At 63.3% G+C, this 56,075-nt stretch carries 54 protein-coding genes (2 of these 54 cut by a window edge); 30 read left to right on the top strand and 24 right to left on the bottom strand.

Translation table 11 applies throughout. From position 1 onward, the window contains the following. Positions 1 to 620, top strand: partial view of an aldehyde dehydrogenase gene (locus tag P0Y58_13740; protein ID WEK33198.1) — the 3' end only. The gene continues 865 nt to the left of window position 1, outside the view; only the last 620 of its 1,485 coding nucleotides appear in the window; its start codon lies off the left edge, out of view; it ends in the stop codon at positions 618 to 620. A gap of 126 nt (positions 621 to 746) precedes the next feature. On the opposite strand, the gene P0Y58_13735 is transcribed toward P0Y58_13740, so the two are convergent. From P0Y58_13735 to P0Y58_13720, 4 genes are all read right to left on the bottom strand, one after another. After that, positions 747 to 2,417: an ATP-binding protein gene (locus P0Y58_13735; protein ID WEK33197.1), complete on the bottom strand. Its 1,671-nt coding sequence runs from the start codon at positions 2,415 to 2,417 to the stop codon at positions 747 to 749. Continuing rightward, positions 2,401 to 3,564 (bottom strand): iron-containing alcohol dehydrogenase, encoded by a 1,164-nt coding sequence (locus P0Y58_13730; GenBank protein ID WEK33196.1) that lies wholly within the window; start codon positions 3,562 to 3,564, stop codon positions 2,401 to 2,403. The genes P0Y58_13735 and P0Y58_13730 overlap by 17 nt, the downstream gene beginning before the upstream one ends. Positions 3,565 to 3,707: 143 nt before the next feature. Next, positions 3,708 to 3,779 carry a pyrroloquinoline quinone precursor peptide PqqA gene (pqqA, locus tag P0Y58_13725; protein ID WEK33330.1) on the bottom strand — a complete coding sequence of 24 codons (72 nt, stop codon included), beginning with the start codon at positions 3,777 to 3,779 and terminating at the stop codon, positions 3,708 to 3,710. A 144-nt stretch (positions 3,780 to 3,923) separates the two neighbouring features. Continuing rightward, positions 3,924 to 5,330, bottom strand: a complete 1,407-nt coding sequence (locus P0Y58_13720) for a cytosine permease (protein WEK33195.1) — start codon at positions 5,328 to 5,330, stop codon at positions 3,924 to 3,926. A gap of 316 nt (positions 5,331 to 5,646) precedes the next feature. Between P0Y58_13720 and P0Y58_13715 the strand changes: the two genes are divergently transcribed. The 10 genes from P0Y58_13715 (at position 5,647) to P0Y58_13670 (ending at position 14,898) form a co-directional block, all read left to right on the top strand. Continuing rightward, entirely contained in the window at positions 5,647 to 6,132 is a 486-nt protein-coding gene (locus P0Y58_13715; protein WEK33194.1) for a flavin reductase family protein, read from the top strand. Positions 6,133 to 6,207: 75 nt separating this feature from the next. Further along, positions 6,208 to 7,248: an LLM class flavin-dependent oxidoreductase gene (locus P0Y58_13710; protein WEK33193.1), complete on the top strand. Its 1,041-nt coding sequence runs from the start codon at positions 6,208 to 6,210 to the stop codon at positions 7,246 to 7,248. A gap of 324 nt (positions 7,249 to 7,572) precedes the next feature. Then, the gene (locus P0Y58_13705) at positions 7,573 to 8,169 is read left to right on the top strand and encodes an amino acid synthesis family protein (GenBank protein WEK33192.1); all 597 of its coding nucleotides are present in this window, start codon (positions 7,573 to 7,575) and stop codon (positions 8,167 to 8,169) included. A gap of 68 nt (positions 8,170 to 8,237) precedes the next feature. Further along, positions 8,238 to 9,071 carry an alpha/beta fold hydrolase gene (locus P0Y58_13700; GenBank protein WEK33191.1) on the top strand — a complete coding sequence of 278 codons (834 nt, stop codon included), beginning with the start codon at positions 8,238 to 8,240 and terminating at the stop codon, positions 9,069 to 9,071. Then, positions 9,068 to 10,549: an aldehyde dehydrogenase gene (locus P0Y58_13695; protein ID WEK33190.1), complete on the top strand. Its 1,482-nt coding sequence runs from the start codon at positions 9,068 to 9,070 to the stop codon at positions 10,547 to 10,549. Before P0Y58_13700 ends, P0Y58_13695 begins: the two co-directional genes overlap by 4 nt. 13 nt (positions 10,550 to 10,562) lie before the next feature. Further along, positions 10,563 to 11,048: a flavin reductase family protein gene (locus tag P0Y58_13690; protein ID WEK33189.1), complete on the top strand. Its 486-nt coding sequence runs from the start codon at positions 10,563 to 10,565 to the stop codon at positions 11,046 to 11,048. A gap of 187 nt (positions 11,049 to 11,235) precedes the next feature. Next, on the top strand, positions 11,236 to 11,625 hold the full coding sequence (locus P0Y58_13685; GenBank protein WEK33188.1) for a carboxymuconolactone decarboxylase family protein: 390 nt from the start codon (positions 11,236 to 11,238) through the stop codon (positions 11,623 to 11,625). An 88-nt stretch (positions 11,626 to 11,713) separates the two neighbouring features. Further along, entirely contained in the window at positions 11,714 to 12,466 is a 753-nt protein-coding gene (locus P0Y58_13680; protein WEK33187.1) for a GntR family transcriptional regulator, read from the top strand. A gap of 2 nt (positions 12,467 to 12,468) precedes the next feature. Continuing rightward, the gene (locus tag P0Y58_13675; protein WEK33186.1) at positions 12,469 to 13,032 is read left to right on the top strand and encodes an NUDIX hydrolase; all 564 of its coding nucleotides are present in this window, start codon (positions 12,469 to 12,471) and stop codon (positions 13,030 to 13,032) included. A 54-nt stretch (positions 13,033 to 13,086) separates the two neighbouring features. Next, positions 13,087 to 14,898, top strand: a complete 1,812-nt coding sequence (locus P0Y58_13670) for an ATP-binding protein (GenBank protein WEK33185.1) — start codon at positions 13,087 to 13,089, stop codon at positions 14,896 to 14,898. A gap of 22 nt (positions 14,899 to 14,920) precedes the next feature. Here P0Y58_13670 and P0Y58_13665 read toward each other — a convergent pair whose 3' ends face one another. Further along, a complete protein-coding gene (locus tag P0Y58_13665) occupies positions 14,921 to 15,553 on the bottom strand; it encodes a LysE family translocator (GenBank protein WEK33184.1) in 633 nt (210 codons plus the stop codon). Between the two features lie 66 nt (positions 15,554 to 15,619). Continuing rightward, the gene (locus tag P0Y58_13660) at positions 15,620 to 16,234 is read right to left on the bottom strand and encodes a LysE family translocator (protein ID WEK33183.1); all 615 of its coding nucleotides are present in this window, start codon (positions 16,232 to 16,234) and stop codon (positions 15,620 to 15,622) included. Between the two features lie 112 nt (positions 16,235 to 16,346). Here P0Y58_13660 and P0Y58_13655 point away from each other — a divergent pair, with 112 nt between their 5' ends. Both P0Y58_13655 and P0Y58_13650 read left to right on the top strand, forming a co-directional pair. Beyond that, complete coding sequence (locus P0Y58_13655) at positions 16,347 to 16,799, top strand: Lrp/AsnC family transcriptional regulator (GenBank protein ID WEK33182.1); 453 nt, start codon at positions 16,347 to 16,349, stop codon at positions 16,797 to 16,799. Between the two features lie 295 nt (positions 16,800 to 17,094). Further along, positions 17,095 to 18,507 carry a cytosine permease gene (locus tag P0Y58_13650; GenBank protein WEK33181.1) on the top strand — a complete coding sequence of 471 codons (1,413 nt, stop codon included), beginning with the start codon at positions 17,095 to 17,097 and terminating at the stop codon, positions 18,505 to 18,507. A gap of 127 nt (positions 18,508 to 18,634) precedes the next feature. Here the strand turns inward: P0Y58_13650 and P0Y58_13645 are convergent, their stop codons facing one another. From P0Y58_13645 to glnT, 5 genes are all read right to left on the bottom strand, one after another. Beyond that, positions 18,635 to 19,939 carry an ammonium transporter gene (locus P0Y58_13645; protein ID WEK33180.1) on the bottom strand — a complete coding sequence of 435 codons (1,305 nt, stop codon included), beginning with the start codon at positions 19,937 to 19,939 and terminating at the stop codon, positions 18,635 to 18,637. 165 nt (positions 19,940 to 20,104) lie between these two features. After that, complete coding sequence (locus tag P0Y58_13640; protein WEK33179.1) at positions 20,105 to 21,430, bottom strand: FMN-binding glutamate synthase family protein; 1,326 nt, start codon at positions 21,428 to 21,430, stop codon at positions 20,105 to 20,107. Positions 21,431 to 21,445: 15 nt separating this feature from the next. Next, entirely contained in the window at positions 21,446 to 22,120 is a 675-nt protein-coding gene (locus tag P0Y58_13635; GenBank protein WEK33178.1) for a protein glxC, read from the bottom strand. A gap of 27 nt (positions 22,121 to 22,147) precedes the next feature. After that, entirely contained in the window at positions 22,148 to 23,053 is a 906-nt protein-coding gene (locus P0Y58_13630; protein WEK33177.1) for a glutamine amidotransferase family protein, read from the bottom strand. A 66-nt stretch (positions 23,054 to 23,119) separates the two neighbouring features. Further along, positions 23,120 to 24,454 carry a type III glutamate--ammonia ligase gene (gene glnT, locus P0Y58_13625; GenBank protein WEK33176.1) on the bottom strand — a complete coding sequence of 445 codons (1,335 nt, stop codon included), beginning with the start codon at positions 24,452 to 24,454 and terminating at the stop codon, positions 23,120 to 23,122. Between the two features lie 345 nt (positions 24,455 to 24,799). On the opposite strand from glnT, the gene P0Y58_13620 reads away from it, so the two are divergent. Continuing rightward, complete coding sequence (locus P0Y58_13620) at positions 24,800 to 25,393, top strand: helix-turn-helix domain-containing protein (GenBank protein WEK33175.1); 594 nt, start codon at positions 24,800 to 24,802, stop codon at positions 25,391 to 25,393. A 293-nt stretch (positions 25,394 to 25,686) separates the two neighbouring features. Next, entirely contained in the window at positions 25,687 to 26,616 is a 930-nt protein-coding gene (locus P0Y58_13615) for a DMT family transporter (GenBank protein WEK33174.1), read from the top strand. A 165-nt stretch (positions 26,617 to 26,781) separates the two neighbouring features. On the opposite strand, the gene P0Y58_13610 is transcribed toward P0Y58_13615, so the two are convergent. Beyond that, positions 26,782 to 27,660, bottom strand: a complete 879-nt coding sequence (locus tag P0Y58_13610) for a LysR family transcriptional regulator (protein ID WEK33173.1) — start codon at positions 27,658 to 27,660, stop codon at positions 26,782 to 26,784. A gap of 111 nt (positions 27,661 to 27,771) precedes the next feature. On the opposite strand from P0Y58_13610, the gene P0Y58_13605 reads away from it, so the two are divergent. Continuing rightward, on the top strand, positions 27,772 to 28,833 hold the full coding sequence (locus P0Y58_13605; GenBank protein ID WEK33172.1) for a YeiH family protein: 1,062 nt from the start codon (positions 27,772 to 27,774) through the stop codon (positions 28,831 to 28,833). Between the two features lie 210 nt (positions 28,834 to 29,043). Continuing rightward, entirely contained in the window at positions 29,044 to 30,417 is a 1,374-nt protein-coding gene (ppnN, locus tag P0Y58_13600; protein ID WEK33171.1) for a nucleotide 5'-monophosphate nucleosidase PpnN, read from the top strand. A gap of 58 nt (positions 30,418 to 30,475) precedes the next feature. On the opposite strand, the gene P0Y58_13595 is transcribed toward ppnN, so the two are convergent. Continuing rightward, positions 30,476 to 31,621, bottom strand: a complete 1,146-nt coding sequence (locus P0Y58_13595; GenBank protein WEK33170.1) for a GGDEF domain-containing protein — start codon at positions 31,619 to 31,621, stop codon at positions 30,476 to 30,478. 197 nt (positions 31,622 to 31,818) lie between these two features. Next, positions 31,819 to 32,742, bottom strand: a complete 924-nt coding sequence (locus P0Y58_13590; protein WEK33169.1) for a LysR substrate-binding domain-containing protein — start codon at positions 32,740 to 32,742, stop codon at positions 31,819 to 31,821. Between the two features lie 102 nt (positions 32,743 to 32,844). On the opposite strand from P0Y58_13590, the gene P0Y58_13585 reads away from it, so the two are divergent. Then, positions 32,845 to 33,810, top strand: coding sequence for a DMT family transporter (locus P0Y58_13585; GenBank protein ID WEK33168.1), 966 nt, complete (start codon positions 32,845 to 32,847; stop codon positions 33,808 to 33,810). 19 nt (positions 33,811 to 33,829) lie between these two features. Here the strand turns inward: P0Y58_13585 and pssA are convergent, their stop codons facing one another. Continuing rightward, complete coding sequence (gene pssA / locus P0Y58_13580; protein ID WEK33167.1) at positions 33,830 to 35,158, bottom strand: CDP-diacylglycerol--serine O-phosphatidyltransferase; 1,329 nt, start codon at positions 35,156 to 35,158, stop codon at positions 33,830 to 33,832. Between the two features lie 181 nt (positions 35,159 to 35,339). Between pssA and P0Y58_13575 the strand changes: the two genes are divergently transcribed. Beyond that, the gene (locus tag P0Y58_13575) at positions 35,340 to 36,347 is read left to right on the top strand and encodes a GlxA family transcriptional regulator (GenBank protein ID WEK33166.1); all 1,008 of its coding nucleotides are present in this window, start codon (positions 35,340 to 35,342) and stop codon (positions 36,345 to 36,347) included. A gap of 130 nt (positions 36,348 to 36,477) precedes the next feature. Here P0Y58_13575 and P0Y58_13570 read toward each other — a convergent pair whose 3' ends face one another. Together P0Y58_13570 and P0Y58_13565 are read right to left on the bottom strand one after the other, a co-directional pair. Next, positions 36,478 to 37,812: an MFS transporter gene (locus tag P0Y58_13570; protein WEK33165.1), complete on the bottom strand. Its 1,335-nt coding sequence runs from the start codon at positions 37,810 to 37,812 to the stop codon at positions 36,478 to 36,480. Between the two features lie 180 nt (positions 37,813 to 37,992). Further along, positions 37,993 to 39,204: a M24 family metallopeptidase gene (locus P0Y58_13565; GenBank protein ID WEK33164.1), complete on the bottom strand. Its 1,212-nt coding sequence runs from the start codon at positions 39,202 to 39,204 to the stop codon at positions 37,993 to 37,995. Between the two features lie 244 nt (positions 39,205 to 39,448). Between P0Y58_13565 and P0Y58_13560 the strand changes: the two genes are divergently transcribed. The 7 genes from P0Y58_13560 to P0Y58_13530 all read left to right on the top strand — a co-directional run bounded on the left by P0Y58_13560 (position 39,449) and on the right by P0Y58_13530 (position 46,186). Then, a complete protein-coding gene (locus tag P0Y58_13560; protein WEK33163.1) occupies positions 39,449 to 39,766 on the top strand; it encodes a DUF2388 domain-containing protein in 318 nt (105 codons plus the stop codon). A gap of 176 nt (positions 39,767 to 39,942) precedes the next feature. After that, a complete protein-coding gene (glcD, locus tag P0Y58_13555; GenBank protein WEK33162.1) occupies positions 39,943 to 41,442 on the top strand; it encodes a glycolate oxidase subunit GlcD in 1,500 nt (499 codons plus the stop codon). Next, positions 41,442 to 42,494 (top strand): glycolate oxidase subunit GlcE, encoded by a 1,053-nt coding sequence (gene glcE, locus P0Y58_13550; GenBank protein WEK33161.1) that lies wholly within the window; start codon positions 41,442 to 41,444, stop codon positions 42,492 to 42,494. The genes glcD and glcE overlap by 1 nt, the downstream gene beginning before the upstream one ends. A gap of 9 nt (positions 42,495 to 42,503) precedes the next feature. Beyond that, positions 42,504 to 43,739, top strand: coding sequence for a glycolate oxidase subunit GlcF (glcF, locus tag P0Y58_13545; GenBank protein ID WEK33160.1), 1,236 nt, complete (start codon positions 42,504 to 42,506; stop codon positions 43,737 to 43,739). Beyond that, a complete protein-coding gene (locus P0Y58_13540; GenBank protein ID WEK33159.1) occupies positions 43,732 to 44,130 on the top strand; it encodes a heme-binding protein in 399 nt (132 codons plus the stop codon). Before glcF ends, P0Y58_13540 begins: the two co-directional genes overlap by 8 nt. A 202-nt stretch (positions 44,131 to 44,332) precedes the next feature. Continuing rightward, the gene (locus P0Y58_13535) at positions 44,333 to 44,671 is read left to right on the top strand and encodes a hypothetical protein (GenBank protein WEK33158.1); all 339 of its coding nucleotides are present in this window, start codon (positions 44,333 to 44,335) and stop codon (positions 44,669 to 44,671) included. A gap of 81 nt (positions 44,672 to 44,752) precedes the next feature. Beyond that, entirely contained in the window at positions 44,753 to 46,186 is a 1,434-nt protein-coding gene (locus tag P0Y58_13530) for a PLP-dependent aminotransferase family protein (GenBank protein ID WEK33157.1), read from the top strand. On the opposite strand, the gene P0Y58_13525 is transcribed toward P0Y58_13530, so the two are convergent. Further along, complete coding sequence (locus tag P0Y58_13525; GenBank protein ID WEK33156.1) at positions 46,179 to 47,375, bottom strand: cyanate transporter; 1,197 nt, start codon at positions 47,373 to 47,375, stop codon at positions 46,179 to 46,181. The two genes, P0Y58_13530 and P0Y58_13525, sit on opposite strands and share 8 nt — an antisense overlap. 201 nt (positions 47,376 to 47,576) lie before the next feature. On the opposite strand from P0Y58_13525, the gene P0Y58_13520 reads away from it, so the two are divergent. Then, complete coding sequence (locus P0Y58_13520; protein WEK33155.1) at positions 47,577 to 48,014, top strand: carboxymuconolactone decarboxylase family protein; 438 nt, start codon at positions 47,577 to 47,579, stop codon at positions 48,012 to 48,014. A gap of 129 nt (positions 48,015 to 48,143) precedes the next feature. On the opposite strand, the gene P0Y58_13515 is transcribed toward P0Y58_13520, so the two are convergent. Then, on the bottom strand, positions 48,144 to 49,154 hold the full coding sequence (locus tag P0Y58_13515) for an AraC family transcriptional regulator ligand-binding domain-containing protein (protein WEK33154.1): 1,011 nt from the start codon (positions 49,152 to 49,154) through the stop codon (positions 48,144 to 48,146). A 168-nt stretch (positions 49,155 to 49,322) separates the two neighbouring features. Between P0Y58_13515 and P0Y58_13510 the strand changes: the two genes are divergently transcribed. Genes P0Y58_13510 through P0Y58_13500 form a run of 3 tightly spaced genes read left to right on the top strand, consistent with a single transcriptional unit; the run spans position 49,323 to position 51,963 of the window. Beyond that, complete coding sequence (locus tag P0Y58_13510; protein ID WEK33153.1) at positions 49,323 to 50,507, top strand: acetyl-CoA C-acyltransferase family protein; 1,185 nt, start codon at positions 49,323 to 49,325, stop codon at positions 50,505 to 50,507. Positions 50,508 to 50,520: 13 nt separating this feature from the next. After that, complete coding sequence (locus P0Y58_13505) at positions 50,521 to 51,369, top strand: 3-hydroxybutyryl-CoA dehydrogenase (protein ID WEK33152.1); 849 nt, start codon at positions 50,521 to 50,523, stop codon at positions 51,367 to 51,369. A 12-nt stretch (positions 51,370 to 51,381) separates the two neighbouring features. Beyond that, positions 51,382 to 51,963 (top strand): TetR/AcrR family transcriptional regulator, encoded by a 582-nt coding sequence (locus tag P0Y58_13500; GenBank protein ID WEK33151.1) that lies wholly within the window; start codon positions 51,382 to 51,384, stop codon positions 51,961 to 51,963. Positions 51,964 to 52,011: 48 nt separating this feature from the next. On the opposite strand, the gene P0Y58_13495 is transcribed toward P0Y58_13500, so the two are convergent. The 5 genes in view from P0Y58_13495 to P0Y58_13475 are tightly spaced (at most 44 nt apart) and all read right to left on the bottom strand, a layout consistent with a single transcriptional unit that may run on beyond the window. Next, positions 52,012 to 52,389: a response regulator gene (locus P0Y58_13495; GenBank protein ID WEK33150.1), complete on the bottom strand. Its 378-nt coding sequence runs from the start codon at positions 52,387 to 52,389 to the stop codon at positions 52,012 to 52,014. Between the two features lie 44 nt (positions 52,390 to 52,433). After that, positions 52,434 to 53,660, bottom strand: a complete 1,227-nt coding sequence (locus tag P0Y58_13490; GenBank protein ID WEK33149.1) for a hybrid sensor histidine kinase/response regulator — start codon at positions 53,658 to 53,660, stop codon at positions 52,434 to 52,436. Further along, entirely contained in the window at positions 53,654 to 54,229 is a 576-nt protein-coding gene (locus P0Y58_13485) for a chemotaxis protein CheB (GenBank protein WEK33148.1), read from the bottom strand. The genes P0Y58_13490 and P0Y58_13485 overlap by 7 nt, the downstream gene beginning before the upstream one ends. Further along, on the bottom strand, positions 54,226 to 55,047 hold the full coding sequence (locus P0Y58_13480; GenBank protein WEK33147.1) for a protein-glutamate O-methyltransferase CheR: 822 nt from the start codon (positions 55,045 to 55,047) through the stop codon (positions 54,226 to 54,228). Before P0Y58_13480 ends, P0Y58_13485 begins: the two co-directional genes overlap by 4 nt. Continuing rightward, a protein-coding gene (locus P0Y58_13475; protein ID WEK33146.1) for a response regulator crosses the window boundary here: on the bottom strand, positions 55,044 to 56,075 show its 3' end. The gene runs 2,436 nt beyond the window's last position; only the last 1,032 of its 3,468 coding nucleotides appear in the window; its start codon lies off the right edge, out of view; its stop codon occupies positions 55,044 to 55,046. Before P0Y58_13475 ends, P0Y58_13480 begins: the two co-directional genes overlap by 4 nt.

Below are 56,075 nucleotides of genomic sequence, written 5' to 3'. Positions count from 1 at the left end.
GCGCCATCGCCTTCAACCAGGGCGAAGTGTGCACCGCAGGTTCCCGCCTGCTGGTGGAGCGTTCGATCAAGGACAAGTTCCTGCCGATGGTGGTCGAGGCCCTGAAAGGCTGGAAGCCAGGCAACCCGCTGGACCCGCAGACCACTGTCGGTGCCCTGGTCGACACCCAGCAGATGAACACCGTGCTGTCGTACATCGAGGCCGGTCACAAGGACGGCGCCACGCTGCTGGCTGGCGGCAAACGCACCCTGGAAGAGACTGGCGGCACCTACGTCGAGCCGACCATCTTTGACGGCGTGACCAACGCCATGCGCATCGCCCAGGAAGAAATCTTCGGCCCAGTGCTGTCGGTGATCGCCTTCGATACCGCCGAAGAAGCCATCGCCATTGCCAACGACACGCCGTATGGCCTGGCGGCTGGCATCTGGACGTCGGACATTTCCAAGGCCCACAAGACCGCCCGTGCCGTGCGCGCTGGCAGCGTCTGGGTCAACCAGTACGACGGCGGCGACATGACCGCGCCGTTCGGTGGCTTCAAACAGTCGGGCAACGGCCGTGACAAGTCGCTGCATGCGCTGGAGAAATACACCGAGCTGAAGGCGACCTGGATCAAGCTGTAATTCCAAGGGGCCGCTTTGCGGCCCTTCGCGGGCACGCCCGCTCCCACAGGTACCTCACAAGTCTTGAATACTGTGATGTACTTGTGGGAGCGGGCGTGCCCGCGAAGGGCTGCAGAGCAGCCCCCTTCAATGTTCCTGCAGCAACTGGCTCAAGACCGCCCGTAACTTCCCGGGCTTGACCGGTTTGTTCAGTAGCGGCGCGCCCAGCTTCTGCAAGCCCTGTCGACATTGATCGCTGCGGTCTGCGGTAATGATCACCGCCGGTATGGCCACTGCAAAATGCTCACGCAAATACCTGACCACCTCGCAGCCCACCACGCCATGGTCCAGGTGGTAGTCGGCCAGGATCAGCTCCGGCGCCCGCCCTTGCAAGGCCAGCAAGGCGCCTGCCTGATCGGTCGCCGTCACCACCTCGCAGCCCCACTGCGCCAGCAGCGCGCCCATGCTTTCGAGGATGCTCACTTCATTATCCAGCACCAGCAGCCGGCGGCCCGGTAGCGGGTTGCCGACGCTTGGCAGCGGCGCAGCCTGGTGAACGGCCAGCGGCATGTCTTCGCCAATCGGCACCTCGATGCTGAACACCGAGCCACGCCCCGGCCACGAACGTACTTCGACCCGGTAGCCGAGAATCTTGGCAATCCGCTCAACGATGGCCAACCCCAGGCCCACGCCCTTGCGATCCGCAGCACGGCCGACGTCCAGCTGGTTGAATTCGAGAAAAATGGCCTGCAGCCGATCCGTCGCAATCCCCCGCCCGGTATCCCATACTTCCAGGCGCATACGGTCACCCCTGCGCCTGGCCCCCAGCAGGATCCGGCCTTCGTCAGTGTACCGGCAGGCATTGCTGAGGAAGTTGCGCAGGATACGCGTCATCAGCCGCAGGTCGGTGCTGATGGCAGAGTCCGGGATGCGTGCATGCAGCTTGAGGCCTTCAGCGTCGGCCACCGAACGGAACTCCGAGAGCAATGGCCCCAACAGCTCGTCGAGGCGGTACACGGCCACGTCCGGTTTGACCGCTGCCTGGTCAAGCCGGGAAATGTCCAGCAGGTCGGTCAGCAGGTCTTCGGCACCCTCCAGGGCCTGGTGGGTACGCTCCACCAACACGTGCTCGGCCTCTGGCAAGGGCCGCTCGCGCAAGGTGGAGATCAGCAGGCGGGCCGCATTCAGCGGTTGCAGCAGATCATGGCTGGCGGCGGCCAGGTATTTGTCCTTGCTGCGGTTGGCAGCCTCTGCGGCATCGCGGGCTTCCAGCAATTCATCGGTACGCGCAGCCACCCGTTGCTCCAGTTCGTCATTGAGCTGTTGCAGCCGTTGCTGGGCAAGCTTGCGTTCGGTGATGTCGGCAACAAAACCCTCCACCAGCCCTTCCTGTCCGGGCTTGAGCAGCAGGTTCATCAGCACATCGAGATGGCTGCCGTCCTTGCGCCGCAGGCGGGTTTCGTAGCCGTGCAGGCTGCGCTCACGGGCCAGGATCGCGGTAATCGCCTGCAACTCTTCAGCGCCGCCGTCAAAAAGGTTGGCAGCCAGGTCGGTCAGGGAAAACAATACCGCTTGCGGGTCGTCATAGCCGAGCATGCGCGCCAACGCCGGGTTGGCGGCACGCATGCCGTCCTGCAGGCTGGCCTGGAAAATCCCGTGCACGGCGTTCTCGAACAGCCATTTGTAGCGGTTGCGCTCGGCCTCCAGTTCATCCAGGCGCGCAGAAAGTTCCGGGTAGTGGCTTTTGCGTGCCGAGTGGTCACCCAGCCCCAGCAGCCCGGCCAGCGCGCGCTGCTGCTCGTCAGAGGGCCTCGCCATAAACCACCTCGACATCACGCTGGCTTGACGCACGGGGGTTGGTGAGGATGCACGGGTCATCCATTGCATGCTGCGACAGGAACGGAATATCAGAGGTACGCACCCCGTGCAGCCCCAGGGTCTCCTGGAAACCGATGGCGTGCTTCAACGCGATCAGGTGCTCCACCAGCCGCCCGCAGATCTGCCGATGGTTGAGGCCGCGGCAATCAATGCCGAACACCTCGGCAATCACCTTGAAGCGCTCCGGCGCCGAGCTGTAGTTGAACGCCACCACGTGCTCCACCAGTACGGCGTTGCACAAGCCATGGGGCAAGTCGAGGAAACCGCCCAGGCTGTGGGACATGGCGTGAACAGCGCCCAGAATCGCGTTGGAGAACGCCAGCCCCGCCTGCATGCTGCCCAGCATGATCTTCTCGCGCAGGGTGATGTCGGCCGGGTTGGCAATCATCTCCACCAGGTTGCCGTTGATCAGGCGCATGGCTTCCAGCGCGTGGGGGTCGGTCAGCGGGCCGTGGCCGGTGGAAACGAAGGCTTCGATGGCATGCACCAGCGCATCGATGCCGGTGCAGGCCGACAGGAACGGGTCCATGCTCAGGGTGGTTTGCGGGTCGATCAGCGACACGTCGGGCACCACCGCCTTGCTGACGATGGAAAACTTCATGCGTTCCTGCTGGTTGGAAATGATCACGAACTGCGACACATCCGCCGAGGTGCCGGCCGTGGTCGGGATCAGGATCAGCGGCGGGCTGGGCACGCGAATCATGTCCACGCCTTCGAATTCGAGGATGCTGCGCCCGTGGGCAACCACAATGCCGATGGCCTTGCCACAATCCATCGGGCTGCCGCCACCGACGGCGACAATCACATCGCAATGGTTTTGCCGGTAGATCTCGGCGCCAAGCATGACCTCTTCCACCCGAGGGTTGGGTGAAACGGCACTGTACAGGCAGTAATCGATGCCCTGCGCCTGCAGGCTGGCCTCTACGTCTGCCACCCAGCCGGCGGCGATCACGCCCGGGTCGCTGACCACCAGCACCTTGCGGGCTCCGAAGGTTTTCGCGTAATTGGCGACATTATGCCGGCAGCCGGCACCAAAGATGATTTCAGGCGATACGAACTTGCGAAGCGGGCTGAAACTCTGGCTCATTGGCAAGCCTGTTCTTATTGTTCTGGAAGGTAACCGCCAGCGTAAAGCATCCCGCAGCGAAAGCAACCAGACCCTTGGGTAGCGCTGGCTCAGCCACGGGCAATCAGGGGAACCGGCCACCGTAACGATGGCCGGGTGGCACATCAACGATTGGCGAAATACATCGTCACTTCAAAGCCGATGCGCAGGTCGGTAAAGGCGGGTTTATTCCACATGGGCAGTCCTCTTCTTGTGCCGGGGGTTCCGGTAGGGGCATTAATGCACGGGGAGTGCCAGGGCCGAATGCTACTTTGGAAGGAGCTTGCGGGGTGCCTTGGTAGGGGCTGCAATACAGCCCCGGTTACTGCAACTACGTGCTATCAGTCATTGATACTCAAAACCCGCCCCGCCTTCTCGGCAGCCTTGCCGCGGGTGGCCAGGCAGTAATACAGCGGCACCGTGACGATCAGGCCGAACAGCCAGGACAAGTCCGCCCCTTCGACAATGTTCGAGTACGGCCCCACGTACAGCGACGTATTGGCAAACGGCAGTTGCACCAGGATGCCGCAGGCATAGGCAATGATCGCGTGGTGGTTGAAGCGGCCATAGATGCCGCCGTCAGCACTGAAGATGGACGCGATGTCGTACTGGCCCTTCTTGATCAGGTAGAAGTCGATCAGGTTGATCGAAGCCCACGGCACCAGCACCAGCAACAGCGCCAGGATCAGGCCGATGAAGTGGCCGATGAAATCCGCCGAGGCGTTCAGTGCCACCAGCCCGCAACCCGCCAGAATCACCGAAGCCAGGATCACCCGCACCTTGATGCTTGGCGTCCACTCGGCCATGAAGGTCTGGATCGCGGTCACGATCGACAGCACGGCGCCATACAGGTTGAGGGCGTTGTGGCTGATGATGTTGAGCAGGAACAGCACCATCAGGATCGGGCCAAGCCAGCCGGTGGCCTGTTTCACTGCGTCCATCGCATCGGTGCCTTCCGGCACGCACAGCACTGCCACCGCGCCAAAGCTGAAGCACAGGATAGTGCCCAGGGTGGCGCCGAAGTAGGTCGCCCAGAACGGTTTGGCAATGCCCACTTCACGCGGCAGGTAGCGCGAGTAGTCGGAGGTGTATGGCGAGAAGCTGATCTGCCAGATGATGCCCAGCGACACGGTGGCAATGAAACCCGACAAGTTGAACGCGCCACGGCTGAAGAAGTCGGCCGGCAGTTCCTGGATGAACATCATGATGAAGCCGGCAAGCAATGCCGAACCCATCACCCAGGTACCGATACGGTTAAGGATGTGAATGAAGCGGTAGCCGATCACGCCGATGGCAGTAGCACTCAGTGCCCCGATCACGATCGCGCCCGGCATCGGCATGCTCGGGGCAATGCCGTGAATGGTCTTGCCCGCCAGGACAATGTTGGAGATGAAGAAGCCGACGTAGATCAGCGCAGTGAAGAACACGATCAGCAGAGCGCCGTAACGGCCGAACTGGCCACGGCTTTGCACCATTTGCGGAATGCCCAGCTGCGGTCCCTGCGCAGAGGCCAGGGCGATGACCACGCCGCCGACCAGATGGCCCAGCACGATGGCTATCAGCCCCCACAACAGGTTCAGGTGGAACACCTGGACCACCATGGCGCCGGTGACAATGGGCAGTGGCGCAATGTTGGTACTGAACCAGAGGGTGAACAGGTCGCGCGCCTTCCCGTGGCGCTCGGCAGGTGGAACGTAATCGACCGTGTGATTCTCGACAAACTGGTTTTGCGATGACGTCTGGGACATAGGATTCAGCTCGAAAGGTCGTTTTTATCTTTGTAAGGAAACCGCATCTAGGCGGCCTCTCAGCTGCGGACCATATTATGGTATTCCAAACTTTTGACAACACTGATCCGTACTAAAAAACGCCCGCTGATCTGCTTGCAAAACCCCTGCGACAAACCACCACACCGCCAAAGCCCACGTAATACGTGGCATTGAGCCGTTCATCGTGAAAACTGAGGCTTTAAAATTCTGCTTGCAAAATAGGTATTACGGTATACCATCAGACACATCAACGATAAAAACCGCGGCCCACCGCAGCCTTTCTGAGGTACACCAGATGATCGACGCAACCGTCTACAAGAACGTCCTGGGCTCCTTCCCGTCCGGCGTTACCGTCATCACCACCCTGGACGACGACGGCTCGGTCGTCGGCCTGACCGCCAGCGCCTTCTCCTCGCTGTCGATGGACCCGCCGCTGGTGCTGTTCTGCCCCAACTACACCTCCGACTCCTACCCGGTGCTGATCAAGCAGAAGCGTTTCGCCATTCACCTGCTCTCGGGTGAACAGCAGGCCGAAGCCTACGCGTTCGCCAAGAAGGGCAAGGACAAGGCCAGCGGCATCGAGTGGAGCCTGAGCGAACTGGGCAACCCGATCCTGGCCGGCGCCACCGCGGTAATCGAATGCGAATTGTGGCGTGAATATGAAGGTGGCGACCACGCCATCATGGTCGGCAAGGTGCATAACCTGATCGTCCCTGCAGAAGCGCCACGGCCGATGGTGTACTGCCGCGGCAAAATGGCCAGCCTGCCGGCCTTTGCCTGAAGCCTATTCTGAATCGAGACAACTGGCGCCACCCCTGCCCGGCGCCAGCCCCTTTCAAGCGTTGAGGAAAGCCACATGAAATTTTCGTTGTTCGTGCACATGGAACGTTGGGATGAACAGGTCAGCCACCGCCAGCTGTTCGAAGACCTGACCGAACTGACCTTGATGGCCGAAGACGGCGGTTTCAGCACTGTCTGGATCGGCGAACACCACGCCATGGAATACACCATTTCGCCAAGCCCGATGCCGCTGCTGGCCTACCTGGCCGCACGTACCGAGAAGATTCGCCTGGGCGCCGGCACCATCATCGCACCGTTCTGGAACCCGATCCGCGTGGCCGGCGAGTGCGCCCTGCTCGACGTGATCAGCAACGGCCGTATGGAAGTGGGCCTGGCCCGTGGCGCCTACCAGTTTGAGTTCGACCGCATGGCCAATGGCATGCCGGCTACCGACGGCGGCAAGGCGCTGCGCGAAATGGTGCCTGTGGTACGCAAACTGTGGGAAGGCGACTACGCCCACGATGGCGAAGTCTACAAGTTCCCTACCTCTACCAGCGTACCGAAGCCCTTCAACGCGACGCCGCCGATGTGGATCGCCGCCCGCGACCCGGACTCACATAACTTTGCCGTGGCCAACGGCTGCAACGTCATGGTCACACCGCTGATGAAGGGTGACGAAGAAGTACTGGACCTGAAGAACAAGTTCCAGGCCGCTCTCGAAAACAACCCGGACGTACCGCGCCCGCAACTGATGGTGCTGCGCCACACCCACGTGCACAGCCCGGCCGAGCCTGAAGGCTGGAAGGTCGGCGCTCAGGCCATCTCGCGCTTCTACCGCACCTTCGATGCCTGGTTTGGCAACAAGACTGTCCCAGTCAATGGCTTCCTTGAGCCAAGCCCGGAGTCGAAGTTTGCCGAAGTGCCGGCGTTCCAGCTGGAGAACATCCGCAAGAACACCATGATCGGTACGCCGGAAGAAATCATCGCGCGTATCAAGTACTACCAGGAGCTCGGCGTCGACGAGTTCAGTTTCTGGTGCGACAACAGCCTGCCCCACGCCGAGAAGAAGAAGTCACTGGAGCTGTTCATCAAGGAAGTGGTGCCGGCGTTCGCCTGAATTCCCTTTGCCTGAAACATTGCGGGACGCGCCCGCTCCCGTGGGCCCCCGTGGCCTGCGTGAGCGGGCTTTTTTTGTGAAACTTGCACTGACCTCTTCGCGGGCGCGCCCGCTCCCACAGGTGCAGCACAGGCCTCGAAAGCTGTGCAGTCAATGTGGGAGCGGGCAAGCCCGCGAAGAGGCCAGTACAGACACCACAAAATACAGGGCATCACGGCACCTTTCGTCCCTCCACAAGAGAATTTTCACCCCCCCTCTTGCACAACAAATATTATGGTATACCATCAGACAGCAAGAGCTGATAACCCTCACTAGGAGCCACCCATGAGTTTCGAAATCCGCAAGATCGTCACCTACTCCGAAGAGACCCGCATCGAAGGCGGCAAGGCCACCGACAAGCCGGTGACCATGGTCGGCCTGGCCGTCGTGATCAAGAACCCATGGGCCGGTCGCGGTTTTGTTGATGATCTGAAGCCGGAAATCCGCGAGAGCTGCTCGGAGCTGGGTGCCCTGATGGTCGAGCGCCTGACTGCCGCCATCGGCGGTGCCGACAAGATCGAGGCCTACGGTAAAGCTGCTGTGGTCGGCGCCGACGGCGAAATCGAGCACGCCTCGGCGGTGATCCACACCCTGCGCTTTGGCAACCACTACCGCGAAGCGGTACAGGCCAAGAGCTACCTGAGCTTCACCAACAAGCGCGGCGGCCCTGGCACCTCGATCCAGATCCCGATGATGCAGAAGGACGACGAAGGCCTGCGTTCGCACTACATCACCCTGGAGATGCAGATAGAAGACGCCCCGCGCGCCGATGAAATCGTCGTGGTGCTGGGCGCTGCCGACGGCGGCCGCCTGCACCCGCGTATCGGCAACCGCTACATCGACCTGGAAGAACTGGCTGCCGAAAAAGCCAACGCTCAATAACAACAACCAAGACGGGCCGGGGCGTGGCGTGCTTACCCGCCGCGCCCGACCTTCAAGGAGCGCCCTCCATGATTCAGCCTGTCGCTGAACGCACACCTGCCGGCACCAGCTACCTGTCCGTCGGCCAGGGCCAGCCTGTGGTACTGATCCACGGCGTAGGCCTGAACAAAGAAATGTGGGGTGGCCAGATCGTTGGCCTGGCCAACGACTACCGCGTCATCGCCTACGACATGCTCGGCCACGGTCAAAGCCAGGTACCGGCTGCCGACACGCCGCTGGAAGGCTACGCCGACCAGCTCGCCGAACTGCTCGACCACCTGCAAATTCAACAAGCGACCGTGATCGGCTTCTCCATGGGTGGCCTGGTTGCCCGTGCATTTGCCCTCAACTACCCGCAGCGCCTGGCTGCCCTGGTAGTGCTCAACAGCGTGTTCAACCGCACCCCCGAGCAAAGTGCCGGTGTTATTGCCCGCGCAGCCCAGGCGGCGGAGCTGGGCCCCGACGCCAACGTCGATGCTGCCCTCGACCGCTGGTTCAGCCGTGAATACAAAGCTGCAAACCCCGCGCAGGTCGCCGCCATTCGCCAAGTGCTGGCGAGCAATGACCCGCAGGGCTACCACACTACGTATTCGCTGTTCGCCACCCAGGACATGTACCGCGCCGACGACCTGGGCAGCATCCAGGTGCCGACGCTGATCGCCACCGGCGAACTCGACTCGGGCTCTACCCCGGCCATGACCCGCCAGCTTGCCGCCAGCATTCCGGGTGCGCACAGTGTGGTCCTGGCCGAGCAACGGCATATGATGCCGGTGGAAGCACCCCGTGAAGTCAACAAGATGCTGCTGGACTTCCTCGCCCAAGCGCGCACCCTCACCGAATCCGCCAAGGGGATAGTTGCATGACCCTCGTTCGTTTCCAGATGTGCATCGACGGCCAATGGCGCGATGCCCAGAGCGGCAAGACCTTCGACAGCCTCAACCCCGCCACCGCCCAAGTGTGGGCGCAGCTGCCCGACGCTGACGAAGCCGACGTGGAGCTGGCCGTACAGGCCGCCCAACGTGCTTTCGACAGTAAAGAGTGGCGCAGCATCACCGCCACCGCACGCGGCAAGCTGCTGCGTCGCCTGGGTGACCTGATTGCCGAGAACAAAGAGCACCTGGCCCAGCTGGAAAGCCGTGACAACGGCAAGCTGATCCGCGAAACCCGCGGCCAGGTCGGCTACCTGCCAGAGTTCTTCCACTACACCGCAGGCCTGGCCGACAAGATCGAAGGCGGTACCCTGCCGCTGGACAAGCCTGACCTGTTCGCCTACACCGTGCACGAGCCGATCGGCGTGGTCGCCGGCATCATCCCGTGGAACAGCCCGCTGTACCTCACCGCGATCAAGCTGGCACCGGCCCTGGCTGCTGGCAACACCATCGTGCTCAAACCTTCCGAACATGCCTCGGCGACCATCCTCGAACTGGCCCGCCTGGCCCTGGAGGCCGGCTTCCCGGCGGGTGTTGTCAACGTAGTCACCGGCTATGGCCCAAGCACCGGCGCGGCGCTGACCCGCCACCCACTGGTGCGCAAGATCGCCTTCACCGGCGGCGCCGCCACTGCCCGCCATGTGGTGCGCAGCAGCGCCGAGAACTTCGCCAAGTTGTCGCTGGAACTGGGCGGCAAGTCGCCGAACATCATCTTCGCCGACGCCGACCTGGACAGCGCCATCAACGGCGCCGTGGCCGGCATCTATGCTGCCTCCGGGCAAAGCTGCGTGGCCGGCTCGCGCTTGCTGGTGCAGGACGAGATTTTCGACGAGTTCGTCGCCCGCCTGATCGAGCGCGCCAAGCGCATCAAGATCGGCAACCCGCAGGACGATGCCAGCGAGATGGGCCCGATGGCCACTGCCCAGCAACTGGCCGTGGTCGAAGGCCTGGTGGCTGCGGCCAAGGCCGAAGGCGCCAAGCTGCACATGGGCGGCAAGCGTGCCGAAGTCGAGGGTGAAGGCTGGTTCTACGAGCCAACCCTGTTCGAGTGCGACAACCACTCGATGACCATCATGCAGGAAGAAGTGTTCGGCCCGGTCGCGGCGGTGATCCGCTTCAAGACCGAGGAAGAGGCGCTTGAGATGGCCAACGACTCGCAGTTCGGCCTGGCCGCCGGTATCTGGACCCGCGACCTGGGCCGTGCCCACCGGCTGGCCCGTGACGTGCGTTCGGGGATCATCTGGGTCAACACCTACCGCGCCGTGTCGGCCATGGCGCCGATCGGTGGTTTCAAGAACAGCGGCTACGGCCGTGAGAGCGGCATCGATTCGGTGCTGGCCTATACCGAGCTGAAGACCGTGTGGATCAACCTGTCCACCGCGCCGATGCCCGACCCGTTTGTGATGCGTTAAGAGGTAGCACGAGATGATCGAACCCGGCATCTACAAAGACGTGATGGGCTCCTTCCCGTCCGGCGTCACGGTAGTGACCACCCTGGACGCCGACGGCGCCATCGTCGGCATCACCGCCAGTGCGTTCAGCGCGCTGTCGATCGACCCGGCGCTGGTGCTGTTCTGCCCCAACTACGCCTCCGACACCTACCCGATCCTGCGTGACAGCAAGCAGTTCGCGATTCACCTGCTGTCGGCCGATCAGACGGCGGAGGCCTATGCCTTCGCCGGCAAAGGCAAGGACAAGGCCAAAGGTATCGAGTGGCAATTGAGCGAGCTGGGTAACCCGTTGCTGGTCAAGGCCACGGCGATCATCGAGTGCGAACTGTGGCGCGAGTACGACGGCGGTGACCACGCGATCATCGTCGGTGCGGTGAAGAACCTGGTGCTGCCGGCCGAGCCGGTGACGCCGATGGTCTACCACAAAGGCAAGCTGGGCGCCCTGCCGCCGCTCGGCTGACAGACTCCATTGGGCTCTTCGCGGGCTTGCCCGCTCCCACAGGGATCGCGCAAAAGCTGAAGCCTGTGCAATACCTGTGGGAGCGGGCAAGCCCGCGAAGAAGCCAACACCGATAACCCTGTTTTCGGGGGCCGCGCTATCGTCTCACCCTCGGTTGCGGCCCCTTTTTTCTTCCGGAGTACGGCACATGAGTAACGAGAAGTACGACAAGGGCCTGCAGATCCGCACCCAGGTGCTGGGCGAGGACTACGTCAACCGCTCGATCCAGAACGCCGACGAGTTCACCAAACCCTTGCAGGAACTGGTCACCGAATACTGCTGGGGCCACGTCTGGGGCCGCGAAGGCTTGTCGCTCAAAGAGCGCAGCATGATAAACTTGGCAATGATTTCCGCGCTCAACCGGCCCCACGAGCTCAAGCTGCACATTCGCGGCGCATTGCGCAATGGCCTGAGCCGTGAACAGATTCGCGAAATTCTGCTCCAGGTCGGCATTTACTGCGGCGTACCCGCGGCGGTAGACAGCTTCCGCCTGGCCCGAGAAGCGTTTGCCGAAGCCGATGCGGAGTCAACCCGTTAACAACGGGCTGTTCGAACCACTGCATGGAAAGCCTCGGTTCGGGGCGTTCCGCGATGTTGGCGCAACAGCCTCTTAAAGAGCGCACCTGATGAAACGCCAGCCACTCGACGACAGCTTCAAGGTCAACCGCAACCCCGTTACCCTGCGCGAAATCGTGCTCGACAAGCTGCGCGCCGCGATCATGAACTTCCACCTGCTGCCCGGCGACCGCCTGGTCGAGCGCGACCTCTGTGACCGCCTCGGAGTCAGCCGCACCTCGGTGCGTGAAGCCCTGCGCCACCTGGAGTCCGAAGGCCTGGTGGAATTTGCCGATGCCAAAGGCCCGCGCGTCGCCATCATTACCCTTGAAGACGCCCGCGACATCTACGAGCTGCGCTGCGTGCTCGAAGGCCTGATCGTGCAGCTGTTCACTCTGAATGCCAAGGCCAAGGACATCCGTGCCCTGGAACGCGCGCTGGAAGTCAACCGCGAGGCCCTCGAAGAGGGCGAGCTGCAGCAGGTGCTGGATTCGGTGCAAGGCTTCTACGACGTGCTGCTGGAAGGCTCCGGCAACCAGGTGGCAGCCCAGCAGCTGCGCCAGTTGCAGGCACGCATCAGCTACTTGCGCGCCACCTCGGTTTCGCAGGAAAACCGCCGTGGCGCCAGCAACCGCGAAATGGAAAAGATCGTCGAAGCGATCAAGGGTGGCGACCCGCTGGTGGCCCATCAGGCTTCGGTCGACCACGTCCGCGCTGCCGCCAAAGTGGCACTGGACTACCTGCGTCAGAAGCAGGACGACAACCCCAAGGTGCGCGACATTGTCGAGCCCCTGGCCCTCAAGGAACCCCGCATAGGTCGCTGATCATGCCCACTGCCCCGCGCTACTGCCCGCACTGCACCACGGAACTGGCCCGGGGCGTTCCCACAGGCGACACCCACGAACGCCTGCACTGCGCCGGCTGCGGCTACATCCATTACATCAACCCGAAGATCATCGCGGGCTGCATCATCGAGCGCGATGGCAAATACCTGTTGTGCCAGCGCGCCATCCCGCCGCGCCCCGGCACCTGGACCTTGCCGGCCGGGTTCATGGAGGCTGGCGAAACCACCGAGCAGGCGGCCCTGCGCGAGGTCTGGGAAGAAAGCGGCGTGCGCGCCGACATCGTCTCGCCGTACTCGATCTTCAGCGTGCCTATAATCTCCGAGGTGTACATCATTTTCCGCGCCATCGTCACCGAAGAGACCGGGCAGTATGGGCCGGAGACACTGGCGTACAAGTTCTTCGAACCCGACGAGATCCCGTGGGACGAGATCTACTACCCGGCAATCCGGCAGATTCTGGAGCGCTACATCCTCGAGCGCCAGGCCGGTGTTTACGGCATTTACATGGGCAATGACGACACCGGCAAGGTGCACTTCATTCGCTAACCGGCTATTCTCGGTGCACCCTAAAGGCCTTGAGTAACAGGACCGGCAGCGCACATGGCGAAATGGCTAGACGGCGGCGGATTGATGGCCGAGCGCATCCGCAACCACGAATGGGCCACGACCCCCCTGGGCCCACTGGAACACTGGCCCGACACCCTGAAGACCACTTTGGCCGTGTGCCTGGCCTCACGTTTCCCGCAGGCCGTGCTCTGGGGCCCCGACCTGCTCACCCTGCACAACGACGCCTTCACCCAGATTCTCGGGCGCAAGCCCTTGGCACTGGGCATTCCCTTCGGCGACGTGTGGCAGGAAGCCTGGGCTGACATAAGCGCCATGGCCGACCGCGCGCTGGCGGGTGAAGCGGTGTACATCGAAGACTTTCCGCTGACCATCGAGCGCAACGGCAGCCCCGAGCGGGCCTATTTCACCTTCTGCTACAGCCCGATTCGCGGCCTTGATGGCGAGGTGCTGGGCATGCTCGATACGGTCACCGAAACCACCGCCAGCGTGGTCACCAACCAGCGGCTGAATTTTCTCGACAACCTCGGCCGCGCCGTGGCCGACGCCACCGACCCGGACCAGATCATGGCCATCATCACGCGCATGCTGGTCGAGCACCTTGGCCTGTCCAGTTGCGCCTATGCGGTAATGGAGCCGGACGAGGACGGTTTCACCATCTGCGGCGATGCGGTGGCACCCGGCTCACCGCGCCTGGTCGGCCAGTATCACCTGCATGACTTCGGCCGCCTGGCGGTCAGCCGCCTGCGCAGCGGGCTGGCCCTGGTGATCAATGACAACCTCCGCGAACTGGCCGCTGACGAGGCGGCAACATTTCAGGCCATCGGCATTACTGCCACCATCTGTATGCCACTGATCAAAGGTGGCAGGCTGACTGCGCTGATGGCAATTCATGACCGTGTGCCACGGGTATGGACCGACTACGAACAAGCACTGATCAGCGAGGTGACCGAACGTTGCTGGGCGCATATCCAGCGGGCTCAGGCCCATGCCGAAGTGCGCGAGGCGATGGCGGCACTTGAAGCGCTCAACGCCACCCTGGAACACCGCGTCGAAGAACGCACGGCCCAGTTGCTGCATACCGAGGCCGTGCTACGCCAGACACAAAAGCTCGAAGCCATCGGCCAACTGACCGGGGGCGTGGCCCACGATTTCAACAACCTGCTGACCATCATCCGCTCATCGTTGCACTTTCTGCAGCGCCCCAACCTCGATGAGAAACGCCGCGAGCGCTACATCAAGACAATATCTGACACGGTGGACCGAGGCGCCAAACTGACCGGCCAGCTACTGGCCTTCGCCCGCCGCCAGGCGCTGAGCCCGCAACTGTTCGAGGCCGGGCCACGGCTGGAGGCCATGGCCGACATGCTCGACACCGCCACCGGCGCACGCATCCAGGTCCAGCTGCAGTTGCCGCAAGCGCCCTGCCATATCCGCGCTGACCTCAACCAACTGGAAACCGCAGTCATCAACCTGATGCTCAATGGCCGCGATGCCATGGCGGGCGAAGGCGCCTTGCAACTGCGCCTGCAGGCGAACCAGCGCCTGCCAGCCCTGCGCGGCCAGCCGTCACAGCCCGGCCAGTTCGCAGCGATTTCGGTGAGCGACAATGGGACCGGCATCGCCGCCGACATGCTTGAGCGCATCTTCGATCCGTTCTTCACCACCAAGGCACCGGGCGAAGGCACCGGCCTCGGCTTGTCGCAGGTGTTCGGCTTTGCCAAGCAGTCCGGTGGCGATGTTCAGGTCAACAGCGTCGCCGGCCAAGGCACCACGTTTACCCTCTATCTGCCGCAGGAGGATCCGCCTGCGACCTCGCCCGAAGACACCTCGGCCAGCAGCCACTGATACCTTGCAGCACGATGCGCGATCAACGGCGCCCTTCTGCCAGCATGCGCAGCGCCAGCCCTGCCAGCACCGTCCCCATCAACCAACGCTGAACCTGTTGCCAAAGCGGCCTGCCCGCCAGGAATACAGCGATGGACCCGGCCATGACCGCGATCAACGCGTTGACCGTGACGCTGATGGCGATCTGCGTCGAACCCAGTACCAACGACTGCACCAATACGCTGCCATGCCCCGGCTCGACGAACTGCGGCATCAGCGACAGGTACATGACAGCAATCTTGGGGTTGAGCAGGCTGGTGGCAAAACCCATGGTGAATAGCCGCCGCGGGCTGTCGGCGGGCAGGTCACGGACCTGAAACGGTGAACGGCCACCGGGGCGCAGCGCCTGCCAGGCCAGGTACAACAGGTACAATGCACCACCGATCCGCAACGCGTCGTAGGCAAAAGGTACCGCCATTACCAACGCGGTAATACCCAATGCAGCGCAGAACATGTAGATGACAAAGCCCAACGCCACACCGCCAAGGGAAATCAACCCGGCCTTGCGGCCCTGGCAGATCGAGCGGGAGATCAGGTAGATCATGTTCGGCCCCGGGGTCAGGACCATGCCGAGGCAGATCAGGCCGAAAGTGAGCAGTTGCGTTGTTTCAGGCATGGGGCACATCCTGGTTGTGCGTGAAGTTGCAGCGAGTGTATCTGAAGCCCTTTGCAACCGGTCAAGTCAGTTGATTTGCCCGGCAATCAAGCCCAGGGCCACTGTAATCATCGCCACCCCCGACACCCGCCCGACCAGCTTCGCGGCCCCCGGCCGGGTGCTCAGGACTGCTTTGGCGCCATAACCGACCAGTGAGTAGATCACCAGCGAACTGCACAGGTGCACCAGCCCCAGCAGCAGGATCTGCAACGGCACCGGCCAGCTCGATTGCGGGTCGGTGAACTGCGGCAGCAAGGCCAGGAACAGCAAGAAAACCTTCGGGTTCAGGCCGCTGACGCAAAACCCTTTCAACGCCCAGCGCGAGCCCGATTCCCCGGCACCACCCTGCCCGGCCTCGGGCATTGCCGGGCTCAGCAACAGATTGCCGCCCAGCCACAACAGGTAGCTGCACCCTGCCAAGGTCAGCAGGGTGAGCGCCAGCGGGTGGCCCGCCAACAGGCTGCCGACACCTGCAGCCACCACCAGCGTCGCCAGGAAGTGCCCCGACAACATCCCCGCCACGGCGGGCATCACCCAGCGCCCGCGCATGCCTGCCGAGATGGCATAGGCCCAGTCTGCACCGGGGGTGATCACGAACAGCATCGACACGGCCCAAAACGCCGTCAGCACACTGATAGCCACTTGAATCTTCCTTATCTACTGCTTTTGGATGTAGAAAGATTACGGATTCCACCCGGGGATTTTCTTTCGTATATTCCCCATCAGCATTCATTTACTAGAAGATTCTCCCTCTATGGACCGAACAGATCGAAAGATCCTTGCCGAACTGCAAAAAGATGGGCGGTTGTCGGTAACTGAACTGGCCGATCGCGTAGGGCTCAGCCTGTCGCCCTGCCACCGGCGCTTGAAGGCACTGGAAGAGTCCGGAGCGATTCTGGGCTATCACGCCCGCCTTGCGCCGAGCGCCCTGGGGCTGAACTTTGCCGCGTTGGTATTCGTGACGCTGCGCGAGGTGACCCGGCAGCCGGTGGCGGACTTTGAGGCGGCACTGGCCGAAATCCCGCAGATAGTCGAAGCGCAGCGCCTGTTCGGTGACCCGGACTACCTGTTGCATGTGGTAGCCAAGGACCTGCCGGCCTTTCAAAAGCTGTATGACGAGCAACTGACCAGCATTCCCAATGTGAAGCGGCTGAGCTCGACACTGGTGATGAAGGAAGTGATTCAGGACCGGTTGTTGCCGATGTAGCCGTGAATTCCGGTGCGCTGTAAACGCGCACGACGCACCACCAATGCACACCACTTCACGCCAGGCCGAAGCCAAAGCCCTCTACCTCAAGCCTTCCCGCCAGCTGGCACTCTCCTTGCTACCGTCCACCGCTTAAGCTTTTGTCAGCCTTAGGTTTTTTAAGGTTTATGGGTACAAATTTACTAATTTCCCGTTACCCCAGCGCCCCGCATCATCGCTCCAACAAGAACGCGTTGCCCTTCGCCGGCACGCCCCCGGGCAGTTCCCGATGCCCTACCTTGCCTTGGAGTCAGTCATGACCAGTGCAGCCAATTCGGCACCCCTCATAGAAAAACACACGATCGGCTACGTGCCCCCGCAAGACCGCCATGGAAAGGTAAGGGATCTGTTCACACTGTGGTTCGGCGGCAACATTGCGCCGCTGCCCATCGTCACCGGCGCGCTGGGCGTGCAGCTGTTTCACCTGAACCTGATCTGGGGCATCGTTGCCATCCTGGTCGGCCACTTGGTCGGTGGTGTGCTGATGGCGCTGCACTCGGCACAAGGCCCGCAAATGGGCATCCCGCAGATGATCCAGAGCCGCGCCCAGTTCGGCACCCTCGGTGCGCTGCTGGTGGTGGTGATCGCCGGGGTCATGTACATCGGTTTCTTCGCCTCCAACATCGTCCTCGCCGGCAAGTCGCTGCATGGTGTGGTCGAGGCCGTACCGGTGCCGGTGGGCATCGTTATCGGTGCGTTGGGGTCGGGCATCATCGGCATCATCGGCTACCGCTTCATCCATGTGCTCAACCGTATCGGCACCTGGGTGCTGGGCATCGGTATCGTGGTCGGTTTCGCTTACATCTTCACCCATGTGCAAAGCGACGACTTCCTCACCCGCGGCGGCTTCAACCTGGCCGGCTGGCTGGCCACCGTGTCGCTGGCGGCGCTGTGGCAGATTGCCTTCGCGCCTTATGTATCGGACTACTCGCGCTACCTGCCGGCAGATGTGAAAGTCAGCTCGACCTTCTGGACCACCTACCTGGGCTCGGCCCTGGGTTCGAGCCTGTCGTTCATCTTCGGCGCCGTGGCGGTACTGGCAATCCCGGCCGGCATGGACACCATGGATGCGGTCAAGCTGGCCACCGGCACCCTGGGCCCGATCATGCTGGTGCTGTTCCTGCTCAGCGTGATCAGCCATAACGCCCTGAACCTGTACGGCGCGGTGCTTTCGATCATCACCCTGGTGCAAACCTTCGCCTACCGCTGGATCCCCACCGCCAAAAGCCGCGCCGTGCTGTCGCTGATCGTGCTGTCGGCCTGCAGCGTGGTGGCGGTGTTCGCCTCGGCGGACTTCATCGGCCACTTCGTCGACATGGTGCTGGTGCTGCTGGTGGTGCTGGTGCCGTGGACGGCGATCAACCTGATCGACTTCTACGCCATCCACAAAGGTGACTACGACATCCAGTCGATCTTCCAGGTTGATGGCGGTATTTATGGGCGCTACAACCCGCAAGCGCTGATCGCCTATGCGGTGGGCATCGCGGTGCAGATCCCGTTCATGAACACGCCACTGTACGTCGGGCCGATTTCCGAGCACATCAACGGGGCTGACTTGTCTTGGCTGGTCGGGCTGGCGGTGACCTCGCCGCTGTATTGGTGGCTGGCCAGCCGTGACAGTGCCTACCGTCGTCGGCAGACGAGCGCCAAGTTGGCCATGGGGCACTGATTCAACCTGTACCGGCCTCTTCGCGGGACAAGCCCGCTCCCACAGGACAGCCACAGGTTTCCAATGCTGAGGGGACCTGTGGGAGCGGGCTTGTCCCGCGAAGAGGCCGGCACAGGCAACAGATCAATCAGAGGTTGTAGGCCCGCTCATTGTGCTCCGCAAGGTCCAGCCCCTGCTCTTCCTCTTCCCGGCTGGCCCGCAGCCCGATGGTCAGTTTGATGGCACCCAGAATCGCCCAACTCACCACGAAGCAATAGATGAACGTGAATGCTACCCCCTTCAACTGCACCAGTGCCTGCCCGATCGGCGAAACGCCCTCCACGTAGCCGCCCAGCGCCGGCGCCGCAAACACCCCGGTCAGAATCGCCCCGACCATGCCGCCTACACCATGCAGGCCGAACACATCCAGGCTGTCGTCATAACCCAGTACTTGCTTCAACCGGGTGACGGCAAAGAAGCAGATGGCCCCGGTCAGCAAGCCGATCACCAAGGCCCCAAGTGGCCCGACAAAGGCACAGGCCGGCGTGATACCCACCAACCCGGCCAGCGCACCAGAAGCCGCGCCAAGCGCGGTTGGCCGACCATGCATGACCTTCTCGGTCAGCAACCAGCCGACAATGCCGGCACAAGCCGCCACCATGGTCGCCAGCATCACCACCCCCGCCCCCTCGTTGGCCGCCAGCCCCGACCCCACGTTGAAGCCGAACCAGCCCACCCACAGCAGCCCCGCACCCACCAGGGTAAAGCCGAGGTTGTGCGGCGGCATGGCCACCTGCGGGTAGCCCTTGCGCTTGCCCAGCATCAACGCCGCAGCCAAGGCAGCCACACCGGAGTTGATATGCACCGCAGTACCACCGGCGAAGTCCAGCACGCCCCAGTTGACCATCAGCGCCCCCGGCCCGCCCCACACCATATGGGCGATCGGCGCGTACACCAGCACGAACCACGCCGCCATGAACAGCAGCGAGGCACTGAACTTCATGCGTTCGGCAAAACCCCCGGCAATCAGCGCCGGGGTGATGATGGCGAACGTCAGCTGAAATACTGCAAACACGCCCTCGGGGATGGTGCCGACCAGGCTGTCATGGCCGATATCCAGCATCAGTGCCTTGTCCAGCCCCCCGATGAAACTGTTGAGGGTGAGCTGGCCTTCGACCATGCCGCTGGTGTCGACCACCAGGCTGTAGCCGAACAGCACCCAGAGGATGCCGATCACCCCGGCCACGGCGAACAACTGGGTAAACACCGAGAGGAAGTTCTTGGCCCGTACCATGCCGCCGTAGAACAGCGCCAGGCCCGGGATGCACATCATCAGCACGAACATTGCGGCGCAGATCATCCAGGCGGTGTTGCCGGTGTCCAGGACAGGTTCGGCGGCCTGGGCCCGGGAAGTCAGGGCTAACAACATTACAGCGAGGGTGAGGTGCTTCATGGAGTCACTCCTGTGTGAATGATGGATGGCCCTTGGGGCTGCTTTGCAGCCCTTCGCGGGCACGCCTGCTCCCACAGGGGTTGCACAGATCTCAAGCCCCGTGCTGTACCTGTGGGAGCGGGCGTGCCCGCGAAGGGCCGCAACGCGGCCCCAATTACCGGTGGATCAGTACTGCGCCTGCCCCGGCACCCACGCGGTACCCGCCAACGGCACCCGCGCCATGGCCGCCGCTTCCACGGTCAACGCCACCAGGTCCTCAGGGTCAAGGTTGTGCAGGTGCGACTTGCCACACGCGCGCGCCATGGTCTGCGCCTCCAGCACCAGCACCCGCAGGTAGTTGGCCAACCGGCGCCCCGCCTCTTCCGGGTTCAGCCGCTTGGATAGCTCCGGGTCCTGGGTAGTGATGCCTGCCGGGTCACGGCCGTTCTGCCAGTCGTCATAGAAACCTGCCGCCGAGCCAATCTTCTTCAGCTCGCTGTCCAGTCGCGGGTGGTTGTCACCCAAGGCAATCAGCGCCGCCGTACCAATGGCCACTGCATCTGCGCCCAGGGCCATGGCCTTGGCCACGTCGGCACCGTTGCGGATACCGCCAGAGACGATCAGCTGCACCTTGCGGTGCATGCCCATTTCCTGCAGCGCCTGCACTGCCTGCGGGATGGCCGGCAGGATCGGGATGCCGACGTGCTCGATGAACACTTCCTGAGTCGCTGCGGTACCGCCCTGCATGCCGTCGAGCACGATCACATCAGCACCGGCCTTCACCGCCAGCTTGACGTCGTAGTACGGGCGGCTGGCGCCGATCTTCACGTAGATGGGTTTTTCCCAGTCGGTGATCTCGCGGATCTCGGCAATCTTGATCGCCAGGTCGTCCGGCCCTGTCCAGTCCGGGTGGCGGCAAGCACTGCGCTGGTCCACGCCAATGGGCAAGGTGCGCATGCCGGCCACCCGCTCGGTCACCTTCATGCCCAGCAGCATGCCGCCACCGCCCGGCTTGGCGCCCTGCCCGAGGACGATCTCGATAGCATCGGCTTTGCGCAGGTCGTCGGGGTTCATGCCGTAGCGCGATGGCAGGTACTGATACACCAGGTGCTGCGACTGGCCGCGCTCTTCCGGGGTCATGCCACCGTCGCCGGTGGTGGTGCTGGTACCGGCGATGGTCGCACCACGGCCCAGCGCTTCCTTGGCGTTGGCCGACAGCGCGCCAAAGCTCATGCCGGCGATGGTCACCGGGATTTTCAGGTGGATCGGCTTTTTCGCAAAGCGGTTGCCAAGCACCACGTCGGTGCCGCACTTCTCGCGGTAGCCTTCCAGGGGGTAGCGCGACACGCTGGCGCCCAGCAGTAACAGGTCGTCAAAGTGCGGCACACGGCGCTTGGTGCCGCCACCGCGAATGTCGTAGATGCCGGTTTCGGCAGCACGCTGGATTTCCTGGATGGTCAGGCGATCGAAGGTGGCCGACTCACGCAGTACCGGGGGGAATTGCTCGCTCATGGGAATGCTCCTGGATCAGTACGCGCTGGCGTTGTCGACTTTGAAGTTGTACAGCTGGCGGGCCGAGCCGTAGCGTTTGAAATCGGCGGCCTTGTGGTCCAGGCCGGCCTTGTTCAGCAGTTCCTGCAGCTCTTGCAGGTGTTCGGCGCGCATTTCTTTCTCGATGCAGTCCGAGCCCAGCGACTGCACCGAGCCCTTGACGTAGATGCGCACCTCATACAGCGAGTCGCCCAGCGCATCGCCGGCGTCGCCACACACCACCAGCCGCCCGGCCTGGCCCATGAAGCAGCTCATGTGGCCGATGCTGCCGCCCACAACAATGTCCACGCCTTTCATGGAAATACCGCAACGGGCACCGGCATCGCCCTCGATCACCAGCAGCCCGCCATGGGCGGTGGCACCAGCGGCCTGGGAGGCACTGCCCTTGACCCGCACCGAGCCGGACATCATGTTCTCGGCCACACCCACACCCACGTTGCCGTGTACGGTGACGCTGGCCTGTTGGTTCATGCCGGCGCAGTAGTAGCCGGCATGGCCTTCGATATCCACGGCCACGGCGGCGTTGATACCCACAGCCAGGTTGTGCTTCCCGCCAGGGTGGGTCACTTGCCATTCGAGGTCCTGCACCTCGCCGTGCAGGGACTGGTTGAGCACACGCACCGAAGTGCTGGAAAGGTCGATCGTCTTCATAAGGTTCTCCAGGGGTTCGGTGGCAGGTCAGGCGCTTTCGCGCTCCCAGACGTAAAGCGTGGCCGGGGCCGGTTCCCAGACCTTGGCGTTTTCGATGCCCGGCAGACCGGCCAGCGCCTGGTATTCCGAGGCCATGGCCACGTAGTCTTCGGTCTCGGCCAGCACGGCCGGCTTGCAGGCAATCGGGTCACGGATCACCGCAAAACCGTTGCGGGTGCCGATGGCAAAAGTGAAGAAACCGTCCAGGTCTTCCAGCGCGCCATCCAGGGCCTGGGCCAGGCTGTCGCCCTGCTGCAGGCGCCAGGTCAGGTAGCCGGCGGCCACTTCGGTGTCGTTGTCGGTCTCGAAGCTGATGCCTTCGCGCTTGAGTTCCTGGCGCAGGCGGAAGTGGTTGGACAGCGAGCCGTTGTGCACCAGGCACAGGTCGGCGCCGGTGGAGAACGGGTGGCTGCCTTCCATGGTCACTGCGCTTTCGGTGGCCATGCGGGTGTGGCCGATGATGTGGCTGCCCTTCATGCCGGCCAGGCCGAAGCGGCTGGAAATCTCCGCGGGCAAGCCCATGCCCTTGAGGATTTCGATGCTCTGCCCGGCGCTCATGATGCGTACACCGGGGGCCAGCTCGGCCAACGCCGCGCGGGCAGAGGCTTCATCCGTGTGCACCTTGAGCACGGCGGCGCTGGCGTTCTGGAACCAGTCCAGTGAGCAGCCCAGGCAGCCTTCCAGCTGGCCCATCAGGGTGGCCCAGGGGTAGCTGATGTCAGTGGCCTGCAGGGTCAGCTTGACCCAGCCATCGGCCACTTCGTCGCCATAGATGGCGAAGCCGGCGCTGTCCGGGCCACGGTCGGTCATGGCCTGGAGCATGGGTTCGAAGAGCTTGCCAAGCTGTGCTTCCAGCTCGGGCTTTTTCAGGTACAGACCTACGATTCCACACATGGTGATGCTCCTTACTAGGCAGTGGGCGAGCGCTTTCGTATTGGCCGCCCAGGGGATTGGCGGCGGTCAGAAGAATTCGGTGTAACGCTGGATTTCCCAGTCGGAAACGTGGCGGCAGTACTCCACCCACTCCATGCGCTTGAGCTTGATGAACTCGTCGACGATCTCGGCGCCCAGCACCTCGCGGAACAACGGGTCGGCTTCGAGCGCGTCGGCGGCCTCTTTCAGCGATTGCGGCAGGGTCTTGATGCCGCGTGCGGCAATTTCTTCAAGGCTCAGGTTGTAGAGGTTTTCATTGCACATCTCGCCCGGTTCCAGCTGGCGGTCGATGCCATCGAGGCCCGCGGCGATGATCGCGGCGGTGACCAGGTACGGGTTGCACCCGGCGTCCGGCAGGCGGAACTCCAGGCGACCATAAGGAATGCGCACCATCGCCGAACGGTTGTTGGCCCCCCAGGCGACGAAGGCCGGGGCCCACGTAGAACCGGACAACGAACGGCCCACCACCAGGCGCTTGTAGGAGTTGACCGTGGGTGCCGCAAAGGCGCACAACGCCGGGCCGTGGGCCATCAACCCTGCGGCAAAGTGATAGGCCAGTTTCGACAGGCCCATCCCGCTGCTGTCGGACGGGTCGTGGAACAGGTTCTTGTGGGTGCTGCTGGCCAGCGACAGGTGAAAGTGCATGCCGTTACCCGCGCGCTTGGGGTCGGGCTTTGGCATGAACGAGCAGATCATGCCCAGGTCGTTGGCGATCTCGCCGGCGGCCATGCGGAAGAAGGTGAAGCGGTCGGCCGATTCCATGGCGTCGCTGTAGGTGTAATTGATCTCGAACTGGCCGTTGGCGTCTTCATGATCGATCTGGTAGATGTCGAAGCCCACCGGCTGCAGCGCTTCAGTCAGCTTTTCAAGGAACAGGCGCGAACGTGACAGCCCCTTGTAGTCGTAGCAGGGCTTGTCGAGGTTGTCGGAGGCGTCCACCAGTTGCAGCTTGCCGCCTTGGTCGCGGCGGAACAGGCTGAATTCGGGCTCAAGGCCGGTGTTCAGGGTCCAGCCCTTGTCGGCCAGGCGCTGCACCTGCTGCTGCAACACATGGCGGGTGTCGTAGGGCCAAGGCTGGCCATTCACATGGCCCACGCACACCACCCGGCCATAACCTGGCTGCCACGGCACCGGGATCAAGGTGGACAGATCGCCGCGAGCCATGAAGTCCGGGCCGTGCGGTTCCATGCCCATGCCGCAGATGGCGAACCCGGCAAAACCGGCACCCTCCTCGGCTACCATCTTCAGGCCCGATACCGGCACCGATTTGGTCTTCGCCGAACCATGGATATCGACGAACTGCGCCAGCACGTATTTGATGCCGTGTTGGTCGAGGGTGCGCTGGGTTTCTGCTGGCAACATGGGTTGGACACTCCTGGGCAAGGGGCAATGATTCCGCTAAGGAAACTTACTTTCCTGACAGGAATGCAATGTGCTTGCCAACTGTGTCCAGGGTGCTGCTTTGAGTTGCCTATGCTGGCCTCTTCGCGGGCTCGCCCGCTCCCACAGAGTCGCCGCAAAGCCCTGTGGGAGCAGGCGTGCCCGCGAAGAGGCCAGTAAGGCTGCACAAAAACCCAGGCAGGTTTTTAGGCTGTATTTATGGGAAACTAGTTTTCACCTGAGGAAAGAAGCGGCCAGCGCAGCGGCCATTCGCACTTTCCCAGTGCGAAATCTTTATTCTTGAACTGAAACCGTGCAGGACATTCGATGTCGACCCAAACCGAACCGCGCCTTCGCCTGGAGCAGTACCTGGGCCTGCAGATCAAGCGCCAGCGCCAGGCCCAGTCCCTCAAGCTCGCCGATGTGGCGCGCATTGCCGGCATCAGCCAGGGCATGCTGAGCAAGATCGAGAACGCCCAGGTGTCCACCAGCCTCGACACTCTCAGCCGCCTGTGCGACGTACTGGGCATGCCGATGGCCAAGCTGTTCAGCCAATATGACCAGCCCGACGGCAATGCGCTGCTGGTAAAGGCTGGCGAAGGGCTGGAAGTGGTGCGCCGCGGCACCGAAAAGGGCCACACCTACCACTTGCTCAATCACGCCAGGGGGCCGAAGAAGAATTTCGAGGCCTATATGGTGAGCATGGACGACGCCAGCGAAGAGTTCCCGACCTTTGCCCACCCTGGTACCGAGTTCCTCCATTTGCTGGAGGGCGAGCTGGTGTACCGCCATGGCAACCAGCTCTACCACATGCACGCTGGCGACAGCCTGACCTTCGACGGCGAAACCCCGCACGGCCCGGAGCAGCTGGTACAGGTGCCCATACGCCTGCTGTCGATCATGAACTACGGCGACGAGTGACGCGGCGCTGCAAGGCAACAGCTGATGTCGCGATCAGACAAACACACGTCGCCCGCGATCGGCTGACATAACTGTATACAAAGATAATACACCCATCGACCAGCCCCGCGCCGTGGGCTGGCCGACGTGGTACCCGCGAGTAAAACAGCCTCGCTTCACAATTCCAACGCTGTGGCGCCTTTTTGCACCGGGCAGTTCGTCCGGGCTCATAACGATAAAACTCCCAGTATTAAAGACCCGCGTCGCGCAGCCGGGAGTGTATGCGCGCGCCACATTGTGAAGACTTGACTGCCATGATCGCGACTTCAATCCCCGTAGCCGGTGCTGCCACCGGCTACCGTAACGCCCTGTGCGTTGCTCATATTGCCGCTGTGCTGTTCGGCCTGACCGGTATCCTCGGTCACCTGATCGAGGCCGACGCCAGCATCATCACCTTCGGCCGCGCCACATTCGCCTTCATTGCCCTGGGCTTTGTCGCCGGGCTCAAGGGTACACGCCTGCTCGATGCGCTGACCCTGCGCAACCTGCCGATACTCGGCCTGACCGGCGCCCTTCTGGCCACGCACTGGGTAACCTTCTTCATCGCTGTCAAAGTCGGTGGTGTGGCCGTGGCTACGCTGGGCTTCGCCAGCTTCCCGGCATTCATTGCCATGATTGAACGGGGCGTGTTTGGCCAGCGCATTGGTGCCGTGCAAGGCTTGCTGTTGCTGATGGTCACGGCGGGCCTGGTACTGGTGGTGCCGACCTTCGACCTGCTCGACAAAGGCACCATCGGCCTGCTCTGGGGCCTGGGCTCGGGCCTGGCATTCGCCCTGCTGACCGTGGCCAACCGCCGCAATGTCTCAAGCATGAACGCCATGCAAGTGGCCTTCTGGCAGAACGTGGTGGTGGCTGCGCTGGTGGCACCATTCGCCTTCACCCACCTAGGCAGCACCAGCCTGGCGGGCAGTGACTGGGTCAACCTGGCGCTGCTGGGGGTGTTCTGCACCGGGCTGTCGCAGTTCCTCTTCGTCAAGAGTCTGGAAGGCCTGGAAGCGCGCACAGCCGGCATGATCATCGCGCTGGAGCCGGTGTATGCAATCATCGGGGCCTGGTGGCTGTTTGGTGATCAGCCGAGCCTGCTCATGGCTGCGGGTGCTGCGTTGATTGTGCTGGCAACCCTTCTGGCGGCGGCACGCAAGGCACCGGCCGAGCAAGGCGATAAAAGCCGCTGCGCGCATTGATCATGCTGATAGCCTGCGCCCCGCATAGCAGCGGCGGGACCGTCCGCGCGACCCTTCGGGGCGCACGGCCGCACCCACATTGGTGAACTGCCCGTAATGCTCTTGAAGACTGTACTGTGCGTGTGTGCGGGTTCACCCGCGAATGGGCCAGTACCGTCACCCTGCCTAATGCAGGTCTATACACAATTCAAGAAATCTCGCCGCCGCTCTCGACGGCGTGGCCGCATGCGGCATCAATATTGAGAACCGCCTGACCAACGCCTGGGGGACAACCTGCAACCGGTGCAATGCCCCATCCTCATGACGGATCGACATTGCCGACACAAAGCCAACCCCCATTCCCGCACGCACCGCCTCCTTCACCCCTTCCACCCCGGCAATTTCCAGGGCTACGCGCATCGCCACACCATCGCGGGCAAACGCCCGCTCGACGATCTGCCGTACACCCGAACCGCTCTCGCGCAACACCAACGGGTAGGCGCCCAGCGACGCCAGGGTTTGCTGATCTGCGCCAGCCAGCGGATGGCCACTGGGCACGATGGCAACGATCTCGTCCTCGCGCCAGGCGGTCACTTGCGTCCCCAACGGCAGTTCCTGCCCGGGCGGTCCTTCGATCAGGGCGATGTCGACACTGTCCAGCGCAGCGACGATCTCCGCCGTGTTGCCGTGGGACGTAGTCACCAGCACGTCCGGGTGGCTGGCGTGGAAATCGGCGATCAGGTACGGCAGCAGGTAACTGGCGGGCGTGGTACTGGCACCGATCCGCAAGGTACCGCGCTCCAACCCCCGCATGGCCTCACGCAGTGCCTGGGCCTGGCGGAAGGTTTCGCGCAGGCGCTCGGCATGGGCCAGCAGTTGCTCGCCGGCTGCGGTCAACCGCACGCCACGGCCGGCACGCTGGTAAAGCGGCTCGCCAAAGGCCTCCTGCAGCAGCTTGAGCTGGCCGGACACGGCCGGTTGCGACAAATGCAGGGACTGGGCCGCATGGCTGATGTTGCCGTGCTCGGCAACAGTGGCAAACGTTATCAGCTGTTCTGGGGTCATGATTTAAAAATATCAGCTAAACGGATATTTGCCATTTCAAATTACGATTTTTTATAAGCTTATAACCAGATTAACGTAGGCCTTGTCGAAACACCTTTCCGGAGGACTCACATGGCCACGGTTCCGTCCAACCACGCTATTACGCCTACCCTCTCTACCCGAGGGCGGCTCAATGGCATCCTGTTCGTCGCGCTGTTCGCACTGGCGGTCACTCAGCTGGCCGCCCTGCCCGCCATCGCCAACCTGGGCATCAGCCCGTTGATCGTCGGCATCGTTGCTGGCGCGCTGTACGGCAACGCCTTGCGCGATGGTGTACCGGCCAGCTGGGCTGCCGGCATCAACTTTTCCGCCCGCGGCCTGCTGCGCATTGCCGTGGCCTTCTTTGGCCTGCGCGTCAGCCTGCAGGAAATTGCCGAAGTCGGCTGGTCGGGGCTGATCGTGTCGTTGCTGGTGGTTTCAAGCACGCTGCTGATCGGCCTGTGGTGCGGCATGAAGTTGCTCAAGCTGGACCGCGATACCGCCCTGCTGACCGCCGCTGGCAGCGCCATCTGCGGCGCCGCCGCCGTGCTGGCCTTCGAGTCGGCATTGCGCAGTGCCCCGCACAAAAGCGCCATGGCAGTCGGCAGCGTGGTGCTGTTCGGCACCTTGTCGATGTTCCTGTACCCGCTGGCCATCAACGCCGGCTGGCTGCACCTGGACACCCTGGGGGCGGGGCTGTTCCTGGGCGGTACCCTTCACGAAGTCGCCCAGGTGGTGGGCGCAGCAAGTAACGTCAGCCCTGAAGCCACCCATATCGCCACCATCGTCAAGATGACCCGGGTAATGCTGCTGGTGCCGGTACTGCTGGTGGTAGGCCTGTGGATCAGCCGCTCGCGCAAAACCGGCCTGGCGCAGGGCAACGGGCGCATTGCGATGCCCTGGTTCGCCTTCGGGTTCCTTGCACTGGTCCTGGTGAATTCACTGCAGGTACTGCCGGGTAGCGTGACCCAGGCGGTGAACAGCCTCGACACCTTTGCCCTGACCATGGCCATGACGGCGCTGGGGATGGAAACGCGCTTCAGCCAGATTCGCCAGGCCGGCCCACGGGCGCTGGCTACCGGGGCAATTCTGAACCTGTGGCTGGTTGGGGGTGGTTTGGCGATTACCCTGGGTGTGCAGAAGCTGTTGGGCTGACGTGAGAGCGGGTTGGCTTTTTCGCGGGCTTGCCCGCTCCCACAGGTACAGCGCAGGTCTGACAGGCAGCGCATGACCTGTGGGAGCGGGTTCACCCGCGAAGAAGCCAACCCGGTCTCAAGGTTTTTCCTCGCCCCCCTCGTTGCCGCCCACATTTCTCGGTATGGTGTTGTCAAAGAAGGATGTTTTACCCGCACAGGAAAGACTTAGATGCCTCAACGCAATGTCATCAATGCATCCGTCAGCCCCAAAGGCAGCCTGGAAACGCTGTCACAACGTGAAGTGCAGCAACTGAGTGAAGTCGGTACCGGTAGCCTTTACACCCTGTTCCGCCAGTGCGCCCTGGCCATCCTCAACACCGGCGCCCATGTCGACAATGCCAAGACGATTCTCGAGGCCTATAAAGACTTCGAGGTCAAAATCCACCAACAGGACCGCGGTGTGCGCCTGGAGCTGCTAAATGCCCCGGCCGACGCTTTCGTCGATGGCGAAATGATCGCCAGCACCCGTGAAATGCTGTTCAGCGCCCTGCGCGACATCGTCTACACCGAAAGCGAGCTGGCCAGCCAGCGCATCGACCTGGAAAGCTCTCAGGGCATCACCGACTACGTCTTCCACCTGCTGCGCAACGCCCGCACCCTGCGCCCGGGTGTAGAGCCGAAGATGGTGGTGTGCTGGGGTGGCCACTCGATCAGCACCGAAGAATACCAGTACACCAAGAAGGTCGGCCACGAGCTGGGCCTGCGCAAGCTGGACGTGTGCACCGGCTGCGGCCCGGGCGTGATGAAGGGGCCGATGAAAGGCGCCACCATCGCCCACGCCAAGCAGCGCATGCATGGCAGCCGCTACCTGGGCCTGACCGAGCCGGGCATCATTGCCGCCGAGGCGCCCAACCCGATCGTCAACGAACTGGTGATCCTGCCGGACATCGAGAAGCGTCTGGAAGCCTTCGTGCGTGTCGGTCACGGCATCATCATCTTCCCGGGCGGTGCCGGCACGGCCGAGGAGTTCCTGTACCTGCTGGGCATCCTCATGCACCCGGACAACCACGACGTGCCGTTCCCGGTGGTGCTTACCGGCCCGCGCAGCGCCGAGCCTTACCTGCAACAGTTGCATGCCTTCGTCGGCGCCACCCTGGGCGAGGCGGCGCACCGCTTGTACGAAATCATCATTGATGACCCGGCGGAAGTCGCCCGGCACATGGTCGAAGGGCTCAAGGCGGTCAAGCAGTTCCGCCGCGAGCGCAACGACGCCTTCCACTTCAACTGGCTGCTGAAGATCGAGGAAAGCTTCCAGCGCCCGTTCGACCCCACCCACCAGGCCATGGCCGAGCTGGACCTGCGCCGCGAACTGCCACCCCATGAACTGGCGGCCAACCTGCGCCGGGCGTTTTCCGGTGTGGTTGCGGGGAACGTGAAGGACAAGGGCATTCGCCTGATCGAAGAACACGGGCCGTACCAGATCCGTGGCGACAGTGTCATTCTGGACCCACTCGGCCGGCTGCTGCAGGCCTTCGTCGATCAGCACCGCATGAAACTGCCCGGCGGCGCAGCGTATGTACCTTGCTACCAGGTCGTGACCTGACCCTCCTGCTTAATCAGTAATCTTCAGGCCATTGGGGCTGCAAAGCAGCCCCATGAGTCTACTGGTTAAGGTCTACCACCGGCCGCTCGACAAACCGGATACTGTCGCGCCCACTGCGCTTGGACTGGTACAAGGCCACATCCCCCTGCTCGATCAACGCCGCCAGGCTCGCCGGCGGGTGTTCGAACAGGTTGACGCCGATGCTCAAGGTGACGGCCTGGGGCGTAGGCACGGTCTTGGCGGCATACTGCTGAAACTGCTCGCGCAACAGCCCGCCCAGCTCAATCACCCGCTCGCTACTCGCCCCACTCAACAAGATGACGAATTCATCGCCGCCCAGCCGCGCGGCCAGCGCGCGCTCGGGCAGCACTGTGCGAATCATCTCGCTCAGGGCAATCAGCAACCGATCCCCGGCAATATGCCCGTGCAAGTCGTTGACGAGCTTGAAGTTGTCGATGTCGATCAACAGCAACGCACCGGGCTGTGCCGGGCTGACATCCTTGAAGAAGTACTCCGCCCGTACCTCCAGCGCACGCCGGTTGTAAAGCGCGGTCAACGGGTCGCGGGCTGCCAGCCGAGCAATCCGCTCCTCGCGCCGATAGCGCACGGTACCGGTCATCGACAAGGCAATCAGCATGATCGCCATCGCCCCCTCAACCAAAGAAACCTGAATGATCATCCCGCCAAAGGTGGCGAGGTCGATCAAGGTACCCGGTGCAATCGCAATGATCGCCTTGACCACATAGAACAGCCCATGAATCAGCAATACGTAACGCAGCTGCACGGCGCCGACGCTCAACGACTTGCCGTGGGGACGCAACAGGAAGCTGGCCTTGAGCGTCAACGCCGCTATCAGCAACGAGTTGACCATCAGCATTACTTTCGACCACTGTGGCCCCACAGGCAGCAACAGCAAGGTGAACCAGACAAGCACAATCATCAGCCAGGCCCGCGACAGGCGGTCCTGGGTAAAACGCAACACGCCCATCAGGAAAAACGCGTGCGCTACTACCAACAATCCGTTGGCAAACCAGATGCCGATGAACAGCAAACCGATCCCGCGCAGCAAGGCCAGGATGCAACCGACAGTGATGGTGGCGAAACCCGCGCTCCAGAACAGCAACGAGGGCTCGCGGACACTGCGCCATTCAATCGCCAAATACAGGGCAGCCGCTGCTGCCAGGGCGACCGAAATGGTCAGCATCGTGGGTGGGTCTAGCGCCATATACGCTTTGGCCTATCTGGTTAACGAGGAAAAGGCGCGATTGTATGCGCTTGTGATGACTTTTCAGAGAGGCCTTGGTCAGGAGCCTGTAAATCATGGCTCGACGTCAAGGCTGCCCCTCAAGCTAGATATCATATTGATATCACCGTCTGCTGGGTAGCTGAGCTGACGATCAGTCACCCTTCATGGCGATCACCCGCAGCAGGGGCAGTCAACTGCCGCCCCGACAAAAAGCTCACCAGCTGCCGCCCGTGTGAGCTCAGGCGCTCCCAGTCACGGAAACACAGGCGCAGTTCAAGGGTGGCCCAGCTTTGCGCCAGGGCCACCCGGCGCACCGGCAATTCCTGCTCGGCGCGTACGGCGGCGGTTTCAGGCAGCATGGCCACGCCCGCACGCTGTGCCACCAGTTGCGCGATGGCCTCGAAGCTGGGGGCCCGCACACGTACCTTCAGCGGCATGGCCAGGTTCATCGCCAGTTCCTCGACAAAGCGCTGCATCGGCCGCCCAGCCGGAAGGCAGATGAACGCGTAGCCCAAGGCATCGACCAGACGCAGTTGCTCGCGCCCGGCCAGGGGATGGTCGGTGGGCACCAGCATCACCAGCCGCTCGGTGCGAAACGGCAGCGATACCACACCCCCGCTGGGCAGGATGCCGTCGTACACACCAATCTCGCACTCGTTGGCCAGCACCACCCGCAGCACGTCCACGCTCTTGTGCTCCATCAGTTGCAGGTCGACTTCCGGGTAATCTGCCAGAAACGGCCCCAGTATTGCTGGCAACAATGTGCTGTTGGCCACCGTCGAAGCCGCCAGACGCAAGGTGATGCGCTGCTCACCAGCCATTTGCTGCAAGGTCTCTTGCAGTTTTTGCGCTTCGCCGAGCACATTGCGCGCCCCCTCCAGCATCAGGCGCCCGGAAGGCGTCAGTTGCATGCCATCGGCCTTGCGGGTGAACAACACCAGGCCACAGCGCTCTTCGAGCAGACGCAGACGAGTACTGGCAGCCGATACGGCCACCGGAAAGGTCGTAGCGGCCTTGCTCAGGCTACCGGTGGCGGCAATAGCCATCAGCAAGCGCAGGTCAGTCAGATCGAATCGCATGCCTTTCTCCAAAACAGAAGACCCTATTCGATAAAAAGCGATTCTAGCGCAACGGCCTTCTGTTCAGAATAAGCCCTGCCTTTCTTCTGCCGCAGGTACTCCATGAACGCATTACGCAGCCTGATTCAACGCCAGATGCAGAGCGGCGCCTTGTACGCCGTACTGGCCGCCCTTGGCTTCAGCTTCAAGGCCATTTTCGTCAAGCTCGCCTACGCTGCCGGGCCGGTGGACGCCATCAGCCTTTTGGCCATGCGCATGGGGCTGGCGCTGCCGTTGTTCGCCTGGTTGGTATGGGCCAGCCGTAGCCAGGGCAGCGCCCCTCTCAATCTGGGCGACGGTTTGCGTGTGGCCTTGCTTGGGCTGCTCGGCTATTACCTGGCCAGCCTGTTCGATTTCTATGGCTTGCAGTACATCAGTGCCGGGCTCGAACGGCTGATTCTGTTCACCTACCCGACACTGGTGCTGGTGTTCCAGGCCATCGCCCTGCGTGAACGGCCAAGCCTGCGCACCTTGTCGGCCATGGGCCTGTGCTACCTGGGTCTGGGCATCGCCTTTGTGCATGACATCAGTGTCGCAGGGGTAGGCCAGCAGGTGGTGCTGGGCTCGCTGTGGGTGTTTGCCAGTGCCGTGACCTACGCACTTTACTACGCCGGTACCGGGATGATGCTCAAACGCATGGGCTCGATGCGCCTGGCCGGGTTGTGCGGCACCGCGTCCTCGCTGATGGTGTTGGCGCATTACCTGCTGGTAGCCCCCGTCGGGCAGTTGTGGCAATTGCCCGGCGCAGTGTGGGCCAATGCCGGGTTGATGGCGGTGTTTTCCACGGTGCTGCCGATTTACTGGGTGGCGCTGGCGATCCAGCGGCTGGGGCCTACCCATACGGCGGCGGTGGGCAACCTGGGGCCGGTGCTGACGGTGTTGGCGTCATGGGCACTTTTGAGTGAAGAGATTTCCCTGTACCAGGTGGTCGGGCTGACAGTGGTGCTGTTTGCCGTGTCGCGGCTCAAACCGCGAAGCAAGAAGGAGGTGGAGGTAGCTACGTTGAGCGGCCCGGCGCGATCCCTGTAGGGGCGCGCCAGGCAAACCATCAGAGCACCCGCTTGATCAAAGGCTCCAACCGGCTAAAGCGCAACCGCCGCAGCAACTTGCGTACTTCCTTGGGGTGCTCGGCCTTCACCCCCAGCGCCTCTGCCGAGCCAATTTTTGGCGCATGTCGGCGTAGAGCGGTCAGCTCCGCTTCCCGTGGTGCCAGCCATTGCCCTTGCGGGTCATCGATCAGCAGGCCGTTTTCCAGGTCCAGGTTGAACCCGCGCGGGTTCAGGTTGTTGCCGGTCAGCAGCGAATAGCGTTGGTCGACCCACACGCCCTTGGCGTGGAAGGTATGCCCGGGATCGTTCCAGATGCGCACCTGCAACTGGCCGCTGGCAATCTCGGCATGGCGGCGCCGGGCGAAGGTACGCAGGTTATCTTCGTACAGATAAGGCAAGGCACCACTGGCACTGAACGGCTCACCGGGGGCGATATAAAAGTCGTTGGCCGTGCGATCACCGACAATCAGCTCAACTTGCACGCCCCGCGCCAGCGCATGGTCAAGCTCGCGCATCACCACCCGCGGCGGGTTGAAGTACGGCGTGCTGATGATGAGTTGCGTGCGCGCCGCCGCCAACAAGGCGCACATCGCCCGGTTCAACGGGTTACCACGGCCTACGCCCAACAGCGGGATCACCCGCAGCCCCTGCCCTGCCACGCTGGCTGGCGCCTCGTAAGCCATGCGCCGCAACCGCGCGCGCAAGCGCCGGATGTCGCCGCGCAGGCTACGGGTGGCGGGTGGCGCAGGCAAGTCCAGGCGCGGTGTGGCGGTGTGGTGCAGCAGGCGCTGTACCAGGTCGACCATGGCGTCTGCCAGCCCCGGCGACTGGAACAGGTGGTAGCGGTCCAGGCGATAGCGGTCGAAGCGGTGCAGGTAGACGTTGTTCAGGCTGGCGCCGGTGTAGATCACGCAGTCGTCGATGATGCTGCCCTTCAGGTGCAACACGCCGAACAGCTCGCGGGTCTGTACCGGCACCCCGTGAATGACGATATCCAGCCCGCGCAACTGGCGTTGGGCCTGGTACCACGCGGCGTTACCCGGCTGACGCCCGCCCCCCAACAGACCACGGCGGGCACGGAACCAGTCGACCACGATGGTGATTTCCAGGCCTGGCCGCTCGGCCTTGGCCTGGTACAAGGCATCGAGCACTTCCTGGCCGGCCTCGTCTTCCTGCAGGTACAGCGCGACGATGACGATGCGCCGGGCCGCAGCGCGGATGCGTTCGAGCAAGCAGGCGCGGTAGGCCTTGGCATCGGGCAGCACCTGGATCGACTCGGGCGACAGGGCGTAGCCTGGCAATGCCGCCAGCATGGATTCGGGGTTCACGAACGATCACCTTCTGTGTGCAATCACTGTCGGCCCTGCCAGCCGGCGGAGCCATTCCTGGCCGCTGCGCCCTGGGTGTAAGATCGACCCGGCAACGACCCATAAAAACAAGAACCACGCGAGGCTGTATTTTCTCACTGCCCCTGACGAACTATGCCTCAGCTTGCACAGGAACAGCGCAATGGTCCACCCCGCTTCTGCAAACCTATCGCCGTCTATTGTAAAGAGTTGTTCCGTAAAGACCTTCGGCTTTCTGATATTGCCCAATTTCACCACCATCGGCCTGGCATCCGCGGTGGAGACACTGCGCATGGCCAACCTGGCGGCGCGCAAGCCACTGTTTCGCAGCGTGCTGATTGCCGCGGACGATGCCCCCGTGGTTGCCAGCAACGGGATGCGCGTACTGCCCGACTACAGCATCGCCAACGCCCCCGGGCTGGACGCGCTGCTGGTGGTTGGCGCCAACCCGATCGACCGTGGCCGTAGTAGCCGCCCGCTGATCGACTGGTTGCGCAAGCTGGCCCGCCAGCACCTGCCATTGGGCGGTATCTGCACCGGCAGCTACCTGCTGGCCAAGGCCGAACTGCTCAAAGGCTACCGCTGCACCATCCACTGGGAAGACCTGCCGACATTGCAGGCGCACTTCCCTGGCATTGTCATTTCCAGCCAGCTGTTCGAACTGGACCGCGACCGTTATACCTGCTCGGGCGGTGTGGCAGCCATGGACATGATGCTGCAACTGGTGGCCCGCGAACCCGGCGGCCAGGACATCGCGGCGAAGGCGGCCGAGCTGTTGCTCTGTGACCGGGTGCGGGGCGAACGCGAGCGCCAGCGGGTACCGCTGCGCACCCTGCTTGGCAGCGCCCAACCCAAGCTGAGCCAGGTGGTGGCGATCATGGAGGCCAACCTGGAAGAACCCCTGGGGCTGGAAGAGCTGGCAAGCCTCAATGAAGTGACTGTGCGTCAGCTGGAGCGGTTGTTCCACAAATACTTGCAGCGCACACCCAGCCAGTACTATCTGGAGCTGCGGCTGTCGCGGGCGCGGGAGTTGCTGCTGCGCAGTGATGTGCAGGTGCGCGAGGTGGCGCTGGCCTGCGGGTTCAGCTCGCCGGCGCATTTTTCCAAGAGTTACAGCCGGTTCTTCGGTTTATCGCCACTGGGGGAGCGGCGGCAGGCTTCTTTGCACTGACTCATGGCTTGCACCGGCCTTACCGGCCTCTTCGCGGGCTCGCCCGCTCCCACAGTAATTGCGCCAATCCTGAAGGCAGCGCAAATCCTGTGGGAGCGGGCGAGCCCGCGAAGAGGCCGGTACAGGCTGATCAGTCTTCCAGAGCCGAGTGCGCAGTTTCCCTACACATCAGCATGGCCACCAGCGCCACCAGTGCTGCCGCCAGCAAATACCCTGCCGGTGCCAGCTTGCTGCCGGTCACCTGGATCAACCAGGTGGCAATGAAGGGTGCGGTCCCGCCAAACAGCGCATTGGCCACATTGAAGCTCAGGGCAAACCCACTGAATCGCACCCGGGTCGGGAATATCTCGGCCAGCAGGCAGGGCAAGGTCCCGTCGTTCATGGCCAGTATCGCCCCGAAGCAAATCTGGATCGCCAGGATGACCAGCAGCGGCTGCCCGTCCAGCAGGCGAAACAACGGCACGGTCAGCCCCAGGAACAACAGCGACGCCACCACCAGCATGGTCTTGCGGCCGAACCGGTCGGACAGCCGCCCCATCAGGAAGATCAAGCCAATGTAGGTCGCCAGCGATACCGTAGAAGCAATGAATGAATCCCGCTCGCTCATGCCCATCTCGGTGGACAGGTAGGTCGGCATATAGCTGAGCAGCAGGTAGAACGCCACCGCGTTCAGGCAGGTAACGCCAATGCCGATGGCCAGGCTGCGGCGGTGCTGGCCCATCAGTTCGCGCAGCGGCATCGGGGCCATGCCGGCCTTGTGTTCCAGGCGCTGTTCCATTTCCAGAAACTTGGGCGTGTCCTGCAGGCTCATGCGGATATAGCGCCCCACCAGGCCGAACGGTGCCGCCAGCAGGAAGGGCAGGCGCCAGCCCCATTCATGCAGGGCTTCGCTGCTGAGCAGCTCATGCAGCACCGCCACGAACGCCGCACCGAACAGCAGCCCAGCCGCCGTGCTGGCCGGCACGATGCTGGTGTACAGGCCACGCCGGCCAGGCGGCGCGTATTCGGCAAGAAACGCCGCAGCACCGGCGTACTCACCCGAGGCAGAAAAGCCCTGCACCAGACGAATCAGCAACAGCAGGGCCGGCGCCCACAGGCCGATTTGCGCATAACCCGGCAGCAGGCCGATGCAGAAGGTGGACACCGACATGATCAGGATCGACCACGACAGTGCGTTGCGCCGGCCATGACGGTCGCCAAAGTGCCCCCAGACGATGCCGCCCAGCGGGCGCACCAGGAAGGACAGGGCAAACACGGCGAAGGTTGCCAGCAGGCCGGTGGACTTGTCAGTTTGCGGGAAAAAGGTGGCGGCGATGATCGTGGCCAGATAGCCGTAGGCGGCGTAGTCGAACCACTCGACAAAGTTGCCCATGAAACTGGCCCGGGCGGCCTTGCGCAAGGCCTGGCGTTCGGCGCTGGGCGCGGTGCCGTCGAGGGTGGGTGCATTCAGGGTGGTGCTGGACATGACGGGTACCCTCTGGTTCTTTTAATTGGAGGCAGGGTCTGCTGGTCATACGGTGATATTTTTGTTGTCCGGGCTGGCCTCTTCGCGGGCTCGCCCGCTCCCACAGGTACTTCACAGCATTCTGAACCTGTGGTGCACCTGTGGGAGCGGGCAAGCCCGCGAAGAGGCCAGCGCCGGTCTTTATTTGCGAATGATGTTGTGCTCCGGTCCAAACGGGAACCTGGTGATGTTCTCGGCACCGCTGTCGTTGACGATCAGGATGTCATGCTCGCGATACCCGCCCGCCCCCGGTCGCCCTTCGGGCAGCATGATCATCGGCTCGATCGAAACCACCATGCCAGGCTCCAGCACCGTGTCGATGTCTTCGCGCAACTCCAGCCCCGCCTCGCGGCCGTAGTAGTGGCTCAAGGTGCCGAACGAATGGCCATAACCGAAGGTGCGGTACTGCAGCAGGTCGTGGCGCAGGAAGATTTCGTTCAATTCGCGGGCGATATCGCTGCAGCGCATACCTGGGCGTACCAGTTTCAACCCCGCCTCGTGCACCTCGACGTTGGCCTGCCACAGACGCAGGTATTCGTCCGGGCAGTGGTCGAGGAACAGTGTGCGCTCCAGCGCGGTGTAATAGCCCGCGATCATCGGGAAGCAGTTGAGGCTCAGGATTTCACCCTTGCCGACACGGCGGCTGGTGACCGGGTTGTGTGCGCCATCGGTGTTGAGCCCGGACTGGAACCAGGTCCAGGTGTCCATCAGCTCTGCATCCGGGAAGCGCCTGGCGATTTCGCGGACCATCGCCTGGGTGGCATGCAGCGCCACCTCATACTCCGGCACCTGTTCGCGCAGCGCTTCTACCACCGCCGCACCGCCGATATCCGCCACCTGCGCACCATGGCGGATCAGCGCCTGCTCCTCGGCCGACTTGATCATGCGCATGCGCATGCACGGCGCGCCTATGTCCAGCAACTCGGCTTTGGGGTAGCAGGCGGCCAGCTTGGCATGGTTCTGCAGGTTGAGGTGGTCGTGCTCGACGCCGATACGCGAGGCCAGCGGCAGCGCTTGCTGAATGGCAACAAAGTAGTTGTCGCGTTGCCAGTCGGTGTAGACGATGTTGTCAGTACCGACCGTACGCCGCCAAGGCTGCCCGCCATCGATGTTGGCACTGATAGAGACAACCTTGTCCTGAGTGATCACCAGCGCATAGGGCCGGCCAAACGAGCAGTACAGGAAATCGCTGTAGTAGTTGACGTTGTGGTAAGAAGTGAAAATCGCCGCCTCGATGTCCTGTTCGGCCATGTAGGCCCGCAGCCGGGCGTGGCGGGCCGCATATTCCTGTGCCGAGAAGGTCGGCTGCACCTTGTCGCCATTGCGGATTTTCAGGGTCTTGGGCATTTGCATGGTCGGGGTTCCTTGTCGTTGTAAGCACGCTGTTCAGGCTGGCTGCCTGAGAACCATTGCAACAGAACCGCCGAAAACGCTTTTGTATCTATCCGACCTCGAATTGGCGTTATCACCACTGGCATTAGGGCCGCCCAGCCCCCCTGCAATCTCCAGGCAAACGAGGGAACTACTACCACCCCCGCGCTTTCTTAAGCACTGAGTGGTTTATTTCCCTGTGCTTCACGCTACCGGAGAACACGATATGCGCCACCTACTCCTCGCCCCTGCGCTGCTGCTCCTGCTGCCTGCTGGTGCTGCCCTGGCCCGCGTCGATGCGGGCGACGTCGCCACCTCGGCCGGTGTTTCCGCTTCGCTGTATTCGACCTTCAAGGACGACAAACGGATCATTCCGGCCCGTGACGAGCTTTCTGCCTTCGTTGCCAGCGGCGGTGCAATCCGTGGCGCCTATGTGGAGTCGGCGCTTGAACAGGCCCGCAAGGACCACCCAGGGCTGCAGGCCAATGATGAAGAACTGGCCAAGGCCATCCTGTCGCAGGATGACCGCATAGCCGATCATTGATGTAAGCCTGTACCGGCCCTTTCGCGGCGACATGAGCCTCGAAAGGGCTGGCACAATGCTTGTTTTCCTGCTGGTAGAACCAGTGCTTAACTTACTCGAGCCCAGGTGCTGGCACGCGTAACCTGAAACGGTTACCGCTTTGCCAACAACAACAAGAACCGTTGCCGAGTGAGCCGATGAATATCCTGTACGACGAACGCGTCGATGGCGCGCTGCCGGCTGTCGACCAGGCAGACCTGCTACAGGCACTGCGCAGTGCCCTGCCGGACCTCGAAATCCTGCACCGCGAAGAAGACCTCAAACCCTATGAATGCGATGGCCTGTCGGCCTATCGCACGGTGCCGCTGCTGGTGGTGCTGCCCGAGCGCCTGGAGCAGGTGCAGACGTTGCTCAAGCTTTGCCACCAGCGCGGCGTACCCGTGGTTGCGCGTGGCGCCGGTACCGGCCTGTCGGGCGGCGCCCTGCCACTGGCCAAGGGCATCCTGCTGGTGATGGCACGCTTCAACCGCATCCTTGAGGTCAACCCGCAGGGTCGCTTCGCCCGTGTGCAACCCGGCGTACGCAACCTGGCCATCTCCCAGGCCGCCGCCCCCCATGGCATGTACTACGCACCAGACCCTTCCTCGCAAATCGCCTGCTCCATCGGTGGTAACGTTGCCGAGAACGCGGGGGGCGTGCACTGCCTCAAGTACGGCCTGACCGTGCACAACCTGCTCAAGGTGGACATTCTCACGGTCGAAGGTGAACACCTGACGCTGGGCAGCGATGCTCTGGACACCCCCGGTTTCGACCTGCTTGCACTGTTCACCGGTTCCGAAGGCATGCTCGGTATCGTCACCGAAGTCACCGTGAAACTGCTGCCAAAGCCCCAGGTGGCGCGGGTGCTACTGGCCAGTTTCGACAGCGTCGAGGACGCCGGCCGGGCGGTGGCCGAAATCATTGCCGCCGGCATTATTCCAGGCGGCCTGGAGATGATGGACAACCTGGCGATCCGCGCCGCCGAAGACTTCATTCATGCCGGCTACCCTGTGGACGCAGCCGCCATTTTGTTGTGCGAACTGGATGGCGTAGAAGCCGATGTGCACGACGACTGCGAACGGGTGGCCGCCGTGCTGACACAAGCCGGAGCCCGCGAGGTGCGCCTGGCCTGCGACGAGGCCGAGCGCGTGCGTTTCTGGGCCGGGCGCAAGAACGCCTTCCCGGCGGTGGGGCGGCTATCACCAGACTACTACTGCATGGACGGCACCATCCCGCGCCGCGAACTGCCGCGGGTGCTCAGGGGCATCAGTGACCTGTCCAGCGAATACGGCCTGCGCGTGGCCAACGTGTTCCACGCAGGCGACGGCAACATGCACCCGCTGATCCTGTTCGATGCCAACCTGCCCGGCGAGCTGGAGCGCGCCGAAGCCATCGGCGGCAAGATCCTTGAACTGTGCGTGGCGGTGGGCGGCAGCATTACCGGTGAACACGGCGTGGGCCGCGAAAAAATCAACCAGATGTGCGCACAATTCAACAGTGACGAAATCACCCTGTTTCACGCGGTAAAGGCTGCCTTCGACCCGCAGGGCCTGCTCAACCCCGGCAAGAATATACCTACCCTGCACCGCTGCGCCGAATTCGGCGCCCTGCACGTGCACCATGGGCAACTGCCCTTCCCCGAACTGGAGCGCTTCTGATGAGCATGGACCGCGACTTCAGCCAGGCCCTGCTGGAGCAGGTCAACCAGGCCCTGAACCAGGGCACGCCATTGCGTATCCTGGGCAGCAACAGCAAGGCCATGCTCGGCAGCCCGGTGGCCGGTGAGGTACTCGACACCCGCAGCCACCGAGGCATCGTCAGCTACGACCCGACCGAACTGGTGCTCACCGCCCGTGCAGGCACACCGCTGCGCGACATCGAAGCAGCCCTGCACGAAGCCGGCCAGATGCTGGCCTGCGAACCCCCGCACCTGGGCCCCGAGGCCACCTTGGGCGGCATGGTCGCGGCGGGGCTGTCCGGTCCCCGACGGCCGTGGGCCGGCTCGGTACGTGACTACGTACTTGGCACACGGGTGATTACCGGCCACGGCAAGCTGCTGCGCTTTGGCGGCGAAGTGATGAAGAACGTCGCCGGTTACGATGTATCACGGCTGATGGCGGGCAGCTTCGGTTGCCTGGGGCTGTTGACTGAAGTGTCCTTGAAAGTGCTGCCTCGGCCGCGCGAATGCCTGAGCCTGCGCCTGCCGATGGGCGCCCACCGGGCACTGGCCGAGCTGGCCGAATGGGGCCAGCAGCCACTGCCGATCAGCGCGGCCTGCCACGACGGCAACGCGCTGTACCTGCGCCTGGAGGGCGGTGAAGGCTCGGTGCAGTCGGCCCGCCAGCGCCTGGGCGGCGAACCCCTCGACAGCAGCTTCTGGGGCGACCTGCGCGAACAGCGCCTGGCGTTCTTCAATGACCCTGCCCCGCTCTGGCGTTTGTCGCTGCCCAACGCCACCGGCGAGCTGCACCTGCCCGGCCAGCAACTGATCGACTGGGGGGGTGCCCAGCGCTGGCTTAAGTCCAGTGCGCCGGCGCAGGCGATTCGCGACCAGGTCGCCCAGGTGAGCGGCCACGCCACCTGCTACGCACCCGGTGCCGCCAGCAGCCCGCCGCTGCCCGCTGGACTGATGCGTTACCACCGCGCCCTCAAGCAACAGCTCGACCCCCAGGGGGTGTTCAACCCTGGCCGCCTGTACCCGGACCTGTGAGGCCAGACCATGCAAACCAACCTGAGCGAAGCAGCCCGCCACCTGGCCCGTGCCGACGAGGCCGAAAGCATCCTGCGCTCCTGCGTGCACTGTGGTTTTTGCACCGCCACCTGCCCCACCTACCAGCTGCTGGGCGATGAACTGGACGGCCCGCGCGGGCGCATTTACCTGATCAAGCAGATGCTCGAAGGCGAGCCGGTCACCGCCAGCACCCAACTGCACCTGGACCGCTGCCTGAGCTGCCGCAACTGCGAAACCACCTGCCCATCCGGGGTCAAGTACCACGACCTGCTGGACATCGGCCGCGCGGTGGTCGAACAGCAGGTGCCACGCCCGCTTGGTCAGCGTCTGCTGCGCCAGGGCCTACGCGCGGTTGTGCCACGCCCTGCACTGTTCAAGGCCCTGACCCGCAGCGGCCAGGCCCTGCGAGCGCTGCTGCCAGCCACGCTCAAGGGCAAACTACCGTCGCGCATCACGCCACCCGGCGAGCGCCCCGCACCACGCCACGCACGCCGGGTGCTGATGCTTGAGGGCTGCGTGCAGCCGGCCCTGTCACCCAACACCAACGCCGCTGCCACACGCCTGCTCGACCGCTTGGGGATCAGTGTGCAACCGATCCGTCAGGCCGGTTGCTGTGGCGCGGTGGACTACCACCTCAATGCCCAGGCACAAGGCCTGCAGCGTGCGCGGCGCAATATCGACGCCTGGTGGCCGGCCATCGAAGCGGGTGCCGAGGCCATCGTGCAAACCGCCAGCGGCTGCGGCGCGTTCGTGCGCGATTACGCTCACCTGCTGGAGCACGACCCCCACTACGCAGGCAAAGCTGCAACCGTCAGCGCGCTGTCCCGCGATCTGGTAGAAGTATTGCGAGATGAGCCGGTCGAGCAACTGGGCCTGTGCGCCGAACAACGCCTGGCCTTCCATTGCCCCTGTACACTGCAACACGCGCTGAAACTGGGAGGCGCGGTAGAGTCGCTGCTGACGCGCCTGGGCTTTACCCTGACCTCGGTGCCGGACAGCCACCTGTGTTGCGGCTCGGCTGGCACTTATTCGCTGACCCAGCCTGAACTGTCGCGGCAACTGCGTGACAACCGCCTCAACGCACTGGAAAGCGGAAAACCGCAAGTCATCGCCACCGCCAACATCGGCTGCCAGGTCCACCTCGACGGGGCCGGACGCACGCCGGTGCGGCACTGGATCGAAATCGTCGAAGCAGCCTTGAACCCGGAGACCCCCCATGCATAGCAAGTTCGTGATCGGCCAGGCCGAAGTCGCCCGCGTACTGACCGCCGCCCGCCAGGAGGCCCTGGCCCGGCAATGGACCGTGACCATCGCCGTGGTCGATGACGGCGGCCATCCACTGGCTCTGGAGCGTATGGATGGCTGTGCACCGGCCAGTGCCTACATTGCCGTGGAGAAAGCCCGGACCTCGGCGCTGGGGCGCAAGGAAACACGGGATTACGAAGAAATGGTCAATGGTGGCCGCACCGCGTTCGTCACCGCACCGCTACTGACCAGCCTGGAAGGTGGCGTGCCCCTGCGGGTGGATGGCCAGGTGGTAGGTGCCATCGGTGTGTCCGGGGTCAAGTCTGAACAGGACGCCCAGGTGGCCAAGGCCGGGGCGGCTGCCCTGTAAATCCTGTCCCGGCCTCTTCGCGGGCAATGCCCCTCCTGCACCGATGGGTGCAGACCTGTGCCACCTGCCAGTCAGGGTGGCATTTCGGCGGCTTCAGAAATTTCCCACAACACCCTCGGAAGCGTCCTACTTGCTGCCTCTGCGCACAGAAAACAAGATCGGAACCGGACAATGCAAGGTCGCGATCCCGAGGAGGCTCCGTATGCAGTTGTACGCCCGCTCCATTGCCGAACTGCGCAGCAGCCTGCGCGAAATGCTGAGCCATGACATCAGCAACCCCGAGGAAGACCCCCACCTGTCGGGGGTGATGTTCTTCTGCGCCACCGACGAGCAATCCCGGCAACTGATCGAGCGTATCGAGTTGCTGGCCAGCGAGGTGTTCTTCGATCCGAACGGGCGGGCCATCACGGAACACCTGAAAGCTGCCGCGGTGGATGGCGTGCGTATCAAGCGCAACCGCAAGGCGCCAGCGGACGAGACGGTGATACGCATCGCAGTGGCGGACAAGGGCTACATCACCGTAAGCACTGCGCGGTTCTGAGCTTTTCGGGCTGCTTTGCAGCCCCATGCCCTTACCTGGCCAATCCGCTATCCTGAGCACTCCCCCGCTCCGGATCGCCCCATGGAACTGCACATTCGCCTGGAAGGCCGCAAAGGCCTGGCCGACCAGCTTTACCAGCAACTGCGCACCGGTATCGACAGCGGCCACCTCGCCGCTGGCACCCAGCTACCGCCAACCCGCCTGCTGGCCGAGCAACTGGGCGTGTCGCGCAAGACCGTGGCCGAGGCCTATTCGCGGCTGACCTACGACAACCTGCTCAGCGGTGTGGTTGGCCGCGGCACGTTCGTCACCCCGCGCCTACCACTGCGCAGCAACGAATCCGCCAGCGTTCCCTTGGCCGGCGCCGCATCCCTGGAGCGTTGGCGGCAACGCGCCACCATCCTCGGCCAACGCCAGTTGCAGGCGCCCTTTCGGTATGACTTTGTCGGCGGTGCCTCAAACAAGTCGCAGTTCCCGTTCGACCAGTGGCGCAGCTGCCTGAACTACGCCTTGCGCCGCAGCCAGCGCCACCCCGAGCGGCAGTTTACGGCCCAAGGCCTGCCAGAGCTGCGCGAGGCCATTGCCCACCACATCGCCTACGCCCGCGGCGTGCACTGCAGCGCAGCCGACGTGCTGGTGTGCAACGGTGCCCAGCAAGCGCTGGACCTGATCGCCCGGATACTGGTCGAGCCGGGTTGCCAAGTGGCCATGGAAGACCCCGGCTACCCGCCGGCACGGCAACTGTTCCTGGCCCTGGGCGCCCGCCTGCAGTCCGTGCCGGTGGATGATGAAGGCCTGTGCGTGGAGCAGATCGCCGAGGGTACCCGGCTGATCTACGTAACCCCCTCGCACCAGTTCCCGCTGGGTATGCCGATGAGCGAGCCACGCCGGCACGCTCTGCTGGCACGGGCTGCCGAACTGGGTGCATTGATCATCGAAGACGACTACGACTGCGAGTTCCGCTACCACGGGCCGGCTTCGGATGCACTGCAACGCCTCGACCGGCATGGCCTGGTGGCCTATGTGGGGACCTTTTCCAAAACGTTGCTACCCGAGTTGCGCCTGGGTTACGCCGTGCTGCCGCCTGCGGTACTGCAGGCCGCCTGCGTGGCCAAGCACCTCAGTGACTGGCACAGCCCGACATTGCTGCAGTGGGCGCTGGCGCGTTTTTTGGGCGAAGGCCACCTGAACAAGCACATCCGCCGTTGCCACGAGGTTTACAGCGCCCGGCGCGAGCGCATCCTGACGCGCCTGGGCGGTGATCTGTCGCCGTGGTTCAGCGCCATCCCCGCCAGCGCCGGCTTCCACCTCAGCGCACTGGCCAACACCGGGGTCGATGTCGAGTTGCTGGCCAACCTCGCGCGCAAGGTGGAAGTCGGCCTGTATTCGCTGGCGCCATTCTTCAGCGAGGCACCGGTACGCCCGGGGCTGTTGCTGGGCTTCGGTGCGATCGAACTGTTGGACATCGACCCGGCACTGGACCGGGTACGCGATACCCTGCAACGCCTCAGCTGACCGGCGCGGCCTTGCCGGTTGCGCCCGGGCGCGCGATGGCCGCAGCATAGCCACGCGGATTGAAGCAACGGGTTACCAGCAGCATGGCCACCACGGTCACGGTGAGCAGCATCCACGACGCCTGAAAGTCACCACTCACGTCACGCAGCCAGCCGGTGATGTACGGCACGATCCCGGTAATGATAAAGCCGATGCCCTGCACGAAAGCGGCCAGGCTGCCAGCCTCGGCGGGGGTCTTAAGGTGCTCAAGGGTCAGCGTCAGGCTCTGGCTGAAGCAGGCGCCCAGGCCAAAACCGATCATTGCGACCCACAAACCCGAAGCCAGCGTGGGTGCCAGCAGCAAGCCGAGGAAGCCGGCCAACTGGGTCGCCAGTGCCAACCACAGGCCAACGCGGCGGTCGGCCCAACGCCGCAGCAACAGCGGCAACCCCAGTGCGCCGGCCACCTGGAACACCGTCATCAGGCCAACCAGGTCGGCGCCGCCCTGAGCGCTGCCGCCGTGTTCGATATGGTATGCCGGCAGCCAGGCCACCATGCTGGTGTAGCCGCCATTGATCAGGCCGAAGTACAAGGCCAGCAACCAGGCCCGGCGCGTGCCGAACCAGTGCCCGCCAGCGGCTCCGCCCGGCGTTGGCGCCGCCTGCCGTGGCCGCAGTACCGACCAGGCCAGCAGCGCCAGCAATGCCGGAACCGCCCACACGCCCAGGCCGACCTGCCAGTGGCCGAAATGGCCGCTGATATGTGGACCAAGCACGGCGGCCATGCCGCCACCACACATCAATGCCGCCGAGTACAGGCCCATCGCCCCCGCCAGGCGGCTGGGGAACCAGCGGTTGACCAGCCCCGGCATCATGCCCTGCACCACCGCCACACCCAGGCCGGCGACCACCGCACTGGCAATCAACGCCCAGGCGCTGTCCAGTTGCAGGCGCCACAGGCAGGCCAGCGCAATGGCAGCCAGGCCACCGAGCATGCCGCCATGCTCGCTGATCCAGCGTCGCAGCCACGGCTGCAGCAACGGCACCAGGCCCATGCACAGTACCGGCAATGCCGTCAGCAGGGCTGCCTGCTGGTAGCCCAGGCCGGTGCTGGCGCGCATGGGTTCGAGTAACGGGCCGATACTGGTCAGGATCGGCCGCAGGTTCAGCGCCAGCAGGATCACCAGCAACAGGTTCAAAGCAGCTCTCATTGTGCATCGGTTCTCAGGTAGCAGGACCCGGCCATTATCCCGGCTTGTCAGGCTTGGCAGAAATGAAGAGATTGGATGCTTGTCAGTGGCCACCTGAATGGACGATTGGCCTCCCGCTTATGTGCGCAATTGGCTATCGGGGTTGCCAATAGGCAGCGCTACAGTAGTGCCATTCCCACCCCACACCCTTTGGAGACAGCCATGCACAACCGTATCGAATGGGCCAAGCACGCCCCGGAAGCCTACAAAGCCATGGTCGGCCTGGAGCAGGCCCTGGCCAAGAGCGGCCTGGAGAGTTCGCTGCTGGAACTGGTGCGCCTGCGGGCTTCGCAAATAAACGGCTGCGCCTACTGCGTCAACCTGCACGCCAACGATGCACGCAAGGCCGGTGAGACCGAAGCACGCCTGCAGACCTTGAGCGTTTGGCGTGAAACCGCTTACTTCACCCCGCGTGAACGTGCGGCGCTGGCCTGGGTCGAAAGCCTGACCCGCTTGCCTGAGCAAGGCGCGCCGCAGGGGGAGTATGAAGCCTTGCAGGAGCACTTCGAACCGGCCGAAGTGGCCAACCTGACCCTGGCGATTGCTACCATCAATGCCTGGAACCGCTTCGGGGTCGGGTTTGCCATGGTGCCCGCCTGACCATAAGCGGTTGCCTGTACTGGCCTCTTCGCGGGCTTGCCCGCTCCCACAGGGAACTCACAGACTCTGAAAACCGCGCCGTACCTGTGGGAGCGGGCAAGCCCGCGAAGAGGCCAGCACAGGTTAAAGCTACCGCCCGGTTAACCGCGCCCGGTAGCTCCCGGGGCTCTGCCCGGTCCATTTCTTGAAGGCCCGGTGAAACGCGCTGGGCTCCTGAAACCCCGCCTGTTCGGCAATCTCGGCAATGCTCAATTCGCCTTCGCGCAACCGCTCGAAGGCCATTGCCCGGCGCACTTCATCCTTGATCTGCTGGTACGAACGCCCCTCCCGCTCCAGCTGCCGGCGGAACGTACTGGCACTGATCCCCTGCTGCTGCGCCAGCGCCGCCAGTGTCGGCCACTGCCCAGAGTGCCGCGCACGCAGGTGCCGGTATACCTCGGCCACCCGCCCGTTCTGGTTACGAAAGCGGATCACCAAGCCCTGCGGCGCACTGCGCAGAAAGGTTTTCAGGGTCGCCAGGTCCTGCACCACCGGCAGGCGCAGGCAGGCGCTGTCGAACTCCACTTCGGTGCGCCCGCTGCCCAGGCGCAAGTCCGGGCCCCATAACAGCAGGTCGTCTTCCTGAGCCGGGCGCGACACTGCCAGCTCGGTGCGGTCGATGGCGATACGCCGCCCGCCCAGCCAGCACAACATGCCGATCATCAGCACTAGGTAGGTTTCCTCGGCATATACCCGGGTCAGCGGGTCGGTAATGCTTGTCTGCACGCTGATCAGCGCGCGCCCACCGCGCACCGTCAGGCTGCCGCGCAGGTCGCGCAGGAACAGGCCGAAGCCACCCAGGCACTGGCGCAAGGCCTTTTCCAGGTTCGGCTCAAGGATCAGGCCCCGGCAAATCAGGGCGAAACTGCCCAGCGGCATGCCATGGCTGTCGAGGCGGAAAAACTCGTCGTCCAGGCGCTGGATCTGTGCCAGCCACAGCTCGGAAAAGGCCTTGGCCGGTACGCGCGCCTGCGGCTGTTCAAGCAGTTGCGGCTCGATGCCCACCGCGCGCAGTTGTGCATCACGCTCGGCTGGGCGATCGCGCAGGGCGTGGAGCATGGCATTGAGAAAGTACACGGCGACCGAATCGCTATCGCGCATGGTGGTTTTCGCTGTCTATGCTGAGTGGCAAAAAGTGCCAGGTTGTTTGAACAGATCCGGCATAGGCTGCAACAGAGCCTTTGCCTAGACTCGATCCCACTCCGGGACCGCCGGCCATTCTCGCAGAGCCAGGCACGGTCCCGCCATGCCTTCGCAATCGGAGCCCCTATGAGCAGCGCAGAAATCTACGTCGTCAGTGCCGTCCGTTCAGCCATTGGTGGCTTTGGCGGTGCCCTCAAAGACCTGCCGCTGGCCGACCTGGCCAGTGCCTTGACCCGCGCCGCCATCGAGCGCTCGGGCGTGGCCGCCGAGCAGGTAGGCCACCTGGTGATGGGCACGGTGATCCCGACCGAGCCGCGTGACGCCTACCTGGCCCGGGTGGCGGCAATGAACGCCGGCATCCCCAAGGAAACCCCTGCCTTCAACGTCAACCGCTTGTGCGGCTCGGGCCTGCAAGCCATCGTTTCGGCGGCCCAGTGCCTGCTGCTTGGGGACACCGACGTGGCCGTGGCGGCTGGCGCCGAGTCCATGAGCCGTGGCCCGTACCTGCTGCCACAGGCACGCTGGGGCGCACGCATGGGTGACCTGCAAGGGATCGACTACACCGTCGGCGTGCTGCACGACCCGTTCCAGCACTTCCACATGGGCATCACCGCCGAGAATGTGTCAGCCAAACACGGCATCACCCGCGAAATGCAGGATGAGCTGGCCCTGAACAGCCAGCGCCGCGCTGCCCGCGCCATTGCCGAAGGCCGCTTCGACAGCCAGATCGTCCCGCTGGAGCTGAAAACCCGTAAAGGCAGCGTGCAATTCAGTGTCGACGAACATGTGCGCAGCGAAGTGACTGCCGAGCAACTGGCCGGCATGAAGCCGGTGTTCAAGAAAGACGGCACCGTTACCGCCGGCAACGCCAGTGGCATCAACGATGGTGCGGCTGGCCTGGTGCTGGCCAGCGGTGACGCCGTGCGTCGCCTGGGCCTGAAGCCGCTGGCGCGCCTGGTCGGTTATGCCCACGCAGGTGTCGAGCCCGAACTGATGGGCATGGGCCCGGTCCCGGCCACCCGCAAAGTGCTGGAAAAGACCGGCCTGAAGGTGCAGGACCTGGACGTGATCGAGTCCAACGAAGCGTTCGCCGCCCAGGCCTGCGCCGTGGCCCGCGAGCTGGGCTTCGACCCGGAAAAGGTCAACCCGAATGGCTCGGGTATTTCCCTGGGCCACCCGGTGGGCGCAACGGGCGCGATCATCGCGACCAAGGCCATCCATGAACTGCAGCGCATCCAGGGCCGCTACGCCTTGGCCACCATGTGCATCGGTGGCGGCCAAGGCATTGCCGTGGTCTTCGAGCGCGTTTGAGGGAGCCTGACACATGAGCATTGAACAGATCGCCGTGATCGGCGCCGGCACCATGGGCAACGGCATTGCCCAAGTGTGTGCAGTCGCCGGCTACCCGGTGCTGCTGGTGGATGTTTCCGACGCGGCGCTGGAGCGCGGCGTGGCCACCTTGAGCAAGAACCTTGAGCGCCAGGTCAGCAAAGGCACCCTGGATGCAGACAAGGCGGCGGCGGCGAAAACACGCATCCGCACCAGCACCGACTATGCCCAGCTCAGCAGCGCGCAACTGGTGATCGAGGCCGCCACCGAAAGCCTGCAGCTCAAGCAGCGCATCCTGCAGCAAGTGGCCGCCAACGTCGCCGCCGACTGCCTGATCGCGACCAACACCTCGTCGCTGTCGGTCACCCAGCTGGCCGCCAGCATCGAGCACCCCGAGCGCTTCATTGGCGTGCACTTCTTCAACCCGGTGCCGATGATGGCACTGGTCGAGATCATCCGCGGCCTGCAGACCAGCGACAGCACCTACGCCCAGGCACTGGTGGTGACCGAAAAGGTCGGCAAGACACCGATCACCGCCGGCAACCGCCCGGGCTTCGTGGTCAATCGCATTCTGGTGCCGATGATCAATGAAGCGGTCTTTGTGCGCCAGGAAGGCCTGGCCAGCGCCGAGGACATCGACACCGGCATGCGCCTGGGCTGCAACCAGCCGATCGGCCCGCTGGCGTTGGCCGACCTGATCGGCCTGGACACCCTGCTGGCGATCATGGAGGCCTTCCATGAAGGCTTCAACGACAGCAAGTACCGCCCTGCCCCGCTGCTCAAGGAAATGGTCGCGGCCGGTTGGCTGGGGCGCAAGAGCGGTCGCGGCTTCTTCACCTACTGAGGATCAGGCGCCATGCCCCCGGTCAATGCCGCAATGCGCTGTGCCAACTTTGAAGAGCGACGTGACCGGGCCATGGCGCTGTTTGCCGAAAAGGGTTTTGGCCAGGTCAGCATGCGCGAGCTGGCGGCCCATGTAGGGCTGACTGCAGGCTCGCTGTACCATCATTTTCCCAGCAAGCAGGACCTGCTGTACGACTTGATCGAGGAGTTGTACGAGGAACTTCAGGCCACCCTGGACCAAGGCCGTCGGGCCATGGCCCGTGGGACTTCGGTCTTGAGTTGCCTGATCGCCGCGCACTGGCAATTGCATGCCGAGCGGCCGATGCAGTTTCGGCTGGCCGAGCGGGACCTTTGCTGCCTGAGCGATGACCAGCGGGGGCGCCTGGCCCTGGCGCGCAAGCGTTACGAGGCGGGGTTGCTGAGGTTGATTGCGCCGCAGGCGAAGTTGGACGAAGAGGCATTGGCGGCCACTGCGCATGTGGTGGCGACGCTGCTTAACCAGTTGCCGGGGATGCTGAAGGCATTGCCCGAGGAACAGGGGCTTGGGTTGATGGAGAGCATGCTGGTCGGGGGGTTGGAGCGGACCCTGCGGTAGCTTGTTCCGGCCCTTTCGCGGGTTTACCCGCGAAAGGGCCAGTGCAGGTTAACGCAACAGGGCCTGGATCTGCTCATGCAAGGTATCCAGGTCAAACGGCTTGGCCAGGATCGGTGCCTTGCGGGTGATCGGGCTGCCGGATTCGAGAATTTCCGCCGGGTAGCCACTGATGAAAATCACCTTCAGTTCCGGCCGCAACTTCACCGCAGGTTCGGCGATCTCCACGCCGGAGATACCCCCCGGCAAGCGGAAGTCCGTCACCATCAGGTCCAGGTGCGGTTTGCTGGCCAGGATCGCGAAGGCCTGCTCGCCATCTTCGGCCACCAGCACGTGGTAGCCCTCACCTGCCAGGTAATCACGCAGGATCATGCGAATCGCCGGTTCGTCCTCGACGACCAACACCACATCTTGTGCATCTTCACTCATGTTAACGCCTTGAAATTCTTACAGTTGGCCATCAGACCCCAGGCTCACGCAGAGGTTGCCCGCGCCTGGTCGTTTTGTTGTTCGAATGTAGCCAGCGGCAGTTGCAAGGTGAAGGTAGCGCCCTTGCCCTCTTCACTTTCGACCTGTATGCGCCCCCCGTGTGCCTGGACGATCTGCTCCGATATATACAGCCCCAACCCCAACCCGCCAATCGCCTGCTGGGTGGCGACCCGCTCGAACTGCTGGAAGATACGCTGCTGGTTGGCCGCGCCAATGCCGATGCCCTGGTCCTGCACCTGCACGCACGCCAGGCCGTCCTGCTCGAACACGCGCACCCGTACCGGCTTGCGTTCACCGTAACGCAAGGCATTGGACAACAGGTTGGCCACCACTTGTTCAATTCGAAATTCATCCCACTCACCCTGCAATGGCTCGCAGCGTTGCAGTTCGATGTGCGTGTCCAGTGCAGTGGCCTGGGCCGCAAAATTCTCCAGCAGGCCACGCACCAGCTGGCCCAGGTCGAAGGCCTTGGGCTGTAGCGACAGTTTGCCGGTACGGATGCGCGACACGTCGAGCATGTCTTCGATCAGGCGGATCAGGCTGTTGATCTGCCGTTCGTCGCGCTCGACCATGGCCTGCAGCTTGTCTTCACTGAACGCGGCAAGGTTGCCCCGCGCCAGGTGCAGCTTGCGCAGCTGGGTTTCCAGGATGAGGCCATTGAGCGGGGTACGCACCTCGTGGGAAACGATCGACATGAAGTCATCCCGCATGCGTACCGCATGTTCCAGCTCACCCCGCGCCACCTGCAACTGGCCCAGCAGCACTTCCTGCTCCTGGCGGCTGCGCTCCAGCGCCTGTAGCTGGCGGTCGAGCACCTTGCGTTGGCGGTAGAGGTCGACGAACACCGATACCTTGCTCTTCACCGCCATGGTGTCGAGCGGCTTGTGCAGAAAATCCACCGCACCGCTTTCGTAACCTTTGAAGGCATAGTTCATCTCGCGCCCGGCAGCCGTGACGAAGACAATGGGAATATTGCGGGTCATTTCCGTGCCGCGCATCAGCTCAGCCAGTTCGAAGCCGTTCATGCCCGGCATCTGCACATCGAGGATGGCCAGGGCGAACTCGTGTTCGAGCAACAGCGACAACGCCGCCTCGGCAGACTGGGCCTGGTGCACCTCACGGTCTTTGCCCTGGATCAGCGCGTCGAGTGCCAGCAGGTTCTCCGGCAGATCGTCGACGATCAGCAATTTGGCGATGGTGTGGCTTAGCATGCGCTGGGTTCCAGGGCAGCGAGCAACTGCTCGATGCCACACAAAGAAAGAATATGGTCGGGCTGATGCAGGGCCAGAGCGGCCTCCGGCATCAGCGCAACCTGTGCGTCACGGGGGTCCTGGACGATGGTCCGGCCGCCATTGTTCTTGATATAGGCAAGCCCTTGGGCACCGTCTTCGTTGGCCCCGGTGAGCAGCACGCCAAGCAGGCCGTCGCCATAGGCGTCGGCAGCGGACATGAACAGGTAATCGATGGCCGGCCTGGAAAAATGCACCGGCGGCTCCTGGCTCAACGACAGGGTGAAATCGCGCTCCACCGACAGGTGATAGCCTGGCCCGGCCACGTAGATCTGCCCGGCGCATAGCGGTTCTTTGTCTTGCGCCTCATGCACCGGCTGCTGCAAGCGGCGTTGCAGCACTGCAGCCAGCTGGCTGTGGCGGTTGTCCGGCAGGTGCAGCACGCACAGTACCGGAATGGAGAAGCCGGCTGGCAACCCGCCCAACACCGTGAACAGCGCCGTCACGCCGCCTGCCGAGGCACCGATCACCACCGCACGCACGCCGTTCATGATTTACGGTAGATCCGTTCGGGTTTGACCAGCGGCTCGAAGTGGTCACTGTATGCAGAAAAGTCCACCGATTCCTTGCTGCCCAGCACCAGGAAGCCGCGGTGGCACAAGGACTCATGGAACAGGCCCAGGGCGCGGTCCTGCAGGTCCTTGTTGAAATAAATGAGCACGTTGCGGCACGACACCAGCTGGGTTTCGGAAAACACACTGTCGGTGGCCAGGCTGTGGTCAGCGAAGGTCACGTTGTCGCGCAGGGTGCTGTCGATGATGGCGTTGCCATAGGCCGCTGTGTAGTACTCGGAAAAATCCCTGCGCCCACCGGCGATGCGGTAGTTCTCGGCGTACTCGCGCATGCTCTGCATCGAGTAGATGCCCTGCTTGGCCTTGTCCAGCGAATGCGGGTTGATGTCGGTGGCGTAGATGATGGTGCGGTCCAGCAGGCCCTCCTCACGCAGCAGGATGGCCATGGAATACACCTCCTCACCCGTGCTGCAGCCGGCAATCCACACCTTGATTGACGGCCAGGTGCGCAGCAGCGGTACCACTTCGTTGCGCAGTGCCAGAAAATGCCCAGGGTCGCGAAACATCTCACTGACCGGGATCGTCAGGTACTGCAGCAACTGCATGAACATGCCGGGGTCGTGCAGCACACGCTCCTGCAGCGCCGACACCGTCAAGCAATCGAACTGGCGCAGGGCATGCAGGATCCGGCGCTTGATCGAAGCGCCGGAATAGTTGCGGAAATCGTAGCTGTACTTGAGGTAGATAGCCTCGATCAGCAAGCTGATTTCGATGTCGGTGTTACGTTCGCTAGTCAAATTCGCTCCAGTTGCGGCAACCATACACGGATCAGCGAGAACAAGCGGTCCAGGTCGATCGGTTTGGCCAGGTAATCATTGGCCCCTGCCTGCAGGCAACGCTGCTGGTCATCTTTCATGGCCTTGGCGGTCACGGCGATGATCGGCAGCTTGCGCCAGCGCGGTTGCTGGCGGATCAGCCGGGTGGCCTCAAAGCCGTCCATTTCAGGCATCATCACGTCCATCAGCACCAGATCAATGTCGTCATGCTGCTCCAGGCGCTCGATCGCTTCACGCCCGTTGCGGCCGATTTCGACAATTGCGCCCTTGTGCTCCAGCGCGCTGGTCAGGGCGAAGATGTTACGCACGTCGTCGTCCACCAGCAGCACCTTGCGGCCTTCGAACACCTTGTCGCGGCTGCGTGCAGTCTTGAGCATGCGCTGGCGTTCGTTGGACAGCTGCGATTCGACCTTGTGCAGGAACAGCGTCACTTCGTCCAGCAAGCGTTCCGGCGAGCGTGCGCCCTTGATGATGATCGAGCGCGAATACTTGAGCAGGTCGGCTTCTTCTTCGCGGGTCAGGTTGCGGCCGGTATACACGATCACCGGCGGGAAAGAACGGATGTCCTCGGCGGTCATGCGCTTGAGCAGCTCGTTGCCGAGCATGTCGGGCAGCTTGAGGTCGATGATCATGCAGTCGTAGATGTTTTCGCGCAGCAATTCCAAGGCGTCCTGGGCCATGCCCACGGCGGTGATCTCCACATCGTCGTCACCGATCAGGCGGGCGATGCTCTCGCGCTGCAGGTCATCGTCTTCCACCAGCAGGATGTGCTTGAGTTTCTGGGTCAGCTTGGCCTCCAGGCGGGCGAACACTTGCTTGAGTTCTTCGCGGCTGGTGGGCTTGACTGCGTAGCCGATGGCACCCATGTGCATGGCCGCCTCGACCCGGTCTTCAACGGAAATGATATGCACCGGAATGTGCCGGGTGCCGGCCAGCTCCTTCAGGCGTTGCAGTACGGTCAGGCCGGAATGGTCAGGCAAACGCATGTC

Source organism: Candidatus Pseudomonas phytovorans, assembly GCA_029202525.1.
Classification (GTDB): domain Bacteria; phylum Pseudomonadota; class Gammaproteobacteria; order Pseudomonadales; family Pseudomonadaceae; genus Aquipseudomonas; species Aquipseudomonas phytovorans.
This window is presented reverse-complemented; position numbering and strand designations above follow the sequence as displayed.

What these genes read in the sequence shown, in the direction of transcription:
- P0Y58_13735 (WEK33197.1), bottom strand. Translation starts at nt 2,417, where the DNA reads ATGGCGAGGCCCTCTGACGAGCAGCAGCGCGCGCTGGCCGGGCTGCTG.
- P0Y58_13730 (WEK33196.1), bottom strand. Translation starts at nt 3,564, where the DNA reads ATGAGCCAGAGTTTCAGCCCGCTTCGCAAGTTCGTATCGCCTGAAATC.
- P0Y58_13720 (WEK33195.1), bottom strand. Translation starts at nt 5,330, where the DNA reads ATGTCCCAGACGTCATCGCAAAACCAGTTTGTCGAGAATCACACGGTC.
- P0Y58_13715 (WEK33194.1), top strand. Translation starts at nt 5,647, where the DNA reads ATGATCGACGCAACCGTCTACAAGAACGTCCTGGGCTCCTTCCCGTCC.
- P0Y58_13710 (WEK33193.1), top strand. Translation starts at nt 6,208, where the DNA reads ATGAAATTTTCGTTGTTCGTGCACATGGAACGTTGGGATGAACAGGTC.
- P0Y58_13705 (WEK33192.1), top strand. Translation starts at nt 7,573, where the DNA reads ATGAGTTTCGAAATCCGCAAGATCGTCACCTACTCCGAAGAGACCCGC.
- P0Y58_13700 (WEK33191.1), top strand. Translation starts at nt 8,238, where the DNA reads ATGATTCAGCCTGTCGCTGAACGCACACCTGCCGGCACCAGCTACCTG.
- P0Y58_13695 (WEK33190.1), top strand. Translation starts at nt 9,068, where the DNA reads ATGACCCTCGTTCGTTTCCAGATGTGCATCGACGGCCAATGGCGCGAT.
- P0Y58_13690 (WEK33189.1), top strand. Translation starts at nt 10,563, where the DNA reads ATGATCGAACCCGGCATCTACAAAGACGTGATGGGCTCCTTCCCGTCC.
- P0Y58_13685 (WEK33188.1), top strand. Translation starts at nt 11,236, where the DNA reads ATGAGTAACGAGAAGTACGACAAGGGCCTGCAGATCCGCACCCAGGTG.
- P0Y58_13680 (WEK33187.1), top strand. Translation starts at nt 11,714, where the DNA reads ATGAAACGCCAGCCACTCGACGACAGCTTCAAGGTCAACCGCAACCCC.
- P0Y58_13675 (WEK33186.1), top strand. Translation starts at nt 12,469, where the DNA reads ATGCCCACTGCCCCGCGCTACTGCCCGCACTGCACCACGGAACTGGCC.
- P0Y58_13670 (WEK33185.1), top strand. Translation starts at nt 13,087, where the DNA reads ATGGCGAAATGGCTAGACGGCGGCGGATTGATGGCCGAGCGCATCCGC.
- P0Y58_13665 (WEK33184.1), bottom strand. Translation starts at nt 15,553, where the DNA reads ATGCCTGAAACAACGCAACTGCTCACTTTCGGCCTGATCTGCCTCGGC.
- P0Y58_13655 (WEK33182.1), top strand. Translation starts at nt 16,347, where the DNA reads ATGGACCGAACAGATCGAAAGATCCTTGCCGAACTGCAAAAAGATGGG.
- P0Y58_13650 (WEK33181.1), top strand. Translation starts at nt 17,095, where the DNA reads ATGACCAGTGCAGCCAATTCGGCACCCCTCATAGAAAAACACACGATC.
- P0Y58_13645 (WEK33180.1), bottom strand. Translation starts at nt 19,939, where the DNA reads ATGAAGCACCTCACCCTCGCTGTAATGTTGTTAGCCCTGACTTCCCGG.
- P0Y58_13640 (WEK33179.1), bottom strand. Translation starts at nt 21,430, where the DNA reads ATGAGCGAGCAATTCCCCCCGGTACTGCGTGAGTCGGCCACCTTCGAT.
- P0Y58_13635 (WEK33178.1), bottom strand. Translation starts at nt 22,120, where the DNA reads ATGAAGACGATCGACCTTTCCAGCACTTCGGTGCGTGTGCTCAACCAG.
- P0Y58_13630 (WEK33177.1), bottom strand. Translation starts at nt 23,053, where the DNA reads ATGTGTGGAATCGTAGGTCTGTACCTGAAAAAGCCCGAGCTGGAAGCA.
- glnT (WEK33176.1), bottom strand. Translation starts at nt 24,454, where the DNA reads ATGTTGCCAGCAGAAACCCAGCGCACCCTCGACCAACACGGCATCAAA.
- P0Y58_13620 (WEK33175.1), top strand. Translation starts at nt 24,800, where the DNA reads ATGTCGACCCAAACCGAACCGCGCCTTCGCCTGGAGCAGTACCTGGGC.
- P0Y58_13615 (WEK33174.1), top strand. Translation starts at nt 25,687, where the DNA reads ATGATCGCGACTTCAATCCCCGTAGCCGGTGCTGCCACCGGCTACCGT.
- P0Y58_13610 (WEK33173.1), bottom strand. Translation starts at nt 27,660, where the DNA reads ATGACCCCAGAACAGCTGATAACGTTTGCCACTGTTGCCGAGCACGGC.
- P0Y58_13605 (WEK33172.1), top strand. Translation starts at nt 27,772, where the DNA reads ATGGCCACGGTTCCGTCCAACCACGCTATTACGCCTACCCTCTCTACC.
- ppnN (WEK33171.1), top strand. Translation starts at nt 29,044, where the DNA reads ATGCCTCAACGCAATGTCATCAATGCATCCGTCAGCCCCAAAGGCAGC.
- P0Y58_13595 (WEK33170.1), bottom strand. Translation starts at nt 31,621, where the DNA reads ATGCTGACCATTTCGGTCGCCCTGGCAGCAGCGGCTGCCCTGTATTTG.
- P0Y58_13590 (WEK33169.1), bottom strand. Translation starts at nt 32,742, where the DNA reads ATGCGATTCGATCTGACTGACCTGCGCTTGCTGATGGCTATTGCCGCC.
- P0Y58_13585 (WEK33168.1), top strand. Translation starts at nt 32,845, where the DNA reads ATGAACGCATTACGCAGCCTGATTCAACGCCAGATGCAGAGCGGCGCC.
- P0Y58_13575 (WEK33166.1), top strand. Translation starts at nt 35,340, where the DNA reads ATGGTCCACCCCGCTTCTGCAAACCTATCGCCGTCTATTGTAAAGAGT.
- P0Y58_13570 (WEK33165.1), bottom strand. Translation starts at nt 37,812, where the DNA reads ATGTCCAGCACCACCCTGAATGCACCCACCCTCGACGGCACCGCGCCC.
- P0Y58_13565 (WEK33164.1), bottom strand. Translation starts at nt 39,204, where the DNA reads ATGCAAATGCCCAAGACCCTGAAAATCCGCAATGGCGACAAGGTGCAG.
- P0Y58_13560 (WEK33163.1), top strand. Translation starts at nt 39,449, where the DNA reads ATGCGCCACCTACTCCTCGCCCCTGCGCTGCTGCTCCTGCTGCCTGCT.
- glcD (WEK33162.1), top strand. Translation starts at nt 39,943, where the DNA reads ATGAATATCCTGTACGACGAACGCGTCGATGGCGCGCTGCCGGCTGTC.
- glcE (WEK33161.1), top strand. Translation starts at nt 41,442, where the DNA reads ATGAGCATGGACCGCGACTTCAGCCAGGCCCTGCTGGAGCAGGTCAAC.
- glcF (WEK33160.1), top strand. Translation starts at nt 42,504, where the DNA reads ATGCAAACCAACCTGAGCGAAGCAGCCCGCCACCTGGCCCGTGCCGAC.
- P0Y58_13540 (WEK33159.1), top strand. Translation starts at nt 43,732, where the DNA reads ATGCATAGCAAGTTCGTGATCGGCCAGGCCGAAGTCGCCCGCGTACTG.
- P0Y58_13535 (WEK33158.1), top strand. Translation starts at nt 44,333, where the DNA reads ATGCAGTTGTACGCCCGCTCCATTGCCGAACTGCGCAGCAGCCTGCGC.
- P0Y58_13530 (WEK33157.1), top strand. Translation starts at nt 44,753, where the DNA reads ATGGAACTGCACATTCGCCTGGAAGGCCGCAAAGGCCTGGCCGACCAG.
- P0Y58_13525 (WEK33156.1), bottom strand. Translation starts at nt 47,375, where the DNA reads ATGAGAGCTGCTTTGAACCTGTTGCTGGTGATCCTGCTGGCGCTGAAC.
- P0Y58_13520 (WEK33155.1), top strand. Translation starts at nt 47,577, where the DNA reads ATGCACAACCGTATCGAATGGGCCAAGCACGCCCCGGAAGCCTACAAA.
- P0Y58_13515 (WEK33154.1), bottom strand. Translation starts at nt 49,154, where the DNA reads ATGCGCGATAGCGATTCGGTCGCCGTGTACTTTCTCAATGCCATGCTC.
- P0Y58_13510 (WEK33153.1), top strand. Translation starts at nt 49,323, where the DNA reads ATGAGCAGCGCAGAAATCTACGTCGTCAGTGCCGTCCGTTCAGCCATT.
- P0Y58_13505 (WEK33152.1), top strand. Translation starts at nt 50,521, where the DNA reads ATGAGCATTGAACAGATCGCCGTGATCGGCGCCGGCACCATGGGCAAC.
- P0Y58_13500 (WEK33151.1), top strand. Translation starts at nt 51,382, where the DNA reads ATGCCCCCGGTCAATGCCGCAATGCGCTGTGCCAACTTTGAAGAGCGA.
- P0Y58_13495 (WEK33150.1), bottom strand. Translation starts at nt 52,389, where the DNA reads ATGAGTGAAGATGCACAAGATGTGGTGTTGGTCGTCGAGGACGAACCG.
- P0Y58_13490 (WEK33149.1), bottom strand. Translation starts at nt 53,660, where the DNA reads ATGCTAAGCCACACCATCGCCAAATTGCTGATCGTCGACGATCTGCCG.
- P0Y58_13485 (WEK33148.1), bottom strand. Translation starts at nt 54,229, where the DNA reads ATGAACGGCGTGCGTGCGGTGGTGATCGGTGCCTCGGCAGGCGGCGTG.